50 protein-coding genes, 1 other RNA gene and 1 pseudogene (2 of these 52 cut by a window edge) are annotated in these 57,671 nt (G+C 39.1%); 26 read left to right on the forward strand and 26 right to left on the reverse strand.

Annotated elements, in window-relative coordinates:
* Positions 1 to 552, reverse strand: the 5' end (the start) of a protein-coding gene (locus EKM93_RS08180; protein WP_164507034.1) for a transglycosylase domain-containing protein. The gene continues 1,785 nt to the left of window position 1, outside the view; only the first 552 of its 2,337 coding nucleotides appear in the window; the start codon lies at positions 550 to 552; its stop codon lies off the left edge, out of view.
* Complete coding sequence (gene recU, locus EKM93_RS08185) at positions 542 to 1,177, reverse strand: Holliday junction resolvase RecU (RefSeq protein ID WP_318530793.1); 636 nt, start codon at positions 1,175 to 1,177, stop codon at positions 542 to 544. The genes EKM93_RS08180 and recU overlap by 11 nt, the downstream gene beginning before the upstream one ends.
* 108 nt (positions 1,178 to 1,285) lie before the next feature.
* Between recU and EKM93_RS08190 the strand changes: the two genes are divergently transcribed.
* The 5 genes and pseudogenes from EKM93_RS08190 (at position 1,286) to EKM93_RS08210 (ending at position 5,333) form a co-directional block, all read left to right on the forward strand.
* Entirely contained in the window at positions 1,286 to 1,837 is a 552-nt protein-coding gene (locus EKM93_RS08190) for a DUF1273 domain-containing protein (RefSeq protein WP_125714827.1), read from the forward strand.
* A gap of 97 nt (positions 1,838 to 1,934) precedes the next feature.
* Positions 1,935 to 2,279, forward strand: a pseudogene (gene gpsB, locus EKM93_RS13640) (cell division regulator GpsB); the annotation flags it as partial.
* A gap of 481 nt (positions 2,280 to 2,760) precedes the next feature.
* Positions 2,761 to 3,117: RNase P RNA component class B (gene rnpB / locus EKM93_RS08200), an RNA gene on the forward strand.
* 95 nt (positions 3,118 to 3,212) lie between these two features.
* Positions 3,213 to 4,334, forward strand: a complete 1,122-nt coding sequence (locus EKM93_RS08205) for a THUMP domain-containing class I SAM-dependent RNA methyltransferase (protein ID WP_125714829.1) — start codon at positions 3,213 to 3,215, stop codon at positions 4,332 to 4,334.
* A 24-nt stretch (positions 4,335 to 4,358) separates the two neighbouring features.
* Positions 4,359 to 5,333, forward strand: coding sequence for an NAD(P)-dependent oxidoreductase (locus EKM93_RS08210; RefSeq protein ID WP_125714830.1), 975 nt, complete (start codon positions 4,359 to 4,361; stop codon positions 5,331 to 5,333).
* A 93-nt stretch (positions 5,334 to 5,426) separates the two neighbouring features.
* On the opposite strand, the gene EKM93_RS08215 is transcribed toward EKM93_RS08210, so the two are convergent.
* Positions 5,427 to 6,440, reverse strand: coding sequence for a lipoate--protein ligase (locus EKM93_RS08215; RefSeq protein ID WP_125714832.1), 1,014 nt, complete (start codon positions 6,438 to 6,440; stop codon positions 5,427 to 5,429).
* 130 nt (positions 6,441 to 6,570) lie between these two features.
* On the opposite strand from EKM93_RS08215, the gene EKM93_RS08220 reads away from it, so the two are divergent.
* On the forward strand, positions 6,571 to 6,900 hold the full coding sequence (locus EKM93_RS08220) for a hypothetical protein (protein WP_125714834.1): 330 nt from the start codon (positions 6,571 to 6,573) through the stop codon (positions 6,898 to 6,900).
* Positions 6,901 to 7,009: 109 nt separating this feature from the next.
* Here the strand turns inward: EKM93_RS08220 and EKM93_RS08225 are convergent, their stop codons facing one another.
* Complete coding sequence (locus EKM93_RS08225) at positions 7,010 to 7,882, reverse strand: DegV family protein (protein WP_125714836.1); 873 nt, start codon at positions 7,880 to 7,882, stop codon at positions 7,010 to 7,012.
* Positions 7,883 to 8,028: 146 nt separating this feature from the next.
* Here EKM93_RS08225 and EKM93_RS08230 point away from each other — a divergent pair, with 146 nt between their 5' ends.
* On the forward strand, positions 8,029 to 8,631 hold the full coding sequence (locus tag EKM93_RS08230; protein ID WP_125714838.1) for a nitroreductase family protein: 603 nt from the start codon (positions 8,029 to 8,031) through the stop codon (positions 8,629 to 8,631).
* Between the two features lie 26 nt (positions 8,632 to 8,657).
* Here EKM93_RS08230 and EKM93_RS08235 read toward each other — a convergent pair whose 3' ends face one another.
* Positions 8,658 to 9,062: a ribonuclease HI family protein gene (locus tag EKM93_RS08235; RefSeq protein ID WP_125714840.1), complete on the reverse strand. Its 405-nt coding sequence runs from the start codon at positions 9,060 to 9,062 to the stop codon at positions 8,658 to 8,660.
* A 78-nt stretch (positions 9,063 to 9,140) separates the two neighbouring features.
* Here EKM93_RS08235 and EKM93_RS08240 point away from each other — a divergent pair, with 78 nt between their 5' ends.
* The 14 genes from EKM93_RS08240 to pyrE all read left to right on the forward strand — a co-directional run bounded on the left by EKM93_RS08240 (position 9,141) and on the right by pyrE (position 24,342).
* Positions 9,141 to 9,572 (forward strand): EbsA family protein, encoded by a 432-nt coding sequence (locus EKM93_RS08240; RefSeq protein ID WP_125714842.1) that lies wholly within the window; start codon positions 9,141 to 9,143, stop codon positions 9,570 to 9,572.
* Positions 9,573 to 9,597: 25 nt separating this feature from the next.
* Positions 9,598 to 11,274, forward strand: a complete 1,677-nt coding sequence (locus EKM93_RS08245) for a formate--tetrahydrofolate ligase (protein WP_125714844.1) — start codon at positions 9,598 to 9,600, stop codon at positions 11,272 to 11,274.
* A 23-nt stretch (positions 11,275 to 11,297) separates the two neighbouring features.
* On the forward strand, positions 11,298 to 11,753 hold the full coding sequence (gene lspA / locus EKM93_RS08250) for a signal peptidase II (protein ID WP_125714846.1): 456 nt from the start codon (positions 11,298 to 11,300) through the stop codon (positions 11,751 to 11,753).
* The gene (locus tag EKM93_RS08255; RefSeq protein WP_125714848.1) at positions 11,753 to 12,664 is read left to right on the forward strand and encodes an RluA family pseudouridine synthase; all 912 of its coding nucleotides are present in this window, start codon (positions 11,753 to 11,755) and stop codon (positions 12,662 to 12,664) included. The genes lspA and EKM93_RS08255 overlap by 1 nt, the downstream gene beginning before the upstream one ends.
* Before the next feature lie 197 nt (positions 12,665 to 12,861).
* Complete coding sequence (gene pyrR / locus EKM93_RS08260) at positions 12,862 to 13,404, forward strand: bifunctional pyr operon transcriptional regulator/uracil phosphoribosyltransferase PyrR (protein ID WP_125714849.1); 543 nt, start codon at positions 12,862 to 12,864, stop codon at positions 13,402 to 13,404.
* Between the two features lie 17 nt (positions 13,405 to 13,421).
* Positions 13,422 to 14,711, forward strand: a complete 1,290-nt coding sequence (locus EKM93_RS08265) for a uracil-xanthine permease family protein (RefSeq protein ID WP_125714851.1) — start codon at positions 13,422 to 13,424, stop codon at positions 14,709 to 14,711.
* A gap of 3 nt (positions 14,712 to 14,714) precedes the next feature.
* Positions 14,715 to 15,671, forward strand: a complete 957-nt coding sequence (locus EKM93_RS08270; RefSeq protein WP_125714853.1) for an aspartate carbamoyltransferase catalytic subunit — start codon at positions 14,715 to 14,717, stop codon at positions 15,669 to 15,671.
* 3 nt (positions 15,672 to 15,674) lie between these two features.
* Entirely contained in the window at positions 15,675 to 16,949 is a 1,275-nt protein-coding gene (locus EKM93_RS08275; protein ID WP_125714855.1) for a dihydroorotase, read from the forward strand.
* A 10-nt stretch (positions 16,950 to 16,959) separates the two neighbouring features.
* Positions 16,960 to 18,057, forward strand: a complete 1,098-nt coding sequence (locus EKM93_RS08280) for a carbamoyl phosphate synthase small subunit (protein WP_125714857.1) — start codon at positions 16,960 to 16,962, stop codon at positions 18,055 to 18,057.
* 26 nt (positions 18,058 to 18,083) lie between these two features.
* Entirely contained in the window at positions 18,084 to 21,266 is a 3,183-nt protein-coding gene (carB, locus tag EKM93_RS08285) for a carbamoyl-phosphate synthase large subunit (protein ID WP_125714859.1), read from the forward strand.
* Positions 21,267 to 21,287: 21 nt separating this feature from the next.
* Positions 21,288 to 22,055: a dihydroorotate dehydrogenase electron transfer subunit gene (locus EKM93_RS08290; RefSeq protein WP_125714861.1), complete on the forward strand. Its 768-nt coding sequence runs from the start codon at positions 21,288 to 21,290 to the stop codon at positions 22,053 to 22,055.
* A complete protein-coding gene (locus tag EKM93_RS08295; RefSeq protein ID WP_125714863.1) occupies positions 22,055 to 22,978 on the forward strand; it encodes a dihydroorotate dehydrogenase in 924 nt (307 codons plus the stop codon). The genes EKM93_RS08290 and EKM93_RS08295 overlap by 1 nt, the downstream gene beginning before the upstream one ends.
* A 12-nt stretch (positions 22,979 to 22,990) precedes the next feature.
* A complete protein-coding gene (gene pyrF, locus EKM93_RS08300) occupies positions 22,991 to 23,698 on the forward strand; it encodes an orotidine-5'-phosphate decarboxylase (protein WP_125714865.1) in 708 nt (235 codons plus the stop codon).
* Complete coding sequence (gene pyrE / locus EKM93_RS08305) at positions 23,698 to 24,342, forward strand: orotate phosphoribosyltransferase (protein WP_125714867.1); 645 nt, start codon at positions 23,698 to 23,700, stop codon at positions 24,340 to 24,342. The genes pyrF and pyrE overlap by 1 nt, the downstream gene beginning before the upstream one ends.
* A 42-nt stretch (positions 24,343 to 24,384) precedes the next feature.
* Here the strand turns inward: pyrE and EKM93_RS08310 are convergent, their stop codons facing one another.
* Positions 24,385 to 26,106 (reverse strand): NFACT RNA binding domain-containing protein, encoded by a 1,722-nt coding sequence (locus EKM93_RS08310; RefSeq protein WP_125714869.1) that lies wholly within the window; start codon positions 26,104 to 26,106, stop codon positions 24,385 to 24,387.
* A 106-nt stretch (positions 26,107 to 26,212) separates the two neighbouring features.
* On the opposite strand from EKM93_RS08310, the gene EKM93_RS08315 reads away from it, so the two are divergent.
* The 4 genes from EKM93_RS08315 (at position 26,213) to EKM93_RS08330 (ending at position 29,241) form a co-directional block, all read left to right on the forward strand.
* On the forward strand, positions 26,213 to 26,635 hold the full coding sequence (locus EKM93_RS08315; RefSeq protein WP_125714871.1) for a MarR family winged helix-turn-helix transcriptional regulator: 423 nt from the start codon (positions 26,213 to 26,215) through the stop codon (positions 26,633 to 26,635).
* 44 nt (positions 26,636 to 26,679) lie between these two features.
* On the forward strand, positions 26,680 to 27,543 hold the full coding sequence (locus tag EKM93_RS08320; protein ID WP_125714873.1) for a DegV family protein: 864 nt from the start codon (positions 26,680 to 26,682) through the stop codon (positions 27,541 to 27,543).
* 196 nt (positions 27,544 to 27,739) lie between these two features.
* Complete coding sequence (pnuC, locus tag EKM93_RS08325) at positions 27,740 to 28,507, forward strand: nicotinamide riboside transporter PnuC (RefSeq protein WP_125714875.1); 768 nt, start codon at positions 27,740 to 27,742, stop codon at positions 28,505 to 28,507.
* A gap of 26 nt (positions 28,508 to 28,533) precedes the next feature.
* Positions 28,534 to 29,241 carry a deoxynucleoside kinase gene (locus EKM93_RS08330; protein ID WP_164507037.1) on the forward strand — a complete coding sequence of 236 codons (708 nt, stop codon included), beginning with the start codon at positions 28,534 to 28,536 and terminating at the stop codon, positions 29,239 to 29,241.
* A 196-nt stretch (positions 29,242 to 29,437) separates the two neighbouring features.
* Here the strand turns inward: EKM93_RS08330 and icd are convergent, their stop codons facing one another.
* The 9 genes from icd to parE all read right to left on the reverse strand — a co-directional run bounded on the left by icd (position 29,438) and on the right by parE (position 45,116).
* Positions 29,438 to 30,718: an NADP-dependent isocitrate dehydrogenase gene (icd, locus tag EKM93_RS08335; RefSeq protein WP_125714878.1), complete on the reverse strand. Its 1,281-nt coding sequence runs from the start codon at positions 30,716 to 30,718 to the stop codon at positions 29,438 to 29,440.
* A gap of 21 nt (positions 30,719 to 30,739) precedes the next feature.
* Positions 30,740 to 31,849, reverse strand: a complete 1,110-nt coding sequence (locus EKM93_RS08340; RefSeq protein ID WP_225423669.1) for a citrate/2-methylcitrate synthase — start codon at positions 31,847 to 31,849, stop codon at positions 30,740 to 30,742.
* A 12-nt stretch (positions 31,850 to 31,861) separates the two neighbouring features.
* Positions 31,862 to 34,498 carry an aconitate hydratase AcnA gene (acnA, locus tag EKM93_RS08345; RefSeq protein WP_125714880.1) on the reverse strand — a complete coding sequence of 879 codons (2,637 nt, stop codon included), beginning with the start codon at positions 34,496 to 34,498 and terminating at the stop codon, positions 31,862 to 31,864.
* A gap of 454 nt (positions 34,499 to 34,952) precedes the next feature.
* Positions 34,953 to 35,885, reverse strand: a complete 933-nt coding sequence (locus tag EKM93_RS08350) for a manganese-dependent inorganic pyrophosphatase (RefSeq protein WP_125714882.1) — start codon at positions 35,883 to 35,885, stop codon at positions 34,953 to 34,955.
* 50 nt (positions 35,886 to 35,935) lie between these two features.
* Positions 35,936 to 36,886: a LysR family transcriptional regulator gene (locus tag EKM93_RS08355; protein WP_125714884.1), complete on the reverse strand. Its 951-nt coding sequence runs from the start codon at positions 36,884 to 36,886 to the stop codon at positions 35,936 to 35,938.
* Between the two features lie 124 nt (positions 36,887 to 37,010).
* Positions 37,011 to 37,799, reverse strand: coding sequence for a pyruvate formate-lyase-activating protein (gene pflA, locus EKM93_RS08360; RefSeq protein WP_125714886.1), 789 nt, complete (start codon positions 37,797 to 37,799; stop codon positions 37,011 to 37,013).
* Positions 37,800 to 37,927: 128 nt separating this feature from the next.
* Positions 37,928 to 40,186 (reverse strand): formate C-acetyltransferase, encoded by a 2,259-nt coding sequence (gene pflB, locus EKM93_RS08365; RefSeq protein WP_125714888.1) that lies wholly within the window; start codon positions 40,184 to 40,186, stop codon positions 37,928 to 37,930.
* Positions 40,187 to 40,602: 416 nt separating this feature from the next.
* Complete coding sequence (gene parC, locus EKM93_RS08370; protein WP_225423670.1) at positions 40,603 to 43,092, reverse strand: DNA topoisomerase IV subunit A; 2,490 nt, start codon at positions 43,090 to 43,092, stop codon at positions 40,603 to 40,605.
* 8 nt (positions 43,093 to 43,100) lie between these two features.
* Positions 43,101 to 45,116 (reverse strand): DNA topoisomerase IV subunit B, encoded by a 2,016-nt coding sequence (gene parE / locus EKM93_RS08375; RefSeq protein WP_125714890.1) that lies wholly within the window; start codon positions 45,114 to 45,116, stop codon positions 43,101 to 43,103.
* Positions 45,117 to 45,270: 154 nt separating this feature from the next.
* Between parE and plsY the strand changes: the two genes are divergently transcribed.
* Positions 45,271 to 45,888 (forward strand): glycerol-3-phosphate 1-O-acyltransferase PlsY, encoded by a 618-nt coding sequence (gene plsY / locus EKM93_RS08380; protein WP_125714892.1) that lies wholly within the window; start codon positions 45,271 to 45,273, stop codon positions 45,886 to 45,888.
* Positions 45,889 to 46,016: 128 nt separating this feature from the next.
* Here the strand turns inward: plsY and EKM93_RS08385 are convergent, their stop codons facing one another.
* The 11 genes from EKM93_RS08385 to EKM93_RS08435 form a co-directional block, all read right to left on the reverse strand.
* Positions 46,017 to 46,898: an aldose 1-epimerase family protein gene (locus EKM93_RS08385; protein WP_125714894.1), complete on the reverse strand. Its 882-nt coding sequence runs from the start codon at positions 46,896 to 46,898 to the stop codon at positions 46,017 to 46,019.
* A 22-nt stretch (positions 46,899 to 46,920) separates the two neighbouring features.
* Positions 46,921 to 48,336 (reverse strand): ATP-dependent protease ATPase subunit HslU, encoded by a 1,416-nt coding sequence (gene hslU, locus EKM93_RS08390; protein ID WP_164507035.1) that lies wholly within the window; start codon positions 48,334 to 48,336, stop codon positions 46,921 to 46,923.
* Positions 48,337 to 48,344: 8 nt separating this feature from the next.
* Positions 48,345 to 48,872 carry an ATP-dependent protease subunit HslV gene (hslV, locus tag EKM93_RS08395; RefSeq protein WP_125714896.1) on the reverse strand — a complete coding sequence of 176 codons (528 nt, stop codon included), beginning with the start codon at positions 48,870 to 48,872 and terminating at the stop codon, positions 48,345 to 48,347.
* 44 nt (positions 48,873 to 48,916) lie between these two features.
* Positions 48,917 to 49,825 (reverse strand): tyrosine recombinase XerC, encoded by a 909-nt coding sequence (gene xerC / locus EKM93_RS08400; RefSeq protein ID WP_125714898.1) that lies wholly within the window; start codon positions 49,823 to 49,825, stop codon positions 48,917 to 48,919.
* A 72-nt stretch (positions 49,826 to 49,897) separates the two neighbouring features.
* Positions 49,898 to 51,217, reverse strand: a complete 1,320-nt coding sequence (gene trmFO / locus EKM93_RS08405) for a methylenetetrahydrofolate--tRNA-(uracil(54)-C(5))-methyltransferase (FADH(2)-oxidizing) TrmFO (protein WP_125714900.1) — start codon at positions 51,215 to 51,217, stop codon at positions 49,898 to 49,900.
* Between the two features lie 142 nt (positions 51,218 to 51,359).
* Complete coding sequence (locus tag EKM93_RS08410) at positions 51,360 to 51,599, reverse strand: hypothetical protein (protein WP_125714902.1); 240 nt, start codon at positions 51,597 to 51,599, stop codon at positions 51,360 to 51,362.
* An 11-nt stretch (positions 51,600 to 51,610) separates the two neighbouring features.
* A complete protein-coding gene (gene topA / locus EKM93_RS08415; protein WP_125714904.1) occupies positions 51,611 to 53,683 on the reverse strand; it encodes a type I DNA topoisomerase in 2,073 nt (690 codons plus the stop codon).
* Positions 53,684 to 53,802: 119 nt separating this feature from the next.
* Positions 53,803 to 54,660 (reverse strand): DNA-processing protein DprA, encoded by an 858-nt coding sequence (gene dprA, locus EKM93_RS08420; RefSeq protein ID WP_164507036.1) that lies wholly within the window; start codon positions 54,658 to 54,660, stop codon positions 53,803 to 53,805.
* A gap of 69 nt (positions 54,661 to 54,729) precedes the next feature.
* The gene (locus tag EKM93_RS08425) at positions 54,730 to 55,497 is read right to left on the reverse strand and encodes a ribonuclease HII (protein ID WP_125714908.1); all 768 of its coding nucleotides are present in this window, start codon (positions 55,495 to 55,497) and stop codon (positions 54,730 to 54,732) included.
* Positions 55,498 to 56,361: a ribosome biogenesis GTPase YlqF gene (gene ylqF, locus EKM93_RS08430; protein ID WP_125714910.1), complete on the reverse strand. Its 864-nt coding sequence runs from the start codon at positions 56,359 to 56,361 to the stop codon at positions 55,498 to 55,500.
* A gap of 108 nt (positions 56,362 to 56,469) precedes the next feature.
* Positions 56,470 to 57,671 carry the 3' portion of a tyrosine-type recombinase/integrase gene (locus EKM93_RS08435; RefSeq protein WP_125714912.1) on the reverse strand. It continues 49 nt past the right edge of the window, so the window shows 1,202 of its 1,251 coding nt (coding positions 50–1,251); the start codon falls outside the window, past its right edge — the gene reads right to left on this strand; the stop codon is at positions 56,470 to 56,472.

Below are 57,671 nucleotides of genomic sequence, written 5' to 3' on the forward strand. Positions count from 1 at the left end.
ATTGGCTAAATAAACTTTATTCATATAAAACTCTAAGATTTGCTGTTTAGAGTAATTACGCTCGACATTAAACGTCAAATAAGCTTCTTGGATTTTACGCTTAAAAGTTTGATCTGATTTTTTAGTTGAAAAAACAGAGAGTTTAACGAGTTGTTGGGTTAAAGTACTGCCGCCTTGAACAGGGGCATTAGGGTGGGTGATGTTATAAACGGCTGCTTTGACAATGCGCACGGGATTGATCCCCAGCGGTTCTTGATAAAAGCGCCGATCTTCAATAGAGACGACGGCCTCTTTTAAAGTGGTTGAAAAAGTATCACTGGTTGTATACGCTCGATTTTCATCCCCTAAGCTGGCCACTTCATTGCCTTGATAATCAAGAATTACTGAAGAACCGCCATTTTGCAGTTTATTTTGGGTCAAACTAGGGGCTTGTCGGCCAATGAGTAAAAAGGCAATTTCACCGACTAAAATTAAACCTAAAATCGTAATCAGAATTGTTCTAAACCAATGTCTTTTTTTACCCTTGGGTGTTTTAGAACGCTTAGCACTCACGATGATTCTCCTTTGATGTTGTAATTAATTGATCCACGGCCGTTAAATACGGTAAGATAGGTTGTATGCTGTATTGAATCTCAAAGCCGTTTGTTTCAAATTCCGTTAAAGGTATCGACTTAGGCCCCTGTTGGCTTTGCTGCCAATATTGGATAAGTTTTGTGGCAGGGTATAAAAAAATACGCTTTGGGGTGACAAATTTAGTGATCACAAAGCAAATACCTTGTTGCGTTAAACAACGCTTGAAATGATCAATTTGATGCTGATGAAAATTTTTGAGGGGAAAAGATTGTTTATTTTTGGTTTCCTTTGCCTCAAAATCTAAATAGTACCCACGATAAACCCCGTTATAATCTGTCGTGGAAGGTTGTCTAAAATAAGCTTCCTTAATGATCGCTTGGGCGCGTTTTGGATAATCTACTTTGACAATTTGAATCGGGGTTGGTTTTTTGTAGACCACGGCTTGTTGTGTTTGGCGATAATACACATTACTGGCATTAATTTCATCTTCAAGTGCCATGCCCCGCTGACCAAAGACCGCTTGATTATGATGCTTTTGTTTCAAATGCTGGGTCAGTTGGTCCGTTTCAGGCTTATAATAATGCCCGTTAGGATATTTAATCAAAAAAATCACACTCCAGTTGCTCTATTATAACAAAAATAATTCAAGAACAACTTGATTTTATGCTTTTGTCATCAAAATTTGATATTTATTGAAGAAAGTGAGACTTAAATGAAAAATTTATGGTTAACCGGGTATCGTAGTTATGAATTAAATATTTTTGACGATCAGGATCCAAAACTCAAAATTATCAAGTATGCTTTAAAATCTCAGCTTTTGGCCGCATTGGATCAAGGTCTAGATTGGGTGATCACCGGTGGTCAATTAGGGGTTGAGCAATGGGGCATCCAAGTGGTTAAGGCCCTTAAAACGACTTATCCAGAATTACGAGTGGCGGCAATGTTGCCGTTTCAAGATTTTGGTAGTCAGTGGAATGAAAAAAATCAAAGCCAATTGGCTCAAATAGTATCATTGGCTGATTTTTCAAAAACCGTCAGCCCCCAACCCTACAAAAATCCCCAACAGTTAAAACAATACCAGCAGTTTATGTTGGCTCATACCGATGGGGCGTTATTAGTTTATGATCCGGAACAGCCGGGGAAGCCTAAATTTGATTATGAGGTTATTAAACGTCATCAAGAAAATCAAGATTATGACTTGACTTTGATCGATATGTATACTTTAGAGGACATAAGTCAAGATTGGCAAGAAAACCTATTGTAAATTGGTTTTCCTTCAATAATTTTTTTGGTATACTAGGTGAGAACAGTGTTTTTATAATAAAACTGAGGTGTTAAATACTATGGATGATAGAAGAGATATGCCCAATAATCGTCCGCAACAAAATATAAATCTACAGCCAAAGGATATCTTGGAAAAAGATTTTAAACAAAAGATGCGCGGATACGATCAGGCTGAAGTTGATGAATTTTTGGACGATGTCATTAAAGACTATGAAACTTTTAATACCCAGCTGCAGCAGTTATCTCAAGAAAATGCACGTTTAATTTCTCGTGTGGATGAGTTAACCAAACAAGCAGCAGCCGGTGGTGGCCCAGGGATGGCGCCAAATGCTGGCGGTTCTAACAATACCGCTGCTGGGAGCAGCAGTTCAACGTATGATATTTTGAAACGTCTTTCAAATCTTGAAAGACGTGTCTTTGGTCAGAGCCAAGGCCAAAGTCAGCCAAGAGAACAAGCCAATACGGCTGGCTCACGCCATAATGAATTTAATGGTATGGGGCAGCCAAATGCTGGGGCGCCTTTGAACAACAATACAATCAGCGGCCGGGCTAATGCGGCACAGTATCAAAATAATGTGAATGCGGCTGATGGTCAGCCAAGAACAAATAGCTATCAAGCACCGGCCAATGCGGGGATGAACCGCGGGGCTAATGCAGGGATGCCACAAGCACCAGCTAATCCGAATAATATGAACGTGAATAATATGCCACAAAATAATATTCCAAACAGTAATATTACGGATGCTCGACCAAATAATAATCGAAATTATCAAAACTATAATAATAATCGTTTTGATCGCAACGATCCAGATCCACGTTACCAAAATAATAATACAAATCGTTACAATAATCCTAATAATGATTTGAATCGTTTTTAATAGTATGCTAAAATAATAAATCGTAGATCTTGAGTGATTGCGGCTTATGTATGTAAGCTGAGGAAAGTCCATGCCCGCACAAGCTGAGATGCTTGTAGTGTTCGTGCTTGGCCCAATAAGCCAAGGCAGTTTATACTGACGGCAGTGGATTTAGCTAAGGCCCTTGTGGCTATGCTAAATCGCTTGAAAGTGCCACAGTGACGTAGCCGCTATAGAAATATAGCGGGTGGAACGAGGTAAACCCCACGAGCGAGTAACCCAAACTTTTGGTAGGGGCGTCTTACAAACGGAAATGAACAACTTGTAAGAGCTATTTAAGCAGATAGATGATCACTGAAGGAAAAGTGCCCAGCTTTTCTGGAACAGAACATGGCTTATAGAGATTTGCACGGGAAAAGAGGTCTCAGTACCTCTTTTTATTTTGGTTAAAATTAAGTATATTATAGATATAAAGATCGTTACAATAAAGGAGAACTCATGGAATATCAATTAATGGCAACGATGGCTTCTGGTTTTGAAGCTGTGACTGCACGAGAATTAAAAGATTTAGGCTACGAAACAGAAACAGAAAATGGACGGGTCCTTTTTAAAGGAGATCAGGCCGACATTGTCCGGACAAATTTGTGGCTGCGCTCCGCAGACCGAATTAAAATTATTTTAAAAGAATTCAAAGCCCTTAGTTTTGAAGATCTATTTCAAAATGTCAAAGCAGTGCCGTTTGAAGATTATTTACCAATGGATGCTCGTTTCCCAGTAACTGGTCGATCTGTTCGTTCAAAGCTGCATTCTGAGCCAGATATTCAGGCAGTGACTAAAAAAGCGATTGTGGAACGTTTATCAGAATTTTATCATCGCCGGACCCGCTTTCCAGAAACCGGGCATTTATTTGCTTTAGATATGAATATTACCAAAGATAAAGCACGATTAACGCTGGATACAACAGGGGATAGTTTATTCAAACGAGGCTATCGAGTTGAAGCCGGTGGGGCGCCAATGAAAGAAAATATGGCTGCAGCGTTAATTCTATTAACGACTTGGCATGCCAATCAGCCATTTGTAGATCCAATGACTGGTTCGGGGACATTACCAATTGAAGCGGCGTTAATTGCTAAAAATATTGCACCAGGTTTAAAACGAAATTTCAGTTTTGAAGCCTTTGATTGGTTTGACACAGAACTTGTGGTGCAAGCACGGCAAAAGGCAGAATCAGAAATTCAAAAAGTAGCATTGAATATTACAGGCTACGATATCAACGAAAACATGATCGACATCGCCAAATTAAACGCTAACAATGCCGGCGTACTCCATGATATTACCTTTAAACAATTGGCGGTTAAAGATTTCAAAACAACCGATAAAGATGGGGTTATTATTGTCAATCCACCATACGGTCAACGATTAAGCACTCAAAAAGAAGTTCGACGTATTTACCAAGAAATGGGCGAAGCGTTCCGACCTTTGACCGATTGGAGTAAATATATTTTAACTTCTGATTTAAAATTTGAAAGTGCCTATGGTCAAAAGGCAACAAAACGGCGTAAACTTTATAATGGTGCACTAAGGGCTGATTATTTCCAATATTGGGCCCAAAGACATTAAACTTTTATTAAATGGGGGTATTTTATGTCAAAAACATTATTGGCCTTAAAACCATTTAGACCAGATCAGTTGACCCAGTTAGCAACACAATATCCAACATTAACGGTGATTACACCAGAAACTTTAAAACCAAGTGATGTGGATACCATCAATATTCTTTACGGCTATCGGCAAGGCACTAAGCGTCATTCGGACTTACTCAATCAATTATTAGCCTCAGATAGTAGTCAACTGCAATGGATTCAGTCTTTATCAGCTGGCGTGGATTCACTGCCTTTTGAAGCACTGGCAGCCAAACATATTTTAGTCACCACCGCCAGTGGGACCCATGAAAATTCGATTGCCCAAAATGTGCTGGGCTATTTACTGTACTTTGAACGTGGTCTACAGCAAGCCATTCAAGCACAAGCGCAACGGCATTATGGCATTGATACGACTAAAGTTTCAAATTTGGATGATAAAACGATTTTAATCTTTGGCACAGGGCATGTTGGCCAAAAAATTGCCCAAATTGCGGCTGCTTTTGGCATGCATGTTTTAGGTGTGAGTCACTCTGGCCGTCCTAAAGCGGGCTTTGAAACTATTGCCACAGATCAAGATTATCAACCGCTTTTAGCAAAAGCTGATTATTTAGTGAATATCATGCCTTTAACGGCAGAAACAACGCATTTTTTTGACAAGGCCTTCTTTGATCAGTTAACGACGCAACCGCTCTTTGTGAATGTTGGTCGGGGGCCTTCTGTGGATGAAACGGCTTTAATTTCAGCTTTGGATAAGGTCCAAATCAAAGCAGCGGCATTAGATGTTTTTGAGACAGAACCACTGCCATTAGAATCTCCCTTATGGAATTACCCTAACGTTTTGATAACGCCGCATACATCCGGCTATGTGGCTCATTTTAAAAAAGCCTTTTTCAAAATATTTGAACCAAATTTGGCTCAATTTATGAAGGATGGCACTTTAATCCGGAATCAAGTTGATTTGAGTCGGCGTTATTAAACGATAAACATTGCTAAAATAAATGAGACTAGGTCAAAGGAAAGTTAGCCTTCCTTTAACCTAGTCTCATTTTTAGTTTTTAGAATCGGTGCTTTATTGAGCCAATAATTCGATAATCTCAGCTTTAGGAATACCATTAAAGAATCGATTGGTGTCAATATCTGCTAAAGCTTCGTTTAAGTGGGGCCGATCATAGACCGTGCCTTTTAAGATGTCGGCTAATTGTGCCGCATCTTCTGGACCGAAGAAGTCGCCATAAAATTTGATATTATGAATTTTACCATTTTCAACTAATAAGCGGGCATCAATTGTCCCAAAATCAAAATGTTGCCGTTTTTTAAGGGTGAATTCTGGAGATTTGCCATAAACCCAATCCCAATTGTTATAATATTTATCAAAAATCTTCTTGATTTCTTGTTCATCCTCGGGGGTTACGATATATTCTTGGTCTTGAATATCGGCTAATTTATCAGCACCGAATAATCTTAACAATAGAATTTCGCGGAAGCCTTCAGTTGTTAAATTCTGATATTCTGGTTTTAAATAAGGTCGAACATTGGTAACCCGGCTGCGAATAGATTTAATACCTTTAGATTTTATTTTATCTTCAGGTACATTTAGCGCTTTTGTTAAAACGTCTAGATCCACATCGTAAGATAGGGTACCATGGCTAAATGTTTTACCATTACGGGTGTACATCGCATTACCAGAGAATTTTTTACCGTCTACTAACAGATCGTTACGGCCGCTGACTTCGGCACTGGTTGCGCCCATATCATGCAAAGCATCAACAATCGGCTGCGTGAATGATTTAAAATCACCAAAAGATTCATCATCTGCGTTGACTACAAAACTAAAACAAAGATTGCCTAAGTCTTGATAGACAGCACCGCCACCGGAAAGTCGCCGAGTGACGGTGATATTATTGTCTTCAACGTACTTTTGATTAATTTCTTCAAATGTATTTTGATTGCGACCAACAATAATACAAGGACCTTCTATATAAAATAATAATAAGGGTTCATTAAATTCCTTATTGTTCATTAAAAACTGTTCTGTTGCTAAATTCTGACGAATATCATTAGATTTCATAATTACATAACGCACTAAAAAAACCTCCTTTATGTATTCTAAGCATAGTATATAATGTAATTGATTAAAATAAAAACATTTTCGAAAATTAATTCAATTGAAAAAATGTTTTCTAAAAACTATCATTGAGGTTGAGGTGTTTATTTTGAAAAAAGAAAAAGAAGCACGTAAAGAAGCAATTATTGATATGGTTGAATTTTTGATTAAATATGGCAATCAGAAATTACCAACTCAAAAAGATCTTGTGAAGACAATTTATCAAACGGCACATCGTAGTTTAGATGAATTAGATATTTTGTTCCAAGATAACGGCTATGGCCGCAATGAGAATTTTTTAGATGTCGCTAAGGGCTTTTTGGTAGATTATTATGGTTTGGCACCAGAAGCGACTGAGGAAAAAGCGGTTGCTCTGGGGCAAGAAGCCATTAGTTACTTAGGAAAGCATTTAGATGATTTTATAAAATGGGAAAGATAGCAAAAAAAACAGTTCGTTCAGAATTAATTTTGAACGGGCTGTTTTTTGCGAATCTTACTGTATATATTAAGTTAGAAATCAGATTAGGCTCAAAACTAGTTTCGCCTTTTTAATCAAAGCTCTTCCAATCACGGGCCCAAATCATCGCCATGGTCCCTTGACCGACATGCACCCCGATGACCGGACCGATGATACTCTTATCTACGGTGATTTGCGGGAAGCTGGCTTGTAGATCATCTACCCAAGCTTGCTGGGTTTCTTTGTCTGCGGCATCAAAAACGGTTAGTCGGATAGGATAGTCCGCATTAGCGATGGCTTGGCCAAAGCTATTTTTGATATGCTCATAAGCGCGCTTAGCTTGGCGTTCTTTAGCAATTGCTGAAATTTTACCTTCAGCTTGAATATCCATTGATAAAATTGGCTTTATTTTTAAGAGACCGCCAATAAAACTAGAGGCATTGCTCAAACGGCCAGTCCGCTTCAAGTGGCTGAGATCATCAACCATGAAATAAACACCCATGGTAGATTTTTCCACGTCTAAGGCTTCAATAATTTCCTCAGGGGTCTTATTGGCTTCGGCCAATTTACCGGCTAACAAGGCCATATCTGCCAATCCGGCACAAGTAATTTTAGAGTCGTAGGCATAGACATTAATATTTTCAACGCTCTTAGCGTAAACGGCTAAATTCGTTACAAACGAACTAATGCCACTGGATAATAAAATACAAATGACATTGTCATAGCCTTCCTCAGCAAGGCGATCAAAGTTAGCTTGCATTTCGCCCATGGAAGGGGTAGAAGTCGTTGGTAGATTTTCGGCCGTTTTTAATCGGGTGTAAAACTCATCAACTGAAATGTTTTTGTTATCGTAATAAGTTTCATCTTCCCAAATTAGAGGAATGGATACTACAGTAATATCATACGCCGCAATTTGTTCAGGTGTTAAATAGGCTGTACTGTCCGTTAAAATAGCTGTTTTCATTTTTTACACTCCAATAGAACTTTTTATTATCTATATTGTAGCCTATCTGCTATTTAAAATAAATGAAAAAAATAGTTTACTTACAAAAAGTAAGATGATAAGATGGTTTTAAGTCATAATTTAAAAATAAAAAAGGTGGTTTAAATATGTCATCACAATATTTAGATTTAATTCGTAATCGTCGAACAATTTATGCTTTAGGCAAGAATATTTCCCAAACACCAGATGAAATTGTAACGCTTGTTGAACAAGCTGTTGAACATGCGCCATCTGCTTTTAATAATCAAACTTCTCGGGTTGTATTCTTATTTAATGAACACCATGATAAATTATGGGATTTAACAGCTGATCGCCTGCATACAGTTGTTCCAGACGAAAAAGCTTTTGAAAATACAAAAAACAAACTAATGAGTTTCAAAGCTGGTTTCGGGACAATTTTGTACTTTACAGACACTGAAATTGTCAAAAACTTTGAAAACCAATTTCCACTTTATGCGGAGAATTTTGCGGATTGGGCAGAACAAAATCAAGGGAGTACCCAATTTAATGTTTGGACAACGTTGGCTAATGAAAATATCGGGGCTAGTTTGCAGCATTATAATCCGTTAATTGACACAGCCGTTAAACAAGCCTTCAATATTCCTGATCAATGGCAGTTGCGGGCTGAAATGCCATTTGGCTCAATTGAAAATCCAGCAGGAGACAAGGATTTCATGGCTAAAACTGATCGGTTCAAAGTTTTTAAATAATTTTAAGTTGAGGGCCTGATTTTCAGTTACTGAGAATCAGGTTTTTTTATTTTTTGCAACGCTTGAATGGCCAAATGGTGCGCACCGCTATTTTGACTTTCAGCAACCCATTGATTTAAAACTAAGTCAAATTTAGCTTGCAGTGCCAGCAATTGCGCTAAATATGTGCTGTAACTTTTACTATAGCGTTTATTTAAACTATCAATTAAAATGCGACTATCAGATTGAAAGGCGACAATTTCGTGGGTTTGATTTGTTTGACTCAAGTATTCAAAAGCCCAAATAGCCGCCGCAAATTCGGCTTCATGATTATTGAGCTGTCCTAAATTTGCGGTAAGCTGCAATTGCTGGTGATCTTGAACAATTAAAATGCCCGCTGTTGCCGGACCGGGATTACCCCGAACGGCCGCATCAGTGTTTAAATGAATCATGATGTTTCAAACCTTTCAGATCAAAATTTTCTTTTTTTATGATACTTTCATGGTAACATATGGAGTGGAGGTTTTTTTATGACAGGTCAATTCAAGATACATATTTATTTAGCGCAGCAAAATCAAATTATTTATTGGTGCTTCACGTTAATTGCGCTTTTTGTCGGTTTTATTTTACAGCTTGAAGCCTTAACGTTTAATATCTTTGCTATTTTGTGCTGGTTGATTGCCGCTTTGTTGTGTTTATATGCCTTTTTTGGACAAACATTAGTGGTGGATACTGAAAAAAATGAACTTATTTTTAAAAGGCTATTACTCAAGTCTAAACACATTGCTTTAGATAATATTAAGGAAATTAGAACTTATAAATATAATGTTCGGATTATGATTGCAAATCCTAAATATATCCGGTATGATTTTTTGGTTTTCAAAAAAAGACGAAGTATATTAATAGATACTTTTAAAAAGAATCATGTTAAAATATTAACCATGGAAAATAATTTTCATTAATTTTTACAAAATCAGGAGGGTTTTAATGAAATCTGATATTGAAATTGCGCAAGAGGTTGAACATACCACCATGGCACCGATTGATCAAATCGCTGCTAAAATGAACTTAACCGCAGATGATCTTGAAAATTATGGTAAATACAAAGCAAAATTAACATTTGAAGCAATTCAAGAAATTAAACAGCGGCCACAAGGCAAATTAGTTTTAGTGACGTCGATTAACCCAACACCTGCGGGAGAGGGTAAATCTACAGTTAGTGTGGGCTTAGCAGATGCTTTGAATCGGATAGGCACAAAGGCAGTCATCGCTTTACGTGAACCTTCATTGGGCCCAGTGATGGGTATGAAAGGCGGCGCAACTGGCGGTGGTAAAGCACAGCTTATTCCAATGGAAGATATTAATTTACATTTCACTGGGGATATGCACGCTTTGACAACGGCCAATGATACTCTGGCCGCCTTGATCGACAATCATATTCAACAAGGTAACGAATTAAATATTGATCCAAGACGCGTTACTTGGAAACGGGTATTAGACATTAATGATCGGTCCCTGCGGCAAGTTGTCACGGGCTTAGGCGGCGTTACTTCTGGCGTACCAAGACAAGCTGGTTTTGACATCACAGTTGCCAGTGAACTAATGGCTATTTTGTGTTTGGCTGAAAATATTACTGACTTAAAAAAACGCATTGCAAAAATTACAATCGGCTACACCTACACCAAAAAACCAATTACCGTCGCTGACCTAAAAGTACAAGGTGCCATTACGATGCTTTTAAGAGATGCCTTAAAACCTAATCTTGTCCAAACCCTTGAAAAAACACCTGCTTTTGTTCATGGGGGGCCATTTGCCAATATCGCCCATGGCTGCAATAGCGTCTTAGCGACTAAGATGGCGTTAGGCCTAGGTGACGTTGCGATCACTGAGGCTGGTTTTGGTGCGGATCTTGGTGGTGAAAAATTCATGGATATCGCTGCGCCTAATATTGGCCATACACCGGATGCGACGGTGATCGTTGCGACGATTCGGGCTTTAAAATATAATGGTGGCGTCGCCGTCAAAGATTTAACCACCGAAAATTTAGCCGCTTTAGAAGCTGGTTTTGGTAACTTAAAGAAACATATCCAGAATATGAAGCGTTATAACGTGCCTGTTGTGGTGGCGATCAATGCTTTTATCACAGATACACCCGCTGAAATCAAGCTACTTCAAAAACTTTGCCAAGATTTCGGTGTTGCTGCAATTAATACTGAAATTTGGGAAAAAGGCAGTGCTGGTGGGGAAGCTTTAGCAAAAGCTGTTAATGAAGCATTAGCGCAACCCGCTGATTTTCAGCCTTTATATGATAAAACAGAACCCGTAACAACTAAAATTGAAAAAATTGTGCAAACTATTTATGGTGGTAAATCCGTTATTTTCTCTGCAAAGGCGAAAAAAGATTTAAAAACGATCGCTGAAAACGATTGGAATGATTTGGCAATTTGCATGGCCAAAACCCAATATTCATTAACCGATGATCAGCATGTTTTAGGCGCGCCGACAGATTTTTCAATTCATGTTCGCGAAATTATTCCTAAAACTGGTTCTGGCTTTTTAGTGGTCCTGACCGGCAATGTTTTGACGATGCCAGGCTTACCGAAAAAACCGGCCGCGTTGAATATGGATGTGGATGAAAACGGCGTAATTTCAGGATTATTCTAATTTAAATAAATGAGGTAAACGTTATGTTGGTTTTGTGGTTGGCAATCGCTGGGGTGGCGGTCCTTTTAGATCAGCTTGTTAAACATTGGATTGTGGCCAATCTTGTGGTTGGTCAAACACAGGCTTTGATGCCGAAATTGATGGATTTATTATACGTTCGTAATTATGGGGCGGCTTGGAGTATTTTACAGGGGAAAACATGGTTCTTTTACATCGTCACCACGATTGCGACGATTGTCATTTTGTATTTGCTCATTAGAAAAAAAGAAGTGCATCCGCTATTTAAAATCAGTCTCAGTCTGCTGCTAGGCGGCGCCTTAGGTAATTTAATTGATCGGATTCATCTAGGCTATGTTGTGGACATGTTCCAATTAAAATTCATCAATTTCCCAATTTTTAATGTCGCTGATACATTTGTTACAATAGGGGTTATTCTATTGTTTATTGATCTAATCTTTTTGGATAAGGAGTCTATTTAGTGTCTAAGAAATTAAGTTATACTGTTACCGAAAATGGTGGTCGCTTAGATAAAGTCTTAAGCGCCGCCTTCCCAGAATTTACCCGCTCCAAAATCCAAAATTGGATCAAAAACGATGCGGTCATGGCCAATGATCAACCGATTAAAGCAAACTATAAAGTAAAGCTAGGGGATCAGATTACCATTACTGTACCAGAGCCCAAGCCACTGACAGCACAACCAGAAAATATACCGTTGACTATTGTTTATGAAGATGACGATGTTATTGTGGTTAATAAACCCCAAGGCATGGTTGTTCATCCATCTGTAGGTCATGAAGCACATACGTTAGTCAACGCCTTGTTATACCATACAACTTTCTCAGATATTAATGATCAAATTCGGCCGGGGATTGTTCATCGCATTGACAAAGATACCTCCGGCTTATTAATGGTCGCCAAAAACGAATTAGCCATGCAGTCTTTATCAGCACAGCTGAAAGCTAAAACTAATGAACGGGTTTATTTAGCACTGGTTCATGGCATTGTTAAAGCCGATAAAGGGACCATTGATGCACCTATTGGTCGAGATCCTAAGAATCGGCAACGGCAAGCAATTGTTGCTGATGGCCGCCATGCAGTGACGCACTTTGAAGTGCTGCAGCGTTTTTATAATTCTAATTTTACGTTTATCAAATGTATTTTAGAAACGGGCCGCACCCATCAAATTAGAGTACACTTACGCTACATCGGCCATCCCATTGCAGGTGATCCGGTCTATGGCCCTAAAAAAACATTAGCTGGTAACGGTCAATTTTTGCACGCAGCTGTTTTAGGCTTCACGCAGCCACGTACTGGTGAAGTCTTACATTTTGAGGCACCACTACCGCCAATTTTTGAGAAAACACTGGCCCAATTACAAAAAAACAATTGACATCTAACAGATTTTTCGGTATAGTTATGGCAATCAAATAGAAACACCTTTAATTTAGTCCCGTGAGGCTAAGAAGGTCTGCGAAGGCACTGCGTGTGCACAAAATAAAGCAATAGCTGAAATTCAATGGCTATTTTCGTATGAACTCCTTACCTGAATGGGTAAGGGGTTTTTTTTATGTAAAGGAGAATGTTGTAATGGGTAAAGAAGTCGTTGATGGCGTGACAATGAAAAGAGCTCTTACAAGAATTACTTATGAAATTATCGAACAAAACAAAACGGTTGAAGATATCGCTTTGGTAGGTATTAAGACAAGAGGTATCTACGTGGCTCAGCGCATCGCCAGCCGCCTAAAACAGCTCGAAGGTATCGACGTACCGGTTGGAACGTTAGACATCACCTTATATCGCGATGACAATCATGACGCTAAAACAGATCAAGAACCAGAAGTTAACAGCAGTGATATCGCATTTGATATTAATGACAAAAACGTCATTTTAGTAGACGATGTTGTCTTCACCGGTCGTACGATCCGGGCTGCCTTAGATGCTTTGATGGATATCGGCCGACCTAAAAAAATTGCGTTGGCTGTACTTGTCGATAGAGGCCATCGGGAATTACCAATTCGACCTGATTTTGTAGGTAAGAACATCCCTACATCTTTAGATGAACAAATTAGAGTAAACGTTGAAGAAATCGATGGTAAAGATAGTATTGATATTTTAGATTTACAAAAATAAGCGGTAGGTGAGTTTCGTTGGCAGATAAAAAACCATTTCATAATGATGAAGTTATTTTAGATATTCAGGATAGACCCACACTAGGTCATTGGTTTGGCCTTTCAATTCAGCATTTGTTCGCAATGTTCGGTTCAACTGTACTTGTTCCAATTCTAGTCGGCTTAAACCCAGGGATCGCCTTATTCAGTTCCGGGGTCGGCACCTTAATGTACATCTTAATTACAAAAGGTAAGATTCCAGCGTACATGGGTTCAAGTTTTTCTTTCATCGTACCGATGTTAGCCTTAATGAAAACTACCGGCTACCCCGGAATTGCCCAAGGGACCGTGGCAGTTGGTGCTATGTATTTAATCGTTTCACTGATTATTTCACGGATCGGTTATGCTTGGATCGACAAAGCCTTACCACCCATCGTTGTGGGCCCCATCGTTATGGTTATCGGTTTATCTTTAGCCGGCACCGCCGCTAAAGATGCCACAATGAATGGTAATAACTACGATATTCGTTACTTTATCGTCGCAATGGCCACCGTAATTATCGCAATTATTCTAAACATGTTCCTCAAAGGCTTCTTAAGCCAAATCGCCATTTTACTAGGTATTATTGCTGGGTACCTCCTAGCAGTGGTTGTCGGTATTGTCAATTTTCAACCTGTAATTGATGCCGCATGGTTCAAATTACCAGACTTCGAATTTCCATTCATCAGCTACAGTCCTAAACTTTATCTGGGCGCCATCTTAAGCATGATGCCCATTGCCTTTGTTACAATGACTGAGCATATGGGCCATATCATGGTCTTAAACGGGTTAACCCACCGTAACTTCTTCAAAAATCCTGGCTTGCATCGAACCTTAGCCGGTGATGGGACAGCTTCAATTATCGCCGGTTTCGTCGGTGGCCCTCCGGTAACTTCATACGGTGAAAACATCGGCGTACTTGCCATTACAAAAGTCCACAGTGTTTACGTCTTAATCGGCGCCGGGGTTTTCGCAGTCCTCTTCAGTTTTATCGGTAAATTAAGTGCCTTAATTCAAAGTATTCCATCACCAGTCATTGGTGGTATCAGCTTCTTACTATTCGGGGTTATCGCTTCCAGCGGATTACGTGTTTTGATCGATAATCACATTGACTTTAACTTAAAACGCAACCTGATGATCGGTTCTTCAGTCTTAGTCATCGGTATCGGGAATGCCTACTTACAAATCGGCAACTTCCAATTTTCAGGGATTGCCATCGCTACTATCTTAGGAATTATCTTAAATCTAGTTTTACCACAAAAAGCCGCAAGCGAAAGGGAAGTGCATTAAAAAATGACAATTTTAAAGCAGAACTTTACAACCATTGAAGATTTAACAGAAACTGATGTTTTGAGTATTATTCATAGAGCACAAGCATTCAAAAATGGTGAAACCGTTGAGTTAAGACGTCCAGTTTATGCGATCAATATGTTTTTTGAAAACAGTACCCGCACACACACAAGTTTTGAAATGGCTGAACGTCGCTTAGGGTTACAAGTTCTCAGCTTTGAAGCACAAACAAGTTCAATCAAAAAAGGTGAATCGCTCTATGATACCGTTAAGACGGTTCAATCAATCGGTGCAGATATCGCCGTTATCCGTCATCCTCAAGCCAATTACTACGATCAACTGATTCAACCTGACAATAGTAATATCGCCATTCTTAACGGCGGTGATGGCGCTGGTCAGCATCCTTCCCAATGTTTACTAGATGTGATGACAATTTTTGAAGAATTTGGTCATTTTGACGGCTTAAAAGTCGGCATTGTCGGCGATTTAGAACATTCTCGTGTCGCACGCTCTAACATGATGCTCTTAACCAAACTCGGCGCTAAAGTTGCTTTTTCTGGCCCTGATGCTTGGTATACAAAAGACTTTGAAGCCTATGGTCCGCACATGAGCATGGATGAATTGGTTCAAGAAGTAGACGTTATGATGTTACTACGGGTACAACATGAACGTTTGACAAATGAATCAAATGAAAGTTTTTCTAAAGAAGCATATCATGAAAAATATGGCTTAACGATGGCTAGAGCTGAAAAATTGCAAAATCACGCAATCATCATGCATCCCGCACCCGTCAATCGCGATGTAGAAATTGCTTCTGATTTAGTGGAATGCCCACAATCTAGAATCTTCCAACAAATGAGTAACGGCGTTTACACTAGAATGGCCATGTTAGAAACCGTCCTAGCAGCACGGCACTTGTTAGCACCACGGGCAACTGCCACAATTACTTTGGGGGCTTAAATCATGCAAACACTCATTAAAAACGGCTTAGTTTATACGAATCAACAATTACATCACGCCGATGTTCTAATTGAAGATGAAAAAATTAAAGCCATCAGTCCAGACATCAACGTTTCAGCCGATGTTACATGCATTGATGCCCAAGACAAATTAGTTACCCCGGGTTTAGTCGATATCCACGTTCATTTTAGAGAACCTGGGTTTACCCATAAAGAAACCATTGACAGTGGCAGTTTAGCAGCAGCCCATGGCGGTTTTACCACCGTGTGTGCCATGCCAAACTTGAATCCAGTACCAAATACCGCCCAACTATTAAAGGCACAAATTAAACGAAATCAAACAGATGGTCATATTAAAATAAACCAATATGCCCCAATTACCAACGACTTAACTTCAACAGATTTAACCGATGCGGCTGCGCTTAAAGCGGCTGGGGCAATTGCCTTAACCAATGATGGCAAAGGCGTTCAATCTGCAGGCACTATGTACGACGCAATGTTATTAGCAAAAGCCGTTGACCTGCCAATCGTTGCCCATGTAGAAGATGATAGCTTAGTCCGTGGCGGCGTTATGAACGCCGGTGTAACGGCTGAAAAATTAGGTTTACCAGGTATTTTAAGTGTTTCTGAATCTAGTCAAGTTGCGCGGGATATCGCCTTAGCCGCCGCAACTGGTGCCCATTATCACATCTGTCACATCTCTACTGCCGAAAGTATTCGCCAAGTTCGTGAAGCGAAAAAAGCGGGCATCAGCGTCACTTGTGAAGTCACACCACATCATCTTGTACTAGATGACACGATGATTACCCATGATGATCCAATGATGAAAATGAATCCACCGTTACGCGGATTTGAAGATCGGCAAGCGCTCATTGCCGGTTTAATTGACGGTACAATTGATTGTATCGCCACGGATCATGCCCCCCACAGCGCCGAAGAAAAAGCCGGTTCTATGCGGACAGCGCCATTTGGCATTACCGGTTCTGAAACAGCATTTGCGGTGCTTTATACACAACTTGTCCGGACACGTATGGTATCATTAAGTCAATTATTAGCGGCACTGACTCATAAACCAGCTGCCGTTTTAAAGCTGAACGCTGGCCAATTGCAAGCAGCACAACCTGCAGACATTGCCATTTTTGACTTAAACACAGCACATACCATTCAAGTTAGTGATTTTGTTTCAAAGGGTAAAAACACACCATTTATTGGTGATACGGTTTATGGCTGGCCAACAGCAACTTATGTCAACGGTCAAAAAATCCATTTCCCGATTTAGGAGGGCTACAATGAAACGGTACTTAATCCTCGAAGATGGTAGTATCTTTGTTGGTGAAGGCTTCGGCGCACCATTTACAACCACCGGTGAAATTGTTTTTAATACAGGTATGAGTGGCTATCAAGAAACAATTACAGATCAATCTTATAACGGACAAATCATCACATTTACTTATCCTTTAATTGGTAATTACGGCATCAACCGCGATGACTTTGAGTCTATTGTCCCAACTTGTAAAGGGATCGTCGTTCACGAAGCCGCTAGACGTGCCAGCAATTGGCGGGATCAAATCTCTCTAGATGAATTTTTGAAAGCCAAAAAAATTCCAGGGATTACGGGGATTGATACCCGGGCTTTAACCAAACGCATTCGTTCCCGAGGCACAATGAAGGGCAGTATTATGGACGCTGCAGATGAACACGCCTTTGATCAGCTCAAAGCTTTAGTCCTGCCTAAAAATCAAGTACAACAAGTTTCCACATCCCAAGCTTATCCTAGTCCAGATGTGGGTCGTAATATTGTCGTTGTTGATTTTGGCCTAAAGCATTCTATTTTAAGAGAGTTATCCAGACGCAACTGTAACATTACAGTTGTGCCTTATAATATAACGGCTGAAGAAATTTTAGATTTAGATCCAGACGGCGTCATGTTAACTAATGGCCCTGGTGATCCTACTGATGTTCCAGAAGCAATCACGATGATTCAAGGTATTCAAGGCAAAATTCCAATTTTCGGCATTTGCCTAGGACACCAATTGTTTGCGCTAGCTAATGGCTGTACAACATATAAAATGCGTTTTGGCCATCGAGGTTTTAATCATCCCGTCCGGGAAATTGCCACTGGTCGCATTGATTTTACCTCACAAAACCATGGCTATGCCGTAAAAAAAGCATCCATTGATAAAGATCAATTAATCATTACCCATGAAGAAATTAATGATGAAACCATTGAAGGTTTAAGACATCGCTTTTATCCCGCATTATCCGTCCAGTTTCATCCTGATGCTGCACCGGGACCACATGATGCAAATCATTTATTTGATGAATTTATGGAAATGATCGATGCCTTTCAAGCAAAAAACAACTCTAAACTCAAGCACCAATTCTAGATATTAGGAAGGAATGGCGTTAACCTATGCCTAAACGGACAGATTTGCATAAAATCTTAGTTATTGGTTCTGGACCAATCATCATTGGTCAGGCCGCTGAATTTGATTATTCAGGCACTCAAGCTTGCTTAGCTCTTAAAGAAGAAGGCTATGAAGTGGTTTTAATAAACTCAAATCCTGCAACAATTATGACAGATAAAGAAATTGCTGACAAAGTATATATTGAACCAATTACTTTAGAATTTGTTTCACAAATCTTACGCAAGGAACTTCCTGACGCTATTTTACCAACATTAGGCGGACAAACCGGCTTAAATATTGCCATGTCTCTATCTAAAACCGGTATTTTAGAGGCCCTAGACATTGAATTATTAGGTACAAATCTAGAAGCCATCGATAAAGCCGAAGATCGGGAATCTTTTAAAGAATTAATGCAAGACTTAAAAGAACCCATTCCTAGTTCCCAAATTGCTTATAACTTAAAAGAAGCTCAGGATTTTGTTGCTGAAATTGGCTATCCAGTCATCATTCGCCCAGCCTTCACTCTAGGCGGCACTGGCGGTGGGATCGCCACAAATGACGACGAACTGCAAAGTATTGTTGAAAATGGGCTCGCCTTATCACCAGTAACTCAAGTTTTAGTTGAACAGAGTATTGCTGGTTATAAAGAAATTGAATTTGAAGTGATGCGTGACGCTGCCGATAACGCGTTAGTTGTCTGCAACATGGAAAACTTTGATCCGGTGGGCATCCATACCGGAGATTCTATCGTCTTTGCCCCCGTTCAAACTTTATCTGACAAAGAAGTTCAAATGTTACGTGACGCCTCTTTAAAGATCATTCGGGCTTTAAAAATCGAAGGTGGCTGTAACGTGCAGCTAGCACTGGATCCCAACAGCTTTAATTACTATGTTATTGAAGTGAACCCTCGGGTTAGCCGTTCTTCCGCATTAGCCTCTAAAGCCACTGGCTATCCCATCGCTAAAATGGCCGCTAAAATTGCAGTAGGTCTACATTTAGATGAAATTCAAAATCCAGTCACCGCCCAGACCCTGGCTGAATTTGAACCTGCCTTAGACTACGTTGTTGCTAAAATTCCCCGCTGGCCATTTGATAAATTTGAAAAAGGGGATCGTACTTTAGGCACCCAAATGAAAGCCACCGGCGAAGTTATGGCCATTGGGCGAAATATTGAAGAGAGTTTGCTAAAAGCTGTACGTTCTTTAGAAATAGGCGTTGATCATTTACAAATACCAGAATTAGCCGATGTTTTAGACGATCAATTGGCTGAAAAAATTATTCGACCACAAGATGATCGGCTGTTTTATCTCGCCGAAGCCTTAAGACGAGGGTATACCGTTGAAGAATTAGCCGAACTATCTAAAATTGACCTCTTTTTCTTAGACAAGCTGCAACATATCGTAGAGATTGAAAAATTATTAGCCCATGAACCGAATAACTTAGATCATTTAACCTTAGCAAAGAAAAACGGTTTTTCTGATGCGGCCATTGCCAATATTTGGCATTCTGATGCAGCCAACATTCGGGCAATGCGCAAATCTCAAAATATTATTCCTGTTTATAAAATGGTAGATACTTGCGCTGGTGAATTTGATGCCACAACCCCTTATTTTTACAGCACTTATGAAACTGAAAATGAAAGCGACCGAACCCATAAACCTTCTGTTTTAGTCCTAGGTTCTGGCCCGATTCGTATTGGTCAAGGCGTGGAATTTGATTACGCCACCGTCCATTCCGTAAAAGCCATTCAAGAAGCTGGCTATGAAGCCATTATCATGAACAGTAATCCAGAAACAGTTTCAACTGATTTTTCAATCTCCGACAAACTGTATTTTGAACCATTAACTGCAGAAGACGTCTTAAATGTGATTGATCTTGAACAGCCGCTAGGAGTTATTGTCCAATTTGGTGGGCAAACCGCAATTAATTTAGCCGCACCGTTAGTAGAAAATGGGGTCAAAATTCTGGGCACCAACTTAGCGGATTTAGACCGGGCTGAAGATCGGGACTTATTTGAACAAGTCCTCATCGATCAAGACATTGCCCATCCCGTTGGCGACACCGTTACCAACGCTGAAGTCGCACCAAGTGTCGCTGCTAAAATTGGTTATCCTGTTTTAGTGCGGCCAAGTTATGTTTTAGGCGGCCGAGCTATGGAAATTGTGCACAATGAACGTGAATTAAATAATTACATGGCGAATGCCGTTAAAGCTTCAAATGCCCATCCCGTTTTGATTGACAGCTATCTTGTAGGTCAAGAATGTGAAGTGGATGCCATCTGTGATGGAGAAACCGTCTTGATTCCAGGAATTATGGAACATATCGAGCGTGCTGGTATTCATTCCGGCGACTCCATGGCCGTTTATCCGCCACAAAATATGTCTCAAGAAATTATTGAAACCATCGTCAGCTATACTAAAAAATTAGCCTTGAGTATGCACTGCATTGGCATGATGAATGTTCAGTTTGTGATCCATGACGATAAACCTTACGTCATCGAAGTGAATCCTAGAGCTAGCCGGACGGTCCCATTCTTAAGCAAAGTAACCGGGATTTCCATGGCGCAAGTCGCAACACAAGTCGTTTTGGGCAAAAAGTTAAAAGACCTAGGTTATCCGGATGGCTTAGTTAAACCTGATGCGTTAATCCATGTCAAAGCACCCGTTTTCTCATTTTCGAAGCTCGCTAAAGTGGACAGTTTATTAGGGCCCGAAATGAAATCCACCGGTGAGGTCATGGGTTCAGATAAAACACTAGAAAAGGCTTTGTATAAGGCCTTTGAAGCAGCGAAATTACATTTACCAGAATATGGCAATATTTTATTCACCGTGGTGGACGAAGATAAACCAGAAGCTTTGAGCTTAGCCCAACGATTCCGAGAAGTCGGCTATCAAATTCTAGCCACAAAAGGCACTGCCGCTTACTTTAAAGCCCACGGTGTCAAAGCCAAAGCGGTTCAAAAGATCCATGAATCCGACAATAATAATTTGCTTCATAATTTAGAAAGAGGTCAGATTCAAGCCGTTGTGAATACGATGGGGCAAGATGATAATGATACTGCCAACGACGGTCAGGATATTCGTGAAACGACGATTATGCATGGCGTGCCGTTATTTACATCATTAGATACAACCGCCGCCATTTTAAAAGTACTAGAATCTAAAAGCTTTATCACAAAACCATTATAGAGACTAAAGAGGAGGTATAACATGGTTTTTGATGACCAGTTAACAGTTATCCAACAAAAAGAAATTGCGGTAGGGACATTTGAAATGTGTTTAGCCGGAGAAATGGCCAAACGTCCCATTCATCCCGGACAGTTTGTGAACATTCAAATTCCTGAAGCAAGCTTACGTCGACCTTTTGGGATCGCTGAGGTTAATCAACAAGCCGGTTATATCAAAATTATTTATCGTGTTGTCGGTGCTGGGACTGAAGCAATGGCTCAGCTGGCACTTGGCACAAAACTACAAGTCTTAGGGCCTTTAGGTCACGGTTTCCCAATTGACCAATTACCTAAAAAGGCAACTGTCCTCATCGTTAGCGGTGGTACCGGCTTACCACCATTGTATGAATTAACCCGTGTTTTAGCAGCAAGAGGCCATCAGTTAGATATTGCGTTAGGCTTCCCGACTAAAAATCGGGTTTTTTATGAGGAAAATATGGCCCAATTCGGTCATACAGAAGTCATTACCGATGATGGTACTTACCAAAATAAAGGGTTAATCACCGATCTATTAGATCAATCTTTTTCAACAAAATCTTATGATGCCGTTTATGCCTGTGGTCCACGACCATTGGAGTTAGCGGTCAGTCAACGGTTTGCCCAACATCCCCAAGCTTATATTTCAGCTGAAGCGCGAATGGCTTGCGGCATTGGTATTTGTAACGCTTGTGTCGTGCGCACACCTGATAATGGCTATAAAAAAGTTTGTTCTGACGGCCCCGTTTTTCATGTGAATGAGGTGATCTTATAATGTCCATATTAGCCACTAATTTACCTGGATTGAACTTAAAAAATCCAATTATGCCCGCCAGCGGCTGTTGCGGTTTTGGTGAGGAATTAGGTCAGCTTTACGATCTAAATCAACTCGGCGCCATAATGATTAAAGCGGCCACCCCTGAACCAAAATTCGGTAATCCGGTACCTCGAGTTGCCGAAACACCAGACGGCATGCTAAATGCCATTGGCTTACAAAATCCCGGTGTGGCTCAGATTATCAAAACAAAAATTCCTTATCTACAGCAGAATTTTCCAGAACTACCGATTATCGCTAATGTGGCCGGTGCCACTGAAGCGGATTATGTCGCTGTTTGTCAGCAGATTGGCAAACCCCATCTTGTTTCGGCGATTGAATTAAATATTTCTTGTCCCAATGTGGCCCACGGCGGTATGAGTTTTGGGGTTGACCCACAAATGGCTTATGAACTCACGAAAGCTTGCGTGGCTGCTTCGGAGGTACCAGTTTATGTTAAGTTGTCGCCAAACGTCACCAATATTGTCACGATTGCCAAAGCCATTGAAAAAGCAAATCCGGCTGGCTTTACAATGATTAACACCCTTGTAGGCATGCGCTTTGATCTTACGACCCGACAACCTATTTTAGCGAATCAAACTGGTGGTCTATCTGGACCCGCTATCTTACCAGTAGCCCTGCACATGATCCATCAAGTGCATCTTGCCTGTGATTTACCAATTATCGGTATGGGGGGTATTCAAAAACCGGAAGATATTTTAGAAATGATTATCGCCGGTGCCGATGCAGTTGCTGTAGGCACAGCTAATTTAATTGATCCTTTTATTTGCAACAAACTCATTCAAGCTTTACCGGCCACAATGGCTGAATATAACATTGAAAGCATTGAATCACTGATTCAGCAACGAGATAAAATAGAATAGGGGAAAATATTAATGACACTACCAATTATTGCTTTAGACTTTGAATCCACGGATGACCTATACAATTTCTTAGATAAATTTCCTAAGGATGAACATTTATTTGTGAAGATTGGTATGGAAATGTTTTATCAAGCCGGGCCTAGCATTGTAAAAGAAATTAGTCGGCGGGGCCATGATATTTTCCTAGATTTAAAATTACATGATATTCCAAATACGGTTAAGCGGGCAATGCATATTATCGGTGAATTAGGCAACATTAAACTCACAACGATCCATGCGGCTGGCGGTTCCAAGATGATTACGGCAGCCAAAGAGGGGCTTTTATCTACCCCCGGCGGTCAAGACACAAAATTATTGGCCATCACCCAATTAACTTCTACTTCCCAACAACAATTAAATTCAGAACAAAATATTTCTGGAACGATTATGGATAGTGTTGTAAATTATGCACAATTGGCCAAACAAAATGGGGCAGATGGGGTTGTTTCTTCCGGATTAGAAGTAACCGCTATAAAACAAGCCACAGACAATGATTTCTTATGTGTCACACCAGGGATTCGCTTAATTGCTGAACCAGATCAAGACCAAACCCGAGTGGTCACACCTGAAATCGCCCGTGCAAACGGCAGTGATTATATTGTCGTTGGACGCCCAATAACTAGAGCCACAGATGTTGTTGCAGCATATCAAAAAATTAAAACAAATTGGGGGCAAAACTAATGCATCATATCTCTCCTGAACAAATTGCTAAAGATTTATTAAACGTTGAAGCGGTCTTTTTATCACCAGAAGAACCTTTTACCTGGGCCAGCGGTTTACATAGTCCCATTTATTGTGATAATCGTATCACTTTAGCTTATCCGATTATTCGTAAACACATTGCCAGAGGCTTAGCCCAAATTATTTCTGAAGATTTTCCTGGTGTAGAAGTCATCGCCGGCACGGCCACTGCAGGGATTCCCCATGCAGCTTGGGTCGCAGAATTATTAAATCTACCAATGGTTTATATTCGTTCTAAACCTAAAGATCACGGTAAAGGCAATCAAATTGAAGGGCACTTGATCAAGGGACAAAAGATGGTCGTTATTGATGATCTGCTCTCCACCGGCGGCAGTGTTTTAAGTGCAGCACAAGCTGCCAAAAAAGAAGGGGCCGATGTAATTGGCGTAGTTGGTATTTTTAGCTATCAACTCAAAGCCGTCTATGCCAACTTTGAAGAAGCGAATATACCTTTTAGAACACTCACTAATTATACCCACCTCATTGATGTAGCTGCTCAAGAACACTACATTAAAGAAGAGACATTAGAGACACTAAAACAATGGCGTGAAGATCCTAAAGCCTGGTCTGAACAATTTGATTAAACAAAAAGGATATATCAATATTGATATATCCTTTTTTGTTTCCTATTTTGTAGGCCGTTGCCGCATGCCCGCTACGAATTCCTGGGTCGGTGTAACATATAATGTTTTTTGACCTTCATAAATCACGAAACCTGGCTTAGCCCCATTTGGTTTATGCACTTTTTTAACCATGACATAGTCCACAGGTACTGAAGCAGATAACCGCGATTTAGAAAAGTAAGCCGCTAACGTCGCTGCAGCCGTTAATGTTTCTGGCGTTGGCGCATTATCTTCAATAATGACATGGGAACCTGGAATATTTTTAGCGTGTAGCCAAATATCTGATTTCTTAGCCTTTTTCAAAGTTAATTGATCATTTTGTAAATTATTTTTCCCTACTAAGATATGCGTCCCATCGGCTGCCCAAAATTCTTCAGGTTTACTAATCTTAGCTGGTTTTCGCTGTTTCTTCTTTTTCTTATGCAAGTAACCTTCACGTTCTAACTCTAAAGTGATATCCTCAAGATCCTTAGGCTCGGCCAAATCAATTTGGGCTAAAATACCTTCAAAATACGTGATTTCATCTTGGGTTAACGCCATCTGCTGATTGACATAAGCCACAGAATTTTTAAGTTTTTGATAACGATTAAAATATTTCTGCGCATTTTTAGAAGGGGATAACTGATTAGATAACGTTATTTTGACCGGCGCTTCATTATCGTAATAGTTAGGTAATGTAATTTCCCTCATACCCCGGGTAACTTGATGCAGATAGGTGGTTAATAATTCCCCTTTTAGGCGATAAGTTTCTGCATTTTTAGATTGATCCAAGGTTTTTTGCAGCTTAACCATTTTCTTTTTATCTTTATCCAATTCCAAATTAATGAAATGAATGAGTTCACTACATTGTTGCTTCACCCGATCTTGCCGGGCCTTTTGATCATAATATTGATCTAAAAGGGTACTTAGACTGTCAAATTGCTGCAAGGTGCTGTCAGGTAAATTTTGCAGACTTACATAAGGGAAAACCGTGAAATAGCTTTTGTTAGCAGCGGTGGTTAAAGTTGGTGTACCCGCATCAAAACGCTTAAAGAAACTATTAAATACGGTCATACCATTTTCTTTGATTTGATATATTAACTCGTTTAAAGTATCTTTACCTAAGCCTTGCAAAGTTGTCCCTAGAAGTTGGCGTTGAGCCGTTTCATCTTCTGCTTGATTCAACGCTGTTGTTAATTGCGTTAATTGTGCTGACGTCATTAAAAATGGATCCACTTTATCTTGATAAGGCGGTTCGTGATAAGTCGCCCCAGGGGTTAAACCCCGATAAGAATTCTGACTGATTGAAACGCGTTTGACCAGATCAATGATCTTATTCGTTTCCGCATTGATCAAAAAGATGTTACTATGTCGACCCATTAATTCAACAACTAACCGTAAATGTTGAAGATCCCCCAGTTCATTACGGGAGGCGAAGACAAAATGAATAATTCGATCATTGTGTACTTGAGAGATTTCTTTAATAATTGCACCATCTAAATACTTGCGTAAAGTCATAACGAACTTACTAGGAATCGGTGGATTATTGTAAGGGACTTTAGTAATTTGAATACGCGCATAAGAAGGGTGCGCTGATAAAAGTAGATTTTGATTTTTTCTATTTTTTCGGATTGTTAAAATAAGTTCATTGGGATAAGGCTGCTGAATTTTATTAAGCTTACCATTTTCCAATAATTCTTTTAATTCTAAAATCATCGCGTGGGTAAAAGTACCATCAAAAGACATAGGAATTAGACTCCTTTTTATAAATAATTTTAAGTTTGTGCCGTTATACTCCCGTTATGTTGCATTATGAAACTTTAAAATTGTATAATGCAATAGAGGTGATATCATGCAAAAAAATCAGGTAACACGCATCTATAACGTCGGCAAAAAAATTGAACAAGTTCTAACGGCTGTTTTAGCAGAATCGAATCTGACAATTCGCCTATGGACCTTATTAAGTTTACTACAAGATGGCCATACAACCAATCAGGCTTTACAAATACAGCTGCAAACTAATAAATCTACACTTTCTAGACAATTAAATCAACTGGTCCAGCAAGATTTAATTCGTTTAAATGAAATCAGTTCTGATAGGCATCAAAAACATTATCAGTTAACGCCCCATGGATTACAAGTCTTAAATCAAGCAACACAACAAATTTCTCAGCTAGATGATGCGGTATTTAAATATTGGTCCAAAGATGAAAAACAATTTTTAACAGTTTTATTGAATCGCTTTGAATCTGATTTAATAAAACGTAAGGTGTAATTATACGCTAATTTCTTAATTTTTTTAAAGGAAAGATGTTTTAAATGAAACTTGCCATCGTCACAGACAGTACCGCTTATTTGACTTCGGAACAAATCACCGAAAACAATATTAAAGTCATCCCTATCCCCCTCACAATTGATGGTGAATCCTATTTAGAGGGCGTTAATCTATCAACTACCGACTTTTATAGTAAATTAAAAAATTCAAAAACTTTACCAACCACTTCACAGCCACCGTTAGGCGAAGTACTACAGCTGTATAGCCAATTAGCAGCTCAAGGTTATGACACCGTCTTATCCATCCATTTATCCAGTACAATTTCTGGCTTTGTCCAAAATTTAAAAGTAATTGCCCGTGATATTACAGCAATTAAAGTAATACCTTATGACAGCCATATTACGGTCATGTTAATGGGACATCTTGTATTAGAAGCTGCCAAATTAGCACGCCAAGGGGCGGATTTAGAAACAATTATTCAAAAACTTAACGAGTTACGTGCCAGTATGGATGAAGTCTTTATTGTCAGTGATTTGCAAAATCTAGTGAAGGGCGGTCGACTTTCTAATGCCTCTGCATTTGTGGGTTCGATTTTAAAAATTAAGCCCTTATTGACTTTTGACAGTACCACGCATAAAATTACTGCGTTTGAAAAGATTCGCTCCTTAAAAAAGGCTTACAGTCGAGCGGAAGATTTATTTGACCAAGCAATTCGCCATCATGATTATCCTTTACGGGCGATTATTATTCACGGTAACAATTTAGCTGAGGCTAAAAAATGGCAGCAGAGAATACAAGAAAAACAGCCTGAAATTCCAATTGAACTCAGTTATTTTGGACCTGTCGTCGGCGCACATTTAGGAGACAAATCAATCGCCTTAGCCTGGTTAAAAAATATAGATAAATAGATATATTAAATAAGATATACTCAATTATAATCTACATATAGCTTTAAATGCTGCCTAGTTTCAGCAAAAAAGTAGCATACTACATATTGACTTTTTTTGTAAAAAGGTACAATATATTGTGTGTTGCTTTTTTATTGCCATTTTATTTATGAAAAATTAGCAAAGCTTTTATTTTATATAGATTAGGGGTTTTTTCATGCAAATCATTGTCGGACTTAAGACTTTACCAACAAAGCTAAAACATCATTTTTGGGCGGATTGGCAGGGGTGGTCACTGCAAAGCTACCTATTAGCTGCGTTTGGGGTTGGTTTTCTAATCGGTATGCAGCTCATCAATCCTAATGCCAGTTGGTTATCAACAATTGCCGGTTTATTAGGTGTTTTATGTGTTAACTTAATTACCTCCCGTAAATGGTTAAACGGACTAGTTGGCTTGATCTCAGCTATTTTAATTATTGCCACAGCGATCCCTAATACCAATTATATGGAAATTATTTTACAAGGTACTTATATTATTATGTTAGATTTACCAATTATTTTAGGTACTGAATGGGATAAAGATACGGCTTTACGGCACTTTAGCGATCATAATAAAACCTTCATGGTGATCAAATATCTTTTAATCACTTTGATCATCTGGGGTGTTGGTTACTTTTTAATTAGTCAGTTTACAAACGATGCTCGGCCAGCAGTTGACGCCTTGAGTACCGCAATTGGTTTAGTCGCAACTTGGCTTTGTGTTCGTCGTTTCCCAGAACAATATTATTTCTGGTTTGGCCAAGGCATTATGTCTTTAATTTTATGGACAATGACTGCCTTGCATAACGGCTCCGGTGATTGGGCTTTAGCAGTCACTTACAGCATCTACGTTGCCAACGATCTAATTGCCTTTTTCAAATCCAGCTGGTTTGAGCATCAACAAAAAACAACCTCAAAAACAAATCAAGAAGTTTATAATAATTAAATAGCAAAGAAGGAAGATGAATGACAGTGCTTGTATTAAGCGGCGTAATCGGTTCAGGAAAAAGTTCACTCACAAAAATTTTAGCAGATCATCTAGGCACCGAGGCTTTTTATGAAAAAGTCAAAGATAACCCAGTATTGCCACTTTTTTATAAAGGCAACAAAATTGCGGAAGCAAAACGGGCAGCAGGGCAAAGGGACGCCACTAATCCATATGCCTTCTTACTGCAAATTTATTTTTTAAATACGCGTTTTCATTCGATTAAGGCTGCTTTAACAGATGATAATAACGTGTTGGATCGTTCTATTTATGAAGATGAGATTTTTATGCGCATGAACACAGATCAAGGTCATGCCACTAAAGAAGAGTACTTAATTTATAAAGATCTATTGGATAATATGTTGGAAGAATTAGAAGGTATGCCTAAAAAACATCCAGATCTATTGGTCAATATCCATGTATCTTATGATACGATGATCAAGCGGATCGCCAAACGAGGGCGCCAATACGAACAGATTCAGCAAGATCCAAGTTTAGTTACTTATTATAAAGATTTAATTGACTACTATGATACTTGGTATCAAAATTATGATGCTTCAGCTAAAATTCAAATTGATGGAGACCGATACGATTTCATCGAAAATCCTAAAGATCAGCAAATCATTTTAAAAACACTAGATCAAAAAATTCTAGAAATTCATCATGAAGCTGATCCTGCATTTAAAATTATTTAAATTTCTGACAATAAAAGCCACGACTGAGATAACTTAGTCGTGGCTTTTATTTTTGATAGTGTCTAAATTGAATTTGTTGATTTTAAGTCGAGATTAGGGGAGTGCTCAAAAGATAAATAATTATAAGTTAACATAATATATATTATACGAAGTAGTGCAATTATCTATAAAAGACAGCTTCATTAATTATATTACGTTATTTTGAACTAACTTTGTCTGTTAAAATTAAATTTTCTAAATATTTTCCAAATTCACTGGTACTTAACTCTGTGGCACCGTCAATCTCTTGCGCAAAATCCCAAGTGACTTGTTTTTGTTTAATCGCCTGACTGATCGCTTCATGAATTAAGTCACTGACTTCAGTCCAACCTAGATAATCAAACATCATTGCGCCAGATAATAAAATGGATGATGGATTTAATTTATTTTGTCCAACAAACTGTGGTGCTGTACCATGGGTCGCTTCAAAAATCGCTTGACCGGTATGATAATTAATATTCGCACTTGGTGCAATCCCAATACCGCCAACTTGTGCAGCTAAAGCATCTGAAATATAGTCACCATTTAAATTACATGTGGCTACCACATCAAAATTAGTTGGATTAATTAAGGCTTGTTGGAAGAAATTATCCGTAATAATATCATCAATGATAATTTTATGATGCTGTCTGGCGGATTCTAAGGCTTTTTCAGCTGCTGCTGGTCCATCAGTGGCTTTAATGGCGTCATATTCTGGCTGAGTAAAGACTTGATCTTGATAATTCGCCGCTGCGATGTCATAACCCCATTGTTTAAAAGCGCCTTCAGTATATTTCATAATATTGCCTTTATGCACCAAGGTTACTTTATGACGGTTATGCGCAATGGCGTAATCAATTGCTGATGCAATAAAGCGTTGACTGCCGGTTTTAGAAATCGGTTTGATGGCGTAATTACTATCATCCGGAAATCTAACTTTTGAGAGTTGTCCAGTGGTCTCTAAAACTTGCATTAATGACTGAGCGGCATCGTTTTTATATTCAATTCCGGCATAAATATCTTCCGTATTTTCCCGAAAAACTGTCATTTCAACCTTTTCCGGATGTCTAATCGGCGTTGGGGTCCCTACAAAATAATGAATTGGTCGGACACAAGCATATAAATCAAATTTTTGTCGCAACGTCACATTAATGGAACGATGTCCTTTGCCGATCGGCGTTGTTAAAGGGCCTTTAATGCCAATTAAGGCTTTTTCTAATGCTTTAACGGTTGCTTCAGGCAGCCATTCACCGGTTTGATCATAAGCTTTTTCCCCAGCAAGTACCTCCTGCCACTCTACCCCACGCTTTTGACCGTAAGCTTTAGTAATTGCGGCATCAAAAACAGGTTGTGCGGCGGCCCAAATTTCAGGCCCAATGCCGTCACCGACAATATAAGGAATAATAGGTTGATCGGGTACGTTTAATTGTTGTTTGTCTTGTTTGATATATGCTGCCATAAGTTTAAACACCTCTATTTTTTATTGTGCATTTTGTTGCCGTTCATCAATCCGCCGATTCATTTCACCGACATATTCGGAACTAGGTCTAATTAAAGTATGCATTTGCCGCTGTTCTTGAATGTGTGCCAACCAGCCGCCGGTCCGACATACTGCAAATAATAAAGTAAATACATCCGCAGGCAGACCCATGCAGTGATAGATTGTCGCCGTGTAAAAATCCACATTCGGTTTGAAATTTGTATTTTCAGCCATGTAAGTCTGAATTTGCTCGGAAAGTTGATACCATTTCAACTGATGACTGTCTTTTGCAATTTGGGCCGCCGCAATTTTTAAATATTTCGCCCGGGGATCCCCGTTTTTATAAATACGATGGCCAAAACCTGATATTTTTTCATGTTTTGCCAGTTTATCGGCAATATAAGTGGCTGGATCAATGTGATTTTGATCAATTTCTGTCAACATTTTAAAAACAGCTTCGTTGGCGCCGCCGTGTAATGGGCCTTTTAAGGCGCAAACCGCCGCAGTCAAACAAGAATACATATCTGCATCGGTGCTGGCCACAACCCGGGCTGTAAATGTGGATGCATTTAATTCATGATCCGCATGTAAAATTAAAACTTGGTTGGCAATGGCCGTTTGTGCAGCCGTTGGTAAATGTCCGGTTAGCAAATAATAGAAATTACCGGCATAGCTTAGATCTTGTCTTGGGGTTAAGATGGGCCGCTTTTGCAATAAACTTACAATAGCTGCCACGACCGCCAACATGCGTCCTTGGACTTGTTCAGACGTTCCGGTAGCGTCAGTTTGTGTCCCCAACATTGAAATGGCCGTTCTTAAAATACTCATGGGATGTTGATGGGTGTTACTAATCACTCTCAGCCGGTTTAAATAGTGTTCATCTAAATAGATATTCGCAAATATTTTTTTGTTTTGCGCTTCCAATTCTGAAGCTGTTGGTAAACGTAAATGCCATAGCAAGAACAAAACTTCTTCATAAGAAACTTGTTGTGCCATCAGTTCATCAATACCGTAACCTGCATAAGATAGCATTTGATTTTTTGTTGAGCTGATATAAGTTTCAGTACAAATTACATTTGCTAGACCAGCTGATACTTTGATTGGTTCCATAAACAACACTCCTTATAAATTCGTTTTTTGCCGAATAATCATGGATAAGATGCCGTCATTTTCATAATATTTAACATCACTTGGGGTATCAAATCTTAAAATTGTGTCAAAATTAATAACTTGTCCGTCATTTTTAGTTGCGGTAACGTGGGCTGTTTGCTGTGCACTATCTAACTGAATATCAAAAGTTTCTGAACCGTCCAGACCAAGCTTTTCGGCGTTATCCCCTAATTTAAATTGTAATGGCAATACGCCCATCATCACTAAGTTGGACCGGTGGATACGTTCAAAGCTTTCCGCAATGACGGCTTTAACGCCTAATAATTTCACACCTTTGGCAGCCCAGTCTCTGGAAGAACCCATGCCATAATCTTTTCCGGCTAAAATGACAAGCCCGCTTGTCTGATCTTTTTGGTAAGCCTTGGCAGCATCGTAGATGGACATTTGTGTTTTAGTTGGCCAATAAATCGTGTAACCCCCTTCTTTATCCGGGGTTAATTGATTCTTGATGCGGATATTGGCTAAGGTCCCACGAACCATGACTTCATGATTGCCTCGGCGTGAACCATAAGAGTTAAAGTCTTGCGGTTGGACATGATGAGCCATTAGATACTGTCCAGCGGGTGATTGTTGCCCAATAAAGCCGGCTGGTGAAATATGATCAGTTGTGATTGAATCACCAAATTTGGCTAATACTTTCAACGCCGTGAATTCTTGAGTCATTTCTGGTTTAGCGGCGGTCATATTTTCTAAAAACGTCGGGCAAGCGATGTAAGTTGAGGTCTTATCCCAATTAAACGTTGGTGTAGCTGCCACATCTAAACTATCCCAATGGGCATTGCCGGCTAAAATATCTTGGTAACTGCGTTTAAATAGCGCTGAATCAATATTTTGCTGAATAGCTTCTGCGATATCTGTTTGTGTTGGCCATAAGTCTTTCAAGTAAACAGGTTGGCCATTAGTGCCATACCCTAATGCTTCCCGAGTTAGATCAATGGCTAGTGTGCCGGCTAGGGCAAAAGCAACGACAAGTGGTGGTGATGCGAGATAAGTATCTTTGATCAATGGATTTACCCGACCTTCAAAGTTACGGTTACCGCTTAAAACGCCAGACATTGAAAAATCGCTGTTCGCCAATGCTTGCACTACTTCAGGTTTTAATGAGCCGGAGTTACCGATACAAGTTGTACAGCCGTAACCCACTAAATTAAAACCTAATTGGTCAAGATAAGGCATTAAACCAGCTTGCTTCAAATAATCTGTAACCGCTTTAGAACCTGGTGCCAGGGATGTTTTAACATATTCCGGTACCTTTAAGCCTGCAGCAACCGCTTTTTTAGCCACTAAACCAGCCGTCAACATTAATGCTGGATTGGACGTATTCGTACAACTCGTAATAGCTGCTAAGCCAATGGCACCATTTTCTAAATCATAAGTATGGTTAGCAGTTTTAACGGTTAACGTTGTTTTTTCAGCTGTAAATTTAGCTGCTAAATCTGTTAGAGGTACTAAATCTTGCGGCCGTTTTGGACCGGCCACACTTGGTTTAATTTGACTCAAATCAATTGGTAAAGTTGTTGTATAGTGGCGTTGTGCGTCTTGAGTTGTGTCATACCATAAGCCATTCAGATGGGCGTAGTCGTCGATCAATTGAATTTGATCAACTGGACGTCCCGTTAGTTTTAAATAATCTAAAGTCTGCTGATCAATTGGGAAATACCCGCAAGTTGCACCATATTCTGGAGCCATATTGGCAATTGTCGCTCGGTCCGCCACTGTTAGGTCTTTTAAGCCAGGACCAAAGAATTCAACGAATTTACCAACAACATTAATTTGCCGCAACGCATGCGTCACCGTTAACGCTAAGTCGGTAGCGGTTGCACCAGTTGGCAAAGTGCCGCTCAAGCGTACACCAACAACTTCAGGAATTGGAAAATAACTAAATTCCCCTAACATACTGGCCTCAGCTTCAATGCCGCCAACGCCCCATCCTAACACGCCTAAGCCATTAGTCATTGTTGTATGGGAATCTGTGCCCACTACGGTATCTGGAAAAACTAAAGCAGTCCCCTCATTGGTCTCGGTTAAAGCAACTTTGGCTAAATATTCTAAGTTAATTTGATGAATAATGCCGTTATCTGGTGGAATGACGGTCAAATTTTCAAAGGCTTGCTGTGCCCATTTTAGAAATTGGTAGCGTTCTTGGTTGTTTTTAAATTCTTTTTTAATATTCTCAGCAAAAGCATCGGGTGTGCCGGATGCTAAAACTTGAACGGAGTGATCAATAATTAAATGGACGGGCACATCTGGATTAATCTGACGACCGTCGCCACCTAAAGCCATGACTTTGTCTCGCATTGCCGCCAAGTCAACTAAGGCCGGTACCCCGGTGAAATCTTGCAATAAGACACGCTGTGCTTTAAAAGCCACATCATGATCGTGGTTATGATCCCAGTCTACTAAAGTTGCTAGATTTTGCTGCAGTTCTGGTTTTTGATCACTAGCTCGTAGCAAAGCTTCCATCAAGATGCGAATAGTATAAGGATATTGTGAAAGTTGTTGCCCCTGGTTTTGTAACCATTCTGGGTAATCATAATACATGTAAGACTTGTTTTGACTTGTGAAATGCTTTAAATAGCTTTCAGTCATGACAGCACCTCCGAAATTTTTTAATTATTAGAATATGATTACATTTCTATAATATAGCTAAATACTCTCACTTTTTGGGTACCTTTGTCAAGATAATTGACGTGGTATTTTTTAAAACGCTGTTATATCAGCCTATATCCAGTTAAAAGAAACTATCAATCAATGTTAGGTATTCTCTTTATGGCAATTAAATTGCGTCTTATTAACCGAGGTATCATTGATTTTCTAATCTATTTTAAAATTAATATTATTAATAGCATAAAAAATACTAATATTTTTTATTATTTAATCATTATATAACCTTAAATTAATTATATTCTAATTTAAAAAAGCTGGTATCAACTAAATTGATGACAATGTCATGTTTTTTTACAAAAAAAGCTAAAGGCCAAAAAAATAAACGTATTTATTCACTAATTTCTGAATAAATACGTTTATCAATTGTCTATTTCTATTAATTAAATGCTTCTGTTAATGGTGGCACAACTTGTTTCTTTCTAGAAACAACACCTGGTAAATTCGCTTTTTCATCGGCTAATTTAACGTTAAAGGCCTTTTCTACAGCAGCTTTGCTGTCATCATCGCCAAGGGCCAATACTTCAGAATCACTGTTTAAAATATTTGTAATCAATAATACAAATAAGTTGTAGCCTTTTGCGGCATTTTCTTCAGTGATCGCTGCACGTAAATCAGCTTCCCGTTTTAAAACATCTGCAATATCGACAGTATTTACTTGCGCTACCCGAACTTCGTGACCATTCATTGTAAAGCTTTTAGCGTCTAAGTCGATTAATTCAGCAGCAGACTTGTCGTCTAAATTCGTCCCAGCTTTTAACATTTCTAGGCCATAAGTTTCATAATCAACATCTGCAATTTTAGCTAACGCAACAACGGCTGTTTTATCTTGTTCTGTTGTTGTTGGGGATTTTAATAACAATGTATCAGAGATGATTGCGGAAAGCATTAGTCCAGCTAATTGTGCGGGAATTTCAACATCATGCTCAATGAACATTTTTCTTAAAATAGTGCTCGTGCAGCCTAAAGGTTCTGCCCGATAATATAGCGGATCACTTGTATTAAAATCGTGGATCCGATGATGGTCAACGACATGGGTTACGTTTAATTCAGCGATGTCTGCCACGCTTTGTTGCGGTTCATTATGATCCACTAACATAACGGCATCAACTTCATTTTTGGCCGTTGTGATGACCCGTGGTGCTTGCGCCTTAAAGTGATCTAGCGCATAGCTTGTTTCGCCATTAGGTTCACCTAATGCGACTGCCTCTGTATCATAGCCTAATTGATTCATCAAATAAGCATAAGCTTTTGCTGCAACAATTGCATCCGTATCTGGATTTTGGTGTCCAAAAACTAATTCTTTTGCCATTTTACAAAAAACCCCTTTATCAAAGATAATATCATCTATTATTATAAGGCTTAATGCAGTTGTAGGCGAGTGTAATAATCAGTTTCTTCAAAATATTTATCCCAGAAAGTGAAAAATTGCTTAATTCTTGGAATTTCAATTTTATCTTTCCGATAGATAAAGTGCATTTCAAATTGAATTGGCGGATTAAACGGCAGTGCCTGCTGGGTATAATTTTGATGATGGGCCTTATAAAAACTTGCGGGTAAGGCTGTATTCACATCCACGGTTTGACTGAATTTCATCAGCTGAAACGGCGTGGTAAACTGAGCCGTACTCCTAGGTTGATCAACCATTTGGTTTTTATAAGCCTCTCTGACGATATGAGACAAATAGTAGTCGTCGGGATAAGTCACCCATTTTTTATCTAAAGTATCTTGGTAATGGACATTTTTAGCGGTTGCCAGCGTTGGATTATTATGAACAAACATCAATTCTTCACTGATGATTAATTTTGTTGTATAAGGTTTCCAATTTTTTATAGATTCATCTGGGAGATACATAACCGCCAAGTCAATTTTGTTATTTTCTAAAGCTTCCCAGATCTCTTTACGGGTCAGTAATTTAAACGAGATTTCCACGTTAGGATTATGTTTAATATAATCAATGATGAAGTTTTCAAAAATAGAACTTTCCATTGAAGATAAAAAGCCAATATTAATCTTACCGGTATTTGCGTTTGTGGACTGTTGAATTTCATCAGTCGCATAATTTAAAATTTCATAAATTTGCCGTGTGGCGTCTAGCATTGTTTTACCAGCATCTGAAAGTTGTAATTTCTTGCCGATTGAATAAAATAAGGGGGCCCCGACAGTTTTTTCTAATTTCTTGATTTGTTGGGTTAAAGCCGGCTGTGTAATTCCTAAAATCTGTGCAGCCTGGGTGTAATTCATTGTTTTAGCTAATTGTAAGAAATAGGTCAACGTTTTAGACGAAAAAATATTTTCTTGTTTTGTCTTCATAAATTAGGCTCCTTTCGTAAACACTTGAAATCAGCATAATCTAATAATAATGGAAACAATAAAAAAGAGCAACTAAAACGTCGCTCTTTCTTATTTATCATTAAATTTAATTTATAGTGTTAACTTAGTTCTTATATCCAGTATAAGCAGATGTATCTAATAATCTTTCAGCATTAGCGACCCGCTCTGCAATTGGTGGTTCAATGCCTTCTAATGGGTAATTAAAACCTAATTCGTCATATTTAGAGACACCCATTGTGTGATAAGGCAAAACTTCTACTTTATCAACGGTTTTAATTGTCTTAATATAAGCACCTAACTGGGCTAAATAGTCGTCATAATCTGTTCTTTCAGGGACTAAGACGTGTCTAATCCACATATGATGACCGTTATCTGACATGTATTGGATCATTGACAAGATATTTTCATTGGTCCAACCAGTTAACCGTTTGTGTTCGTAAGGATCGATGTGTTTGATATCTACTAATGAGACATCTGTATATTGCATCAATTCTTTGAACTTACTAAAAAATGGTTCTTTATATGAAAATGGTTGGCCGCAAGTATCTAAACAAGTATTGATACCTTGGGCTTTAGCCTTCTTAAATAGTTCTAAAATAAAATCAATTTGTAACAAAGATTCACCGCCTGAAACGGTAATACCGCCCTTTTTACCCCAGAAAGCTTTGTATTTAACAGCTTGGGCTAATAATTCATCAGGGGTTACTTCTGTCCCAACACCGGTGTTCCATGTATCTGGATTGTGACAAAATTCGCAGCGCATCCGGCAACCTTGTAAAAAGGCAACAAATCTAGTACCAGGGCCATCAACTGCGCCGAAAGTTTCTATAGAATGCACATATCCCGTAACGGGTTGTGTAGATAATGATGTTTCTGCTTGAACTGCGAGCATTATAATTCCTCCTTTAGAGGTACCTTTCTACTAAAAAAGACAAATACGTTACTTATCTTCTTTAGTAGAAAGCGGATGGCTTTATCAACCATCCGCCCTCTAAATATTAATCTTTAATTAATAAGTGATTACATTGTTTGGAAGAATGTCCGAGAAATAACATCGTCTTGTTGTTCCTTAGTTAAATCAGCGAAGTAGACGCAGTAACCGGAAACACGAACTGTTAATGTTGGGTATTCTTCAGGATGTTTTTGAGCGTCAATTAATGTCTCACGATTGAAGACGTTGATGTTCAAGTGCATACCATTGTTTTCCATATAACCATCAATCATGTTTACTAAAGCATCTTTACGATCTTCATCATCATGACCTAATGTGTTTGGTGTAATCCCAAATGTATTAGAAATACCATCAGTTGCATACTTGTAAGGGATCTTAGCAGTTGAAAGTAATGAAGCTAATGCCCCGTTCTTTTCAGCGCCGTATGCAGGGTTAGCACCAGGTGAGAATGGTTCGCCAGCTTGGCGGCCATTAGGTGTTGTACCAGTGTTCTTACCATAAACAACGTTAGAAGTGATAGTCAAAACAGAAGTAGACAATTTAGCATCGTGGTATAGATGATGTTTGTTCATCTTGCCATAGAATGTCTTGATTAACCATTTTGCAATGTCATCAGCCCGGTCGTCGTTGTTACCATAACGTGGGTAATCATTGTCAGCAACGAAGTCAACAGCGATGCCTTGTTCGTTACGGATAGCTTTAACATGACCATATTTGATTGCTGCAATAGAATCAACGGCATGTGAGAAGCCAGAAATACCAGTTGCAAAAGTATAATCTAAGCGTGTATCTTTCAAAGCAAATTGAGCAGCTTCATAATAATATTTATCATGCATATAATGAATTGCATTTAATGAGTTAACATAAACGTCAGCTAACCATTCCATTTGTTTGTCAAACTTATTCATGAATTCATCATAGTCAATGTATTCAGAAGTAATTGGGGCAAATGCAGGGCCTACTTGACCGTCTCTAACTTCATCTTTACCACCATTGATAGCGTATAACAAGCATTTAGCTAAGTTAGCGCGAGCACCGAAGAATTGAACACCGTCAGCGATTGGTTGTGCAGAAACACAGCAAGCAATACCATAGTAATCTGAACCCCATTGGTTACGCATTAATTCGTCATTTTCATATTGAATTGTAGAACTCTTGATAGAAACTTCAGTTGCATAACGTTTGAAGCCTTCTGGTAAGCGGTTTGACCACAATAAAGTGATGTTTGGTTCAGGTGCAGCACCCATGTTGTCTAAAGTCTTCAAGAAACGGAAAGCAGTTCTAGTCACATGATGACGGCCATCCATACCGATACCACACATTGACAATGTTGCCCAAATTGGGTCACCAGAGAATAATGAGTTGTATTCAGTTGTTCTGATGAAACGAACCATACGTAACTTCATAACAAAATGATCGATAAATTCTTGTGCTTGTGCTTCTGTTAAAATGCCACGGTCCATATCTCTTTGAATGAAGGCATCGATCGTTGTATCAATCCGGCCAACAGACATTGCAGCCCCGTTTTGTGTCTTAACAGCTGCTAAATAACCAAAGTAGATCCATTGGATAGCTTCTTGAGCATTTTCAGCAGGTTTTGAAATATCATAACCATAAGAAGCAGCCATTTTTTTAATATCTTTTAAGGCAGCATATTGTTCATTAACTTGTTCTCTTAAGCGAATAACATTGTCTGTCATTTCGCCGTCGCCAATCAAATCGTAATCTTTAGCTTTTTCCTTCATTAAACGATCGATACCATAAATAGCGATCCGTGGGAAGTCAGCAATGATCCGGCCACGTGCATAAGCATCAGGTAAACCAGTAACGACTTTGTAGTGACGTGCTCTACGCATATCTGGTGTATAAGCATCAAAAACACCTTGGTTATGTGTTTTACGATATTCTGTAAAAATCTTGTGCATTTCTGGATCTGGTTTGTAGCCATAAGCTTCCAAAGCATCTTCGGCCATCCGAATACCACCATAAGGCATGAAAGCACGTTTTAAAGGCTTGTCAGTTTGTAAACCAACGATTGTTTCTAAGTCTTTATTTAAATAGCCAGGGCCATGAGAAGTAACTGTAGCAACGACGTTTGTATCAGCATCTAAAACGCCACCAGCTTCACGTTCTTGTTTCTTCAAATCAAGAACTTGATCGTTTAAGGCCGTTGTTGCATCTGTAGGGCCAGCTAAGAATGATTCATCACCATCGTATTGATGAAGGTTTTGTTGGATAAAATCGCGGACATTGATTTCTTCTTGCCAATCTCCACCATTAAAACCTTCCCAATAATTTTTAACATCAGTTTTTTCTAACTGTTTCATATTTAGATATCCTCCATTTACTAATTTCAAATATTAACAAATTCACAAGGAACAGCTTTGATGATTAAAGTATAACACCTGACTTTCATTTTGCAAGCCCTTTCTAAGCAAAAAATACTGCTATAGCGCTATTTCACTGATATATCAATGTTTTCATTTATAATTTTCTTTATTTTTTTGATAACAGTTATTATAGATGCTTCAAACTGCACTGATACAGATTAATATTTTTACTATAGTTATACAACAGAATGGGACAGTTAGCCGACTCTGTCCAGCAATTCACAAAAAATATTAGTACTAAAAAAAATTATTTAGCCCTTAAAAATAAACATAATTGATCCAAAAAAGCATACCTTTGGGTACAGTTTGTCATTACAAACTAGTACAAAGATATGCTTTTATGGCTTTTAAAGCTATAAATCTAAATCTGTTTCAATTTCAATCGGCGCTTTAACAAGCTGCGCATCAGCTAACTGACCTTGTGTCTCAGTATCGACTACAAAAGTACCATTAGAATAGCGATCGCCAAAATTATGGGCATTCAATGGAACATTGATAATTTCGTCACGATCAGTCGTAATTTCAATATGTTGCTGCAACTGTGCGTCTTTAGTTTCTTTAAAGATAGCAAAAACACGATGTGGTTGACGTTTCAACTCTCTAAGAATCAATAACCCGCGTCGTGCCCGGCTAGAAACCGGTAATTCGGTTAAGTGCATATGCTTATAAGCACCGCGCTGTGTTAAAATTCCCAAGTTATCAGTGGCTTCATTGGTTAGAATATAATCGACCACATAGTCGTCATCTTTTAGATCCATTGCCTTAACCCCGGCTGCTTTAGCGCCTACAGCTGGCACTTCTGCTAACGGATAACGAACACCGTAACCTAGATGCGTCGCTGAAACGACTTGATAATCTGCAGCTCGGACCGTTGACACACAGTAAACTTGTAAAACTTCATCATCGGCAGCCTTTAATTTCATCGCTGCTTGAGGTTTTGATTTATATGTTCGATTTGGCTGGAGATTGGCTAAATTAACTTGTTTAATCTGCCCTGCTTTTGTTGCTAAAACAAATTGCCGATCATCCGTTAATTTGTGTACCACAAAAGCTGAAATAATACTTTCAGAACTGTCTAGGCCCACACTTTGAGAAACATGGGCGCCCACTTCTTTCCAACGAACGTCATCAATTTCATGAATTGGCCGATAAATCATATTTCCTTTATTCGTAAAAATAAATAAATGTTCTAATGTATTGGCTGTCTCATTTAAAATAAAACGATCGTTTTCGCGGAGACCATCTTCTGGCGCTTTACTAATTGTGGATTGATAAGAACGTAAACTGCTGCGTTTAAAATAGCCATCTCTAGTGACCGCAACGCGCACTTCTTCATCGCTGACAATCACGCGACGGCTAATTTTAATCGTCGCAATTTCTTTTTCAATTTTAGTTAACCGTTTTGTCTGGTATTCCTTTTTCACAGCTAGCGCTTCTTTTTTAATTAAAGCGGCTAATGATTTAGGATTATCCAAAATATCTTGGTATTGTGTAATAGCTTGGCTCAACTGATCGTGTTCTTTTTCCAATTCGGTCACATCAGTATTGGTTAAACGATACAGCTGTAAAATGACAATGGCTTCTGCTTGTTTTTCAGTGAAGGCGTAATTAGTCATTAAATTTTGCTTCGCTTGTTTTTTATCTTTACTGGAACGAATCGTTTGAATCACTTTGTCTAAGATAGAAAGCGCCTTAATCAAGCCTTCAACGATATGCTGCCGCGCTTGTGCTTTTCGTAAATTATAACTGGTCCGCCGAGTCACCACATCTTGTTGATGCTGCAAATAACTTTGCAAAATTTCAACTAAGCCGACTTGTTTGGGCCGCATCTCTGAAATAGCCACCACATTAAAGTTATACATAATTTGCAGATCGGTGTTTTTAAATAGATAGTTTAAAATACCTTGTGCATCTGCTTGCTTTTTAAGTTCAATAACAATTGATAAGCCTTGGCGGTCACTTTCGTCACGGACTTCTGAAATACCGTCAACTTTTTTCATCACGCGAACTTCATCAATTTTTTTAACAAGCTGTGCTTTATTCACTTCGTAAGGAATCTCAGTGATCACAATTTGTTCTCGATGCCCACGAACGGGAACAATTTGCGCTTTTGACCGCAATACCGCCTTCCCACGGCCGGTAGTATAGGCTTCTTTGATGCCTGCTAACCCTTGTAAAATACCACCTGTTGGAAAATCTGGGCCCTTTACAAATTGCATTAAATCATCTAAATCAGCGTCGGGATGATCAATTAAATAAACCACTGCATCAATAACTTCGCCTAAATTATGGGGTGGAATTTCGGTGGCGTAGCCGGCTGAAATCCCGGTCGCCCCATTCACTAGTAAATTAGGGAACCGTGCTGGTAGCACCGTTGGTTCTTTTTCAGTATCATCAAAATTTAATACCATATCCACGGTATCTTTATCAATATCTTTTAAAAGTTCCTTAGAAATTCGGCTTAATCGGGCTTCCGTATACCGCATTGCGGCTGGTGGATCCCCATCCATGGAACCGTTATTCCCGTGCATTTCAATCAAGGGTTCTCTTAATTTCCACGCTTGGCTTAACCGGACCATGGCATCATAAATCGAACTGTCACCATGGGGATGGAAATTACCCATAATATTCCCCACTGATTTGGCAGATTTTCTAAATGGCTTGTCATAAGTGTTACCATCTAAAGCCATGGCATAAAGAATTCGGCGTTGAACGGGTTTTAAGCCGTCTCGAATATCTGGTAAAGCCCGTTCTTGGATGATGTATTTTGAATAGCGTCCAAATCGGTCTCCCATCACTTCTTCTAAAGATAACTCTTGAATGTTTTGTGTCGCTTTAACCACTTAATCACTCACTTCTTTTGTTGATCTAATTGTTCTAACAAATGTTCATTGTCTTGATGTCGGCTAGCTTCGGTTTCACTGGCGATATTATGATCTAAAATACTGCCATCTTCTTCTAAACTAAAGCGCACGTTATCTTCAATCCAGCGTCGTCTAGGGGCGACTTTATCCCCCATTAACGTGGTTACCCGGCGTTCGGCTAATTGAGCATCATCAATTTTGACCCGAATCAATGTCCGGGTTTCCGGATTCATTGTAGTATCCCAAAGCTGATCCGCGTTCATTTCACCTAACCCTTTAAAGCGCTGCAGACTATAACCTTTGCCCATTGTTTGAACTTCTCGATCTAATTCTTCATCTGTCCAAGCATAAGCAATTTTAGTTTTTGCACCACTGCCTTTTTGCAGTTTATAAAGTGGCGGTAAGGCAATATAAACTCGGCCATCTTCAATTAATGGCCGCATATAACGATAAAAGAAGGTTAATAGAAGAATCTGAATGTGGGCCCCATCGGTATCCGCATCGGTCATAATAATAATCTTATCGTAATTAGCATCGGTTAATGTGAATTCAGTACCCACGCCCGCGCCAATCGTGTGGATCATTGTATTAATCTCCTCGTTACGCATAATATCGGCTAATTTTGCTTTTTGCGTATTGAGGACTTTTCCCCGTAAAGGTAAGATGGCTTGGAATTTTCGATCTCGGCCCGACTTCGCTGAACCGCCGGCAGAATCCCCCTCTACCAGGTAAAGTTCATTTTTGCTGGCATCTTTAGATTGCGCTGGTGTCAGCTTGCCAGATAATAAAGTATCCGTTTTTTTGCGACGTTTACCATGACGGCTTTCTTCCCGGGCTTTACGCGCAGCTTCCCGGGCTTCTCGAGCTTTAATCGACTTTTTAACAAGCATTTGACCAAGATCGCCATTTTCCATTAAGAAAAAGCCCATTTGCTGCATAATTACAGCGTCCGTTGCGGTTCTAGCCTGCGGTGTGCCTAATTTGCCCTTCGTCTGCCCTTCAAATTGTAAAATTTCTTCAGGAATTCTTACCGATAAAACACCAGATAGACCTTCTCGAACATCAGAACCTTCTAAGTTTTTATCTCGTTCTTTTAAAAGATTCACTTTGCGCGCATAATCATTAAAAGCTTTAGTTAATCCAGATTTCATGCCCGCTTCGTGACTGCCACCATCACCGGTTCGAACGTTGTTTACGAAAGAAATAATATTTTCAGAATAGCCGTCATTGTACTGTCCAGCAAATTCAATCTCCATGCCGTCTCTTTGGCCTTCAAAATAAAAAACACTGCCTAACGTGTCTTTATCTTCGTTTAAATAGCTCACAAAAGCCTTGATGCCTTCTTCATAGTGATAAACTTCTTGTTTTTCAGTACGTTCATCCGTTAGCGTGATTTTGACACCCTTTAATAAAAAGGCAGATTCTCGCAACCGTTCTGATAAAGTATCAAAATTAAAAGCGGTTGTGGTGAAGATTGAAGCATCTGGTTTGAACGTAATAGTTGTCCCATTAGGTTCATTAACTTTACCTAATTTTTTTAACGTCTTAACCGGATGTCCGCCATTTTCAAAACGCTCTTCAAAGGCTTGTTTATCTCGGACAACTCGAACCGTCAGCCATTCAGATAAGGCATTGACCACTGAAGCCCCCACACCGTGAAGCCCGCCAGAAGTCTTATAGGAATTTTGAGTAAACTTACCACCCGCATGTAAAACGGTCAAAATAACTTCGATTGTAGGGACACCAGATTTATGCATACCTGTGGGCATACCTCGACCAAAGTCTTGAACGGTTAAACTGTTATCTTGATGGATGGTCACATTGATCGTCTTCCCATAACCGGCTAACGCTTCGTCTACGGCATTATCGACGATTTCATAAACCAAATGGTGTAGGCCACGGCCATCGGTGGAGCCAATGTACATACCTGGCCGTTTTCTTACCGCTTCAAGTCCTTCTAAGACTTGAATCGATGTGTCGTTATATTCGTTTTTATTTGTCATTCAATCTGAACTCCTTAATTGTTTAGAGAATAAATTAGGGAACGTATATTCTCAGGCAAAACTAAGCTTACGCAATATTTTAAAAAAATTCAAGTATAAAATTTATTTTCAGAAAGGTAAATGCTAAAATGTAATCATTGATTAGGAGGTTGTAATGAAAATCGCACTGTTGTTTATTCTATCATATTTATTAGGTTCGTTTCCTTCTGGCGTTATCATTGGTAACGTATTTTACCACAAAGATATCCGTGATTTCGGCAGCGGCAATATCGGTACCACCAACACTTTCCGGGTTTTAGGCCGGCCAGCGGGGGTTGTTGTTTTAATCCTAGATATTTTTAAAGGCGCTTTAGGCACTTACTTACCCGTTTTATTGGGCTACCCCCATAATTATTTAATGTTAATTGCTGGTATTGCGGCCGTTATTGGCCACTGCTATTCTATTTTCTTAAAATTTACAGGTGGTAAAGCTGTTGCCACCAGCGCCGGTGTTCTGCTGGCCTATAATCCACAATTTTTTTTAATCGCCATCACTATTTTTCTGATTATCCTATTACTGAGCAGTATGGTTTCGGTTTCTAGCATTATTGGCTCTGTTTTAGTAGTCTTATCTTCTTTATTTTTAAAAGATCTACCCTTTACGATACTGTTACTTGTTTTAGCCACGTTTTTAATTTATCGCCATCGAAGTAACATCGCCCGCATTAAAGCCGGCACTGAAAGTATCGTTCCTTTTGGGTTAGTTCATTATTTGCGTAAAAAACAAGATTAACTTAAATTACTGGGCTTGTCCAAAATAAAAAGGCTGTTGGCAAAAATTAATTTGCTGCAGCCTTTTTATGGTTGGCTCGCAAAACGATGGGATATCTCAACATTTTACATATTTTTTACATTATAATTTTAAAAAATACCAATTCGGTAGCGGGAAGTGTAATGTGCTTTAGGCTGCAATGTGCGAATACCCAACTTCTCGGTGTAGTCCCCAGTTGCCTGTTCATCGTCTGCAATCCCCCACCAAGGTTCAATACAGACAAAATCACCAGCGGCCGGATAACTAGACCAGATCCCTGCATAAGGGCCTTCACTGACCGTTAATTCCACGTAGTGATCCGACTTATCCGTCTTGATCTGGAAAGTATCGTCTGCACCCAGTGTTTCTAAAATCCAAGCATCTTTTTTAAAGAGTTCATGGTTTAATGCAATGTCCACATCAGTGGCTGCTAAGGTACGATGATCAAAATCAATTTGTCCGGTTTCGCCTATCGGAATTTTAATACGACTCTTCCGGGGTGCAAAACGTAAATAATAGTCTTCATACGTTGTATCCGGAATAAAAGGGACGCTAAAACCGGGATGGCCACCCACAGAATAATAAAGTAATTCGCTATCACTAGGATTTTCCACAGTGTAACGAACTTTTAATAAATTATTAATTAGGGCATACCGAACCCGCAACTTAAACGCAAACGGATACATTGCGCGAGATTGAGCATCATCTTGTAATTCCAAGACAACTTCCGTTTCTGTTTGTGAAATGATTTCAAAATCCCGATCTCGGGCAAAACCATGCTGGGTCATATGGTAAGTTTGTCCTTGATACGTGTATTGATCATCTTTTAATTTACCTACAATTGGAAATAAGACAGGGGCTTGCCGAGCCCAACTTTTGGCGTCCCCTTGCCAAAGGTGTTCTATTTCAGCATTCTTATCAAATAGGCTTTGCAACTCTGCACCGTGCGTCGCAACTGTTGCTTTTAGAAAGCCGTTTTCAATTGTAACCATTAACAACCACTCCCAATTTAAATTATAAGATGTACCGTGTCATATCTTTATCTTTAGTAATATTCCCAATCCGATCTTCAACATATTTTTCGGTAATTGTAATTTGCCCCATTTGCATATCTGGGCCTTCATAAAGCACTTCTTCTAGTAATTTTTCTAAAATCGTTGCCAAACGACGTGCACCAATGTTTTCAGTGCCGTGATTCACTTCAAAAGCCGTTTGAGCGATCTTTTGAATCGCTTCTTTAGTGAAGGTTAGTTTAATCCCATCAACCCCAATTAAAGCCATATATTGCTTTAATAAGGCATTATCTGGTTCTGTTAAAATCCGAATAAAGTCTTCTTCAGTTAAATCATTTAGTTCAACTCTAATTGGAAAACGACCTTGTAATTCGGCAATTAAATCACTTGGCTTGGAGTCTGCAAAGGCACCAGACGCAATAAATAAGATATGATCTGTATTAATCATGCCATATTTTGTATTAATTTGCGAACCTTCTACAATCGGCAGAATATCCCGTTGCACACCTTCTCGAGAAACTTCCCCAGAATTTTTCTTTTGACCAGCTGTAATCTTATCAAATTCATCAATAAAGATGATCCCTGACGCTTCTGCTCGAGCAATCGCATCTTGATAAATATCATCATGATTCACTAATTTATTAGATTCTTGCTGAATCAAAATTTCTCTAGCATCTTTGACTGGCAGAGTTCTTTCGATTAGTTTTTTAGGCATCATGGAGCCGAGCATATCACCCATATCGATACCCATTTGGCCCATCATATCGTTCATTTGGCCAACTTTTTTCGGTTCTTCCATTCTGATTGTTACTTCCCGATCTTCTAACAAACCACGGTCTAACTGTTCTTTAACAGATAACCGTTCATCTCTAATTTTATCGTTCACTTCTTCTTCTTCGGATTCTGCTGATTCTGACGCTCCATTTTGGAGATTGTTAAACATGGCCATCATGTCCTGCAGTCCATTTTGTCGCTGTTCTTTTTTAACGCCTGGCACTAATAATTTAACAAGCTTTTTATCTGCTTCAGCCGCTGCTGTAGCCCGAACATGTTTAAATTGTTCTTCTTCTTCCATGCGTACCGCAACGTCAACTAAGTCTCTGACCATTGACTCAACGTCACGACCAACGTAGCCGACTTCAGTAAATTTAGTGGCTTCTACTTTGACAAAAGGTGCAGAGACAACTTTAGCCAGCCGCCGAGCAATTTCAGTTTTACCAACCCCTGTTGGGCCGATCATCAATAAGTTTTTAGGTGTAATATCTTGTTGCATATCCGTAGACAACTGCATCCGACGATAACGGTTATATAATGCAATCGCAACGGCCTTTTTAGCCTCATCTTGGCCGACAATATGGCGGTCTAATTCTTTAACAATTTCTTTTGGTGTTTTATCCATTGTGTTTAAGTTTGTCACTTCGGTCACTACTCCTTAAAGTCATCAGCAATTACGTTGTGATTTGTATAAATATCAATGTCTGCTGCAATATTAATGGCTTCTACCGCAATATCTTTGGCCGACATTGTCGCATGCCGGGTCATTGCGATTGCTGCAGCTTGGGCAAAATTACCACCAGAACCGATGGCAACGACATTTTCATCCGGATCAATAACTTCACCATTACCTGAAATAACCAATAAGTTATCTTTATCCATAGCGATTAATAACGCTTCTAGCTTCTGTAAAGTCGGATCTTTCCGCCAATCTTGAGCCAATTCAACAGCGGCTCTTTTTAAATTACCAGAATAAGCTTCTAATTTCTTTTCAAGCCAATCAGATAGTGTGAAGGCATCCGCAACGCCACCGGCAAAACCGATAATAACGTCACCATGATAGATACGACGTACTTTTTGAGCGTTGCCTTTCATAATAAATTTTTCAGACATTGTAACTTGGCCGTCACCGGCAATTGCTGTCTTATCATTGTGCTTTACGGCTACAATTGTTGTCATATAAAAAAACCTCCATTGTTATTACGAAAAAAATTAATTTTTAATTAGTCATTAGCTCTTGGAAAATATTTTCGATAGTCTCGTTGTAAATGAGCCATTGTAACATGCGTATAGATTTGTGTTGAAGATAGACTTGTATGTCCTAAAAGTTCTTGTACCGTCCGTAAATCTGCACCATGCTCTAGCATTTGCGTCGCAAAGGTATGTCGAATCATGTGGGGATGAATGCTAGAAGTTAATGGTGTCTTTTTGATTCGCTGATCTAAAATATACGATAAGCCGCGAGTCGTTAACGGGTTTCCACGTTGATTTACGAATACGATATTATGGTTCAAACCCAAACTTGTCAATAAATTCTCTCGGCCTTGGGTTAAATAAATTTCCAAAGCTGCTTTTGCATATTTACCAAAGGGCACGTAGCGATCTTTATTGCCTTTCCCATGAACTAAAATAACTTGTTGCTGCCAATCAATTTGGTCCAAAGTTAAGTTCACACATTCAAAAGCACGGATCCCGGTGGCATAAAGTAATTCAATAATCGCCTTATCCCGTTTATCCGCAAATTTATCACCATCTGTTGCCTTTAATAACGCATTCATTTCCTTGCTATAGAAAAATTTAGGCAACCGTTTGGGCCGCTTTTTAGTTATGACGCCAGAAAACGGTGTTTGTGGTGTTAATTTTTGCTGATTTAAATAGTTATAAAAAGTACGCAAGCTAGATACTTTACGGGCAATCGTACTTGCGGCTAATTTTTGTTGGTCTAGCGTATTTAAAAAGCTTGAAACATCCAAACTATCAATCGCATCAAAAGACTTAACTTTATCATTAGTTTGAACGATCTTTTCAAAATTTTCAATATCACGGCGATAAGCAGCTACAGTGTTTTGGGAATATTGACGTTCATAGGTTAAATAATCTAAAAACTGTGCTACCCAGTTGTTTTCAAACATTAAAAAGCCCCCCTTCGCCTTAACAAAGCTTAACACAAGCGTAGCGGGGTTGAAAAGGACTTCAGACTGATATTAATCGCTTAATTGTTCTTGAACAAATTGGTCTATATCATTTAAAGCCCGTTGTGCCAATGCCAGATTTCGTTCTTTTTTGTCTCGAATCTTATGATCCAGCGGCTGAATAATTCCAAAATTCGCATTAATTGGCTGGAAATGTTTCGCAGCAGTATGAGTAATATAATGCGCCATCGACCCAACCATCGTTGTTTCTGGGAAAGTGACCAAAGGATTGCCTTGTAATAAATTAACCGCATTAATGCCGGCAACTAAACCACTGGCTGTAGATTCTACGTAACCTTCAACACCCGTCATCTGACCGGCAAAAAATAGTTGTTGCTGCTGTTTTGACCGATAAGTCTGTTCTAAAACTTCTGGTGACTTCATAAAAGTATTGCGGTGCATAACACCATAGCGGATAATTGAGGCATTTTCTAAACCTGGAATCATTTGGAAAACCCGTTTTTGTTCACCCCATTTTAAATGCGTCTGAAAACCAACGATATTATATAAACTAGCCGCTGCATTATCTTGTCGCAATTGAATCACTGCATAAGGCCGTTTACCGGTTTTTGGATCTTCTAAGCCAACTGGTTTTAATGGTCCAAACAACATCGTTTTAATGCCCCGTTTTGCCATGACTTCAATTGGCATACAGCCTTCAAAAAATTTCTCTTTTTCAAATTCGTGACTCTCCGCAACTTCAGCGGTGATTAAAGCCTCATAAAAAGCCTCAAACTCTTCCTTGGACATTGGACAATTTAAATAAGCAGCCTCGCCTTTGTCATAACGCGATTTTAAATAAACTTTATCATAATCAATCGTTGTCCCATCAATGATCGGTGCGGCGGCGTCATAAAAATAGAGTCCATCAGAACCATTTAGGTCTTTAATTCTTTGCGCCAGCGCTGGACTCGTTAATGGCCCTGTAGCCACAACTGTAATGCCTTCTGGAAAATCAGTTAATTCTTCATTGATCACGGTGACATTAGGCAGCGCTTTTAATTTTTCAGTGATCGCTTCTGAAAACGGCTCGCGATCCACTGCCAAAGCACCCCCCGCAGGAACAGCGTGTTTATCTGCAGACATCATAATTAAAGAATTCAATCGACGCATTTCTTCTTTTAATAAGCCCGCACCAATGGTGATTTGATTGCCTCGCAAGGAATTTGTACAAACAAGTTCCGCAAATTTATCAGTATGATGCGCAGGTGTATTTTGAACTGGACGCATTTCGTAAAGATGAACATCCACGCCACGGCTGGCTATTTGCCAAGCAGCTTCACTACCGGCTAAGCCCGCGCCAATGACATTAATATATGTTTTTTCAGTCATAGTATTTTCCTCGTTTGGTTAATGGTTTTGCATTTTTTGATTATAGCATAGGTATTTTATTTTTAAAAACTTTCAAATGCGTTTTTATGAAAGCGGTACAAAAAAAGAGCTACTGGTTAGATCCAAATAGCTCTTCTTTATTTTATTCTGTTGTAAACTGTTTTAATTGCTGTCGGATAAAACGCCAAACTTCAGGACGCGCTAAATCAACTTTAGCAGGCTCAAAATAGCGTTGTAAATCTTGACGGCAGTATTTTTCATTCAATCGATACCATTCGTCTTCATCAGCGGCATCTTTAAATGTATTTAAATAGTAAGGATCGTCAATCGCTAATAACACAGTTAAAATTTCTGCTTTTAAATCTGCTGATAATTCAGTCATTAGTGCCTACCTTACTTTTGCAATTGTTCTTCGTAGTCGCCATTTGGACACAAAATTTGATGGCCGCCTTTAACTTTTTTATCCACCAGATAATGTTTACAAACTGGACAATCCCGGCCAACAGGTTTATCCCATGATACAAAATCACATTCTGGATAATTAGAACAGCCGTAAAAAATACGATTCTTTTTAGATTTGCGCTCTAGCACTTGACCGTCATGACATTTTGGACAAACCACACCAATTTCTTTAGTGATTGCCTTTGTATTTCGACAGTCAGGAAAGCGGCTGCAAGCGTAAAACTTACCGTAGCGTCCCATCTTAACAACCATTGGTGCCCCACAAATATCACAATCAAAGCCCGCAGGTTCATCTTTAATCTGAACTTTTTCCATTTTAGTTTCAGCTTGTTCAATTTCTTTTGAAAAAGGCTGGTAATACTGATCCACGACCTTCATCCATTGTTGACCGCCGTCTTCAATACCATCCAGTTCATTTTCTAGTTGCGCTGTGAAATCCACGTTAACAATGTCTGGGAAAAATTCTTCAATTAATTCATCTACGATTTCGCCCAGTTCCGTTGGTTCAAAACTGCGGCCGTTTAATCGTACATAATAGCGCCGTTGAATAGTATCAATGGTTGGCGCATAAGTTGATGGCCGACCAACACCATTTTCTTCCAGTGCTTTAACTAAACTTGCTTCGGTATAACGTGCAGGTGGCTGGGTGAAATGTTGGGCTGGATCTGTTTTAGTTAATTGAACTTTGTCGCCTTCTTGTAAATCAGGTAGCTCACTGTCTTTAGATTCATCACCAGTTTGCACATATAGTTTCATAAAGCCAGGAAATTTCGTTTTAGATCCGTTGGCTCTGAAAGTCACCTCATTTTGCATAATGGTTACAGACATTGTATCCATAACTGCTGGCGTCATTTGACTCGCTACAAAACGTGACCAAATCAAATTATAAAGTTTCATTTGATCTTTAGTTAACACATCCGCCAAACTTTTAGGCGTCCGCATTACTGAACTTGGCCGAATCGCTTCATGGGCGTCTTGTGCACCTTCTGGATTTTTAGTTTTGTGCATTTTAACAGCCGCAAAGGCTTCACCGTATTCTTGGTGAATAAATTCAGATGTTTCGTGTTTAGCCACCGTAGAAATTCTTGTGGAGTCTGTCCGCATATAAGTGATTAACCCAACGGTGCCTTCTTTGCCCCCTAAATTGATACCTTCATAAAGCTGTTGTGCGATCATCATTGTTTTACGGGTCTTAAAGTTTAGCCGCCGGTTAGCCTCTTGCTGCATAGAACTCGTCGTAAATGGCGCTGCCGGATAGCGTTTACGTTCTCTTTTAACCACTTTTGTGATATCAAAGTCAGCACTTTTATCAATCTGTTTTAAAATATCTTGGACAGCTTGATTATTGGGTAAAGCTGTTTTTTTACCTTTTAAACCATAAAAGCTAGACTTAAATTTTTGGCGGCTCTTTTTAAATTCACTGTCAATTGTCCAATATTCTTCTGGTTTAAAAGCCTTAATTTCTTTTTCTCGATCTAAAATTAACTTCAACGCAATCGACTGTACTCGGCCGGCACTTAAACCTTTTTTCACTTTTTTCCATAATATTGGACTGATGGAATAACCAACAATTCGATCCAGTACACGGCGGGCTTGTTGTGCATCTACCAAATTCATATCAATACTTCTAGGTTCTTTAAAAGCGTTTTTAACAGCGTCTTTAGTAATTTCATTAAAGACAACTCGGTTTTTATCATTAGGATCTAAATCTAAAAGATAAGACAAATGCCAGGCAATAGCTTCCCCTTCGCGATCCGGATCGGCTGCCAAATAGACACGATCAGCCTTTTTGGCTTCTTTTTTTAAGCCTTTAATAACGTCACCCTTGCCGCGAATAGAAATATATTTTGGTTGATAATTATTTTCAAAATCAATGCCCATTTGACTTTTCGGTAAGTCCCGGACATGTCCTAAGCTCGCAATCACTTTATAATTACGTCCCAAATATTTCTCAATCGTCTTTGCCTTGGAGGGTGATTCTACAATGACCAAATTTTTAGCCATGGCCAAACTCCTCTCTGTTTAAATCACAAATCGTAAAATATCATATGCTATTCAATTTTACTTTGTCAAATTATTATCAAATCATAAAAAGTTGTTTACAAGTCCAAAACAGTACACCTTTATTCAAAATAGGTCAACTCATTTAAAATATCTGTCGCCTTTTCAACCGGCGTCGCACCGGCTTGAATTAACTGATTCGCTCCTTTAGATAGTGGTGAGAAAATACTGCCAGGAATCGCAAAAATTTGACGATTATTTTCTAAAGCAAGACTGGCTGTAATTAAACTACCACTACGTTCTTTAGCCTCCACCACTAATAAACCGTGGACAAAACCCGCAATAATTCGATTACGCTGAGGAAAATGATACGGCCTTGGGGTAACACCTAAAGGATATTCCGTAATCAGTAATCCATCTGTACTAATTTGCTGTTGCAATGACCTGTTTTGTTTTGGATAAACTTGATCCAAACCACTTCCGATGACAGCGACCGTTTTAAGGCTTGATTGTAGCGCAACCTGATGGGCAATTCGATCAACCCCCATGGCTAAACCACTAACAACTGCGATGTCTTGGATATTCATTAAGATTCGATTGATGGCAATTTCAGCGTAATTTGTACAGTTCCGTGCCCCGACAATACCTAAACAAGTTTGTTGCAAAATTGCCAAGTCTCCTCGGTAAAATAACAAAGCTGGTGGGTTATAAATTTCTCTTAGGCGTAGCGGATATTGGTCGTCTAGGATGGTGAGGGTTTTAGTGTGTTGTTTATTGAATGCTACTTTTTGATCAAGGTCTGATGCCCTTAACATTTCATGAACACGATAACGTTTTTCAGGCTTTACCTGAGTGACAGCCAACAATGTCGCTAATGTCGGCTGTTTTTCCTCTGTTTGTAAATACTGAGCCACCCGTAACAACTGTTGATTCGTAAATACCTGACTTAATTTGAGCTTTAATAAATAATCTGTAAACATAAAAAAACCTCTTTCCATGTAATTTAATAACACTATTTACTAAATTACGCTAAAAAAGGTTTTTTTATTTTATGATTTTGCTTTTTGAACTGGACTAAAACTAAAACGATGAATCGGCGTTGGCCCCAATGTCGCTAACCCTGTTAAATGCGCTTTTGTACCGTACCCCATATTGTGCTCAAAATCATAACCTGGATAAACTCGGCCATAAAGCTGCATCAAATCATCCCGCACCACCTTAGCCACAATGCTTGCGGCCGCAATGCTGATACTTTGTGCATCCCCATGAATCAGTTTTTGCTGCGGGATCTCCACCGGCACATTCATCGCATCCACCAATAAAGTCGATGGCACAAGGCTCAATGCCCTTACAGCTTGAGCCATCGCTTGCCGGGTCGCCTCATAAATGTTTAATTGATCAATCATTCGATTATCCGCCACCCCGAGACTAACACTTTGGGCCTGGGCTAAAATTTCCGGATAAAGCTGCCGCCGTTTTTGATCACTTAACTGCTTAGAATCGTTCACTAGCCAAAGATCAAAACTAGGCTTTAAAATGATGGCACAAGTAATCACCGGTCCAGCTAATGGACCTCGCCCTACCTCATCAATACCTGCAGGCAGCTGACCTTGCTGCCATAAGTCACGTTCTAGTTGACTGCGCTGTAAGAAAGCCCGTTGTAACGTAGCCTGCTGTGCTAATTTAGCCTCATGCTGCTGTAATAGTTTTTGAACACCTTTACGAGGATCAGTGGCTAAAGCCGACAACTCAGCCGGTGATAACGTTCCAGCCGCCAATAACGCTTTTAACTGGGCAATTGATTTTGATTTTGTCACCTAATCACCCACCGTGTCCGTCGCTAAAACAACGTCTTCAAAAGTTAAGCGACCAAAACGGCCCTTTCGAATATCTAAGATAAGCCGTTGCGCAAACTGGTCGTAATCCTCCTTAAATCCTAATTTCTTAGTTAAAAAGAGCATCAAATCCGGGTTATCCTGGTCCAAATCAGCTTCATTTAACTTATAGGCAGCCAATAAACGAGGGGCATAATGTGTTTTTAAATAGTCTAATGCAAACAAGGCCACATCGTCATCAGCGTAAATACTATCTTTAATCGAGCCTAGTAACGCCAACTTTGTACCTACCGTTTGATCCTCAAATTTTGGCCATAAAATACCAGGTGTATCTAAAACTTCAAATTCTTCATTGACCTTCAGCCATTGCTGATTTTTTGTAACCCCTGGCCGATCTCCAGTTTTTGCAATATTTTTATGCACTAAGCGATTTAAAATCGTTGATTTGCCCACATTAGGAATTCCAATACAAATCGCCCGAACCTTAGCTAATTTTAAACCTTTATCATATTGCTTTTGAATTTTATCTTTTAAAACCGTCCGTACAACTTTGTTAATCTGAGGTAATTGGGACTTGTGCTGGGCATCAATAGCAATACTCGCATAACCTTGCTGTTTAAAATAAGCCTGCCATACCTCCGTCTGTTTAGGATCTGCCAAATCCGCCTTATTTAAAATCATAATTTTAGGCTTATGCTCAATAATTTCAGCTAACATTGGATTTTGCGAACTAATAGGGATCCGTGCATCCACAATTTCTAAAACAATATCTACCAACTTTAATTTTTCCTGAACTTGATTACGGGCTTTTGCCATATGTCCAGGAAACCATTGAATCGTACTCATAGTAATTTCTCCTTTGTTATATCAACGTTTGTAACATGTTGAACTTTCATATTTTATAGAATTTGCCCAAAATTTGCCATATGTTCAGGGAATTTAGGGCAAATTTTGTTAATCTGTAATGCCAATCCTACTAGCAAAAGTGTCAATGGCTTTTACAGATTTTGCTTGTAAATGAGAAAAACGATGTGTGTAGCCATTAGTTGTTTCCTCTTCTACATGACCAACTCGTTCTTGAACTTCCTTTAAAGGAATCGAAGCATCACTTCTAAGAATTGAAACATGAATATGGCGAAAGCTATGAGGGACAACATTCTTGGTCCACTTAAATCCATATACCGTTTCACAATTTTTATACAGAAACTTATTGATTCTCGTCAGCAGTTCTCTAAAGCTATGAGATGTAATTGGAGAACCATATTCAGTCCTAAAAATTGAATCCGAAAAGTGGAATACATCACTGGGATTGTCAGCATGTAGCCGGTCAGTACGCTTATTCCGCTCTATACATCGTCTCAGTGCCTCTAAAACAAAATCTGGAAGTTCCTCAGTACGCTCACCAGCAGGCGTCTTAGTTGTATCGAGATAGAATTCATCAACAGTTAAATCATGAGTTTGTAGAGAATTTTCAATGGCCACTGTTTTCCTTTGAAAATCAATATTTTCTGCCGTAAGTGCGGCTGCTTCCCCGATTCTACAACCAGTTCCTAATAAGAATAAAGTCAAATCAAGGTATGAGGGATTTCGCCGCTTCCTTAATTCTGAAATGAGAGCCTCAATTTCGGCTTCGTTTAGGAACTTTTGATTTAGACGCACTTTCTTCTCAGCTTTCTCCTCAGCCGAGGCTTTCAACTTTACGACTTGTGAAGGCGAAAATTGCAAATAATTATACAAAACAGCATAATCGAAAATCTTGTTAAAAGTAGATTTGATATGCTGCATAGTTGAAAATGTTGAATGATATTCTTGTTTATAAGTATCGAGGCTCTGTTTTATCATCAACGGCGTAATCTTCTTGACAAGAATATCATCATCAATCAACTTCGATAGGCGGTTGATAACCAGCAGTTCTCTTTGAACGGTTTGTGGTTTAACAACGGTAGTCCATTGTTTGAACCAGTCCGCTTTCAGTTCACCAAACGTATAGTTTTGAATCTTTCTATCTTGAGCCTTATTCAAATCAGCAATAATAACTGAAATTTTATCATCAAGTTCACGACGCGCTTGTGCTTTTGCTCGTGGAGTTCCTGAATTAAAGGAAATAGAAGCCCGCTTTCTCTTCCCAGTTAAAGGATCAATGAAATCATCAATAG

Source organism: Agrilactobacillus yilanensis (assembly GCF_003946725.1).
In the GTDB taxonomy this organism is placed as follows: Bacteria; Bacillota; Bacilli; order Lactobacillales; family Lactobacillaceae; genus Agrilactobacillus; species Agrilactobacillus yilanensis.

Coding starts and splice junctions, on each gene's coding strand:
- EKM93_RS08190 (WP_125714827.1), top strand. CDS start 1,286: ATGAAAAATTTATGGTTAACCGGGTATCGTAGTTATGAATTAAATATT.
- EKM93_RS08205 (WP_125714829.1), top strand. CDS start 3,213: ATGGAATATCAATTAATGGCAACGATGGCTTCTGGTTTTGAAGCTGTG.
- EKM93_RS08210 (WP_125714830.1), top strand. CDS start 4,359: ATGTCAAAAACATTATTGGCCTTAAAACCATTTAGACCAGATCAGTTG.
- EKM93_RS08225 (WP_125714836.1), bottom strand. CDS start 7,882: ATGAAAACAGCTATTTTAACGGACAGTACAGCCTATTTAACACCTGAA.
- EKM93_RS08230 (WP_125714838.1), top strand. CDS start 8,029: ATGTCATCACAATATTTAGATTTAATTCGTAATCGTCGAACAATTTAT.
- EKM93_RS08235 (WP_125714840.1), bottom strand. CDS start 9,062: ATGATTCATTTAAACACTGATGCGGCCGTTCGGGGTAATCCCGGTCCG.
- EKM93_RS08240 (WP_125714842.1), top strand. CDS start 9,141: ATGACAGGTCAATTCAAGATACATATTTATTTAGCGCAGCAAAATCAA.
- EKM93_RS08245 (WP_125714844.1), top strand. CDS start 9,598: ATGAAATCTGATATTGAAATTGCGCAAGAGGTTGAACATACCACCATG.
- lspA (WP_125714846.1), top strand. CDS start 11,298: ATGTTGGTTTTGTGGTTGGCAATCGCTGGGGTGGCGGTCCTTTTAGAT.
- pyrR (WP_125714849.1), top strand. CDS start 12,862: ATGGGTAAAGAAGTCGTTGATGGCGTGACAATGAAAAGAGCTCTTACA.
- EKM93_RS08270 (WP_125714853.1), top strand. CDS start 14,715: ATGACAATTTTAAAGCAGAACTTTACAACCATTGAAGATTTAACAGAA.
- EKM93_RS08275 (WP_125714855.1), top strand. CDS start 15,675: ATGCAAACACTCATTAAAAACGGCTTAGTTTATACGAATCAACAATTA.
- EKM93_RS08280 (WP_125714857.1), top strand. CDS start 16,960: ATGAAACGGTACTTAATCCTCGAAGATGGTAGTATCTTTGTTGGTGAA.
- carB (WP_125714859.1), top strand. CDS start 18,084: ATGCCTAAACGGACAGATTTGCATAAAATCTTAGTTATTGGTTCTGGA.
- EKM93_RS08290 (WP_125714861.1), top strand. CDS start 21,288: ATGGTTTTTGATGACCAGTTAACAGTTATCCAACAAAAAGAAATTGCG.
- EKM93_RS08295 (WP_125714863.1), top strand. CDS start 22,055: ATGTCCATATTAGCCACTAATTTACCTGGATTGAACTTAAAAAATCCA.
- pyrF (WP_125714865.1), top strand. CDS start 22,991: ATGACACTACCAATTATTGCTTTAGACTTTGAATCCACGGATGACCTA.
- pyrE (WP_125714867.1), top strand. CDS start 23,698: ATGCATCATATCTCTCCTGAACAAATTGCTAAAGATTTATTAAACGTT.
- EKM93_RS08310 (WP_125714869.1), bottom strand. CDS start 26,106: ATGTCTTTTGATGGTACTTTTACCCACGCGATGATTTTAGAATTAAAA.
- EKM93_RS08315 (WP_125714871.1), top strand. CDS start 26,213: ATGCAAAAAAATCAGGTAACACGCATCTATAACGTCGGCAAAAAAATT.
- EKM93_RS08320 (WP_125714873.1), top strand. CDS start 26,680: ATGAAACTTGCCATCGTCACAGACAGTACCGCTTATTTGACTTCGGAA.
- pnuC (WP_125714875.1), top strand. CDS start 27,740: ATGCAAATCATTGTCGGACTTAAGACTTTACCAACAAAGCTAAAACAT.
- icd (WP_125714878.1), bottom strand. CDS start 30,718: ATGGCAGCATATATCAAACAAGACAAACAACAATTAAACGTACCCGAT.
- EKM93_RS08340 (WP_225423669.1), bottom strand. CDS start 31,849: ATGGAACCAATCAAAGTATCAGCTGGTCTAGCAAATGTAATTTGTACT.
- acnA (WP_125714880.1), bottom strand. CDS start 34,498: ATGACTGAAAGCTATTTAAAGCATTTCACAAGTCAAAACAAGTCTTAC.
- EKM93_RS08350 (WP_125714882.1), bottom strand. CDS start 35,885: ATGGCAAAAGAATTAGTTTTTGGACACCAAAATCCAGATACGGATGCA.
- EKM93_RS08355 (WP_125714884.1), bottom strand. CDS start 36,886: ATGAAGACAAAACAAGAAAATATTTTTTCGTCTAAAACGTTGACCTAT.
- pflA (WP_125714886.1), bottom strand. CDS start 37,799: ATGCTCGCAGTTCAAGCAGAAACATCATTATCTACACAACCCGTTACG.
- pflB (WP_125714888.1), bottom strand. CDS start 40,186: ATGAAACAGTTAGAAAAAACTGATGTTAAAAATTATTGGGAAGGTTTT.
- parE (WP_125714890.1), bottom strand. CDS start 45,116: ATGACAAATAAAAACGAATATAACGACACATCGATTCAAGTCTTAGAA.
- plsY (WP_125714892.1), top strand. CDS start 45,271: ATGAAAATCGCACTGTTGTTTATTCTATCATATTTATTAGGTTCGTTT.
- EKM93_RS08385 (WP_125714894.1), bottom strand. CDS start 46,898: ATGGTTACAATTGAAAACGGCTTTCTAAAAGCAACAGTTGCGACGCAC.
- hslV (WP_125714896.1), bottom strand. CDS start 48,872: ATGACAACAATTGTAGCCGTAAAGCACAATGATAAGACAGCAATTGCC.
- xerC (WP_125714898.1), bottom strand. CDS start 49,825: ATGTTTGAAAACAACTGGGTAGCACAGTTTTTAGATTATTTAACCTAT.
- trmFO (WP_125714900.1), bottom strand. CDS start 51,217: ATGACTGAAAAAACATATATTAATGTCATTGGCGCGGGCTTAGCCGGT.
- EKM93_RS08410 (WP_125714902.1), bottom strand. CDS start 51,599: ATGACTGAATTATCAGCAGATTTAAAAGCAGAAATTTTAACTGTGTTA.
- topA (WP_125714904.1), bottom strand. CDS start 53,683: ATGGCTAAAAATTTGGTCATTGTAGAATCACCCTCCAAGGCAAAGACG.
- dprA (WP_164507036.1), bottom strand. CDS start 54,660: ATGTTTACAGATTATTTATTAAAGCTCAAATTAAGTCAGGTATTTACG.
- ylqF (WP_125714910.1), bottom strand. CDS start 56,361: ATGAGTACGATTCAATGGTTTCCTGGACATATGGCAAAAGCCCGTAAT.